This is a genomic window from Anaerobacillus alkaliphilus, assembly GCF_004116265.1.
Lineage (GTDB): Bacteria > Bacillota > Bacilli > Bacillales > Anaerobacillaceae > Anaerobacillus > Anaerobacillus alkaliphilus.
In genome coordinates this window covers 686,962-743,008 of sequence record NZ_QOUX01000001.1, presented here as the reverse complement: position 1 = coordinate 743,008, position 56,047 = coordinate 686,962, and the positions used below count along the sequence as shown (strand labels likewise).

Sequence of the window (56,047 nt, the reverse complement as noted above, 5' to 3'; positions counted from 1 at the left end):
TAGTGTGCCGTCTAAATCCGATATGTAAAGTCTCATTACTGTCACACCTTTGCTAAGTATTTCCCTAGAGGACTATTTTACGTTTACATGTTTATTTTACCATTTTCCTCCAAAGTAACAAGCAACTTTGGTAAACATCCTCCTAAATGCCCCCCAAGTGTCGGGGGATGATCCGTTTGTAGATCGGTCCAACGATAATGATAAATCCAACCATTATCCTCGTCCTGACTACGAACCACTACAGTAAACCTATCTAAACATTCTTCAATGGTAAGATGAAAATAGTGACGAGTGATGTAGGCTTGTTTGGCTTCCAAAAAGTACGAGCATTCACCTAGATACGATTTTATTTCTAACTGTTGAAGCTGTGCTTCTTCTTCAATCTCTCTTAGCAAACAATCTTCTAACGTTTCGCCTTCCTCTACTGTTCCACCAGGAACTTGTAGGCCGTAAGACTCGACGCCCTCTTCCAACATCGTCAACAACTGGAATTTCCCTTCCATTTTACGAGTAATATACGCAGTTACTTTCGTTAATTTTTTCATTTCAACCATCCTTTAATTTTGGTACCAAACCAATTGCTCAAAGGCATATCTTAGCGTCATTGCAGTTACCTTTTCTAAAAATACATAGAATGTTAGCGAGATATTCCTGTCATGATCAATGTATCCAATTTTGTAACTTCCTTGAGACCTGTCCGTATATTCATAGTAGTTTTCCCCATAGGCAGTTATGACATCAGAAAGAGTATCCCCGACACCAATTCCTCTAGCAGTCTTTGCCTCAAGGTTTTTCTCATGTGGTAAAATTGAGACAATTTCACCTGTACTTCTTTCAATATTCACAAAAATATTCTCGGCCTTATAGAGATCATAATTTCTTTTTGATCGATAGTATTCATTATCAGGATCTTCTTCAAATTGATCAGGGAGAGCGTCCCCAAGTCTGATTCCAGCAATCGATTCGTTAGCTAAATCAGTTGAACGAACTTGTTTCATCGTTTCTTCAAGAGTTGAATTTTGGCAAGCTACTAGGACGAGAATGAAAATGAACAATAGTTTTCTCATACTCTACTCCATTGACCCAAGGTCGTATCTGAAAAACAGAACCGTATTATTTTGATCATGCCAAAATTCAATAGAATGGTTGAGGGTATGGTCTTTATATCCCAATATATTTATCCCATGTTCTGATCTGCGATAGTAGTTTTTACCGTAAGTAGCCGTTATTTTTTCAATCGTATCCCCAACACCGACTCCACGAACAGTTTTCGTTTCACCTGTGATGATAAAACGAACAATTTCTCCATCACTGTTTGCAGCAACTTCTATACCTTCCTCTAAATGAAAGTAATGATACAAATCGTTATCTCTACTTTTGGCTTTTGGAAGGTCAATCTTCTCTAAGAGGCTCGTTCCATTTATATTCTCATAGCTTAGATCCGTACTTTGAGTAAACCTATGGTGAAAAGAACGAGAAAAATTATGTTTGAAAAAAAGAAAAGAAGAACCTAAAACTAGAAAAACTAGACTACATACAAATACTTTCTTAAGCATAGAAATTCCTCCTATTATAAATCCTTAAAAAATATCGCTGAAATCAACATGACCAAAGGCATGGTGAAAATCGAAACAAGCAAAATAAACATCGCAATTACATCACCAAAGCCACAGCTGTCTGAGCTAGTATCAATAAAAGCTGACAAAATAAAAAAGAAGATGGCATTTGGAATAACTCCAAACAACCCGATGAAAAAACTCTTTGTCGGAGTCCCAGCTGCCTTCATAAAACTTTTCGAATACTTAAGCCAATAATAGAAATAGCCATACGCCACTAAAATGACAAAGTAAAATGGGACAAAAACGGCATGTATGGCTATCCACAGCAATGAAAAAAAAGGGCTGCAGTGACTGCTATATAGGCAGTATTAAACAAACTAAATCGTATTCCCTCCACTAAGACCTGATTACTTTTTGCACGAATAAACATTTTCCGACCACCTCAACACTACCTAGAATTACTAGGTATATTATTAAAAAAAGGGACTTATATTCCCTTCAGTATCCCCATCTTAAAACTTATTTTACTGATTGGGTAAAAAAGCAATGTCACGATTACGCACATAATTACAAACTCTGGAGTGAGTAACGGATTGAACCAGTGTTGTATTGGCTCCAAATATAAGACTAGTAGCATCAGTAAATAGTTTGGAATAAGAGAAAATCGAAAGATCCGTTTATGTAGCTCTCTTCCTTTAAATCCAAATTTTTTCCCTATGGAAAATCCGATACATGCCCACAAAAGACAATATCCTACTAGAATAAACCACTTCTGTCCGACTAGGTAAAACCAAAGCTGGCTCACAACTGTTGTCTGGTAAAGTGTATAAATGGAGGTCAACAATAAACCAATGACAAACAATAAGTAGTTTATTAGTAAAACCTTGCTAAACTCCTTTGTAGAGTTAAGCCCACTTGAATAATGTCGAGCAATTGTTTTCGGATCCTCTAATTGACTTATCACAAGTGCTTCTGCTTCAAATTCGTTATTTCCCACAAGCAACAAATCACGATGTTTTTGTTCCATATAATCAGCATATTCCGCTACAATCTCATCTCCCCTCGGATGACCTTCTAATTCCACTCGTAACCGACGAACAAACTCTTCTTTCGTCATCATGATCTTCCTAACACCTGATTCATCATTTTTACAAATGAATTCCATTCTTTTGTTTTATCCTCGAGGAGCTGTTGCCCTACATCTGTTATTGAATAATATTTGCGAGCTGGGCCTTTTTCTTGTTCTTTCCAATAAGACGAAATAAATCCCTTTTCCTCAAGCTTATGAAGAGCCGGGTATAAGGTGCCTTCCTTGACGTCAAGTGCATTTTCACTACGTCTTCCCATTTCCTTAACGAGCTGGTACCCGTACATATCGCCTGTGTCAAGTAGTTGCAAAACAATGAGCGACGTACTTCCCTTAACTAATTCTCGATTAAACAAATTTTTCACCTACCTAGAATAATGAGGTATGTGATTAGGTTACAATAATTTGCCAAATATAACAAGTGGAAAATTAGCGCACTCTTTACTTCACTTCATCAAATACATCTTTGATTGTCTTTATGACTATTTCGGGATTTTCCAAATGAATCGAATGACTATTATCAGTTTTAATTTGCTTTGTATTATTTGACAATTTGCATAGAAGTTCTTGATGTTCAACCCAAGTTGGATCATTATTATTTGAACTCACTATCCTAATTGGCATGTCTTTATCCAATGGTTTAGCATTAGCAACCTGCAATGCAGATTTCTCACTGTGTATAAATTCCTTATAAACCGCTTCAAATGTATTTGGGTGATAACCTATATAATTCACAGCTTTTTGAAAATGTCCCGGTAAATATTTTCTACCTACAGGCTGCCTTAATAACCTTGGGAGACCAACACTAGATGTGATAAATCCAATCCTAAATAAAGTTAGACTTTTTTGATGGTTCTTTTTACGGACAGCATCCCACTCATTGGGCATATACCGTTTCTCATGTACCGCATCAATTAAGACTAGTGCTGCCACCTTTTCTGGATATTTACTCGCAAACAGCCTCATATTAAGCCCGCCAAATGAATGTCCTACTAAGATATATGGTGGCTTAAGAGCTAATTTTTCTAATACTTTGGTTAAATCATCTACTACTTCTTCACTGGTGTTCATGCCTTTTGTAGGCGAACTCCAACCATAACCAGCTCGATCAAAAGAAACAACCCTAGCAAACTTTGATAATTCTGGTTGTATGAAATGCCAATCAATTGAACAACAACTTAAGCCCGAATCAAGTATAACAGTAGGATTTGCCTCTTCTTCTCCAGTAAAAATCGTATGAATATTTCTATTATCTACTTCCACCAATTCTCCTAGTTCTTTAACCTTCTTTACTTGATTAATAAGAATATTTGTTATAGTGAACGGGAAACCAATTATTGATAAGCTTGCCTTTAAAACGCTATCTATATTCATGTTTATCTCCTTATTAAAGAAGTACAACGAAAGACAGAATGGACAACTATCTCAAGTCCTCCTGAGGTCTTCTCTCTACTAATAATGCTCAGCTAAAAATTCACCTATATCATCATTAATCATCTGTAAATATTTCTCCGATGGAAAATGACCCATGTCATAGGATTTAAAATCTACTAAATTTGGAATAATCTCCTTTGCAACTTCCTTAATCTTCGTTTCGGGGAAAAACACATCTTTTTTCCCAGCGATAACAAGCGTTGGAGATTGAAAGTTAACTAGTTCACGTTTCTCTGTGAGCTTCGGCATTTCCTGTTCTAGCTTCACATACTTGAATACATCGCCAATAATTTGTTTGTCTAGCTCTTTCATTGAGTGATCTGACATTCTATTTGCGATCTTTGTAAGGTGTTTCTCCCCTGAAGTCGTGTTAAAAAGGATTAATGGCAACAAAATTTCCCTAATCATACTCATTTTGGAGCCCAATTTAATACCAGCTGGTGATACTAAAACTGCACAATCTATTTTTTCAGGTTTAAACGTTGCCAATCGTAAAATAATACCTGCACCATAAGATGGTCCGATGAAACCAGATGTTTTAATCGAATAATGATCCATTAATTCTTCGATCCACTTTGCAAAACTGTCATCACTTGCAGAAATTCTTGTTTCATCGCTAAACCCCGGGTGACCAATTGTATCAGGAGCATACATTCGATAAGTTTCCGCTAAAGGTGAAAACCATGACAGAGTCAAAGGATTGATACAATTCCCACCTTGGAAAATAAACAGAGGCTTCCCATCAACAGGCCCGGCCATTAGCATATGCGTTTTTCCAAAACTTGTATCAACATATTCATGTTCTACTAAAAATGGTAATGTATTGATATATGCTTCATAATGACTGGTAATACGCTTTTTTCCCTCTGCACCTTTATAGATCGTTTTCACTCTATTCAGCCCCATATCCTCTATTGGATTGTAAAAAATGTCATTTATGACTGTACTATACGAGTGCTAGAGAAACTCTGTCAAGAAAAACTTTCCAATATATAAATAAAAAGAGACAGGTACCCGGTACCTGTCAAAAGTTTATTAGAAGCTAGTTTGAACTTCATAGAAACTATTTTGATTCAACATAGTAAACTAGATTATCCGTCCATTCACCAAATTCATATATAAATGCTTTTCTAACGCATTCATACTCCATACCAATACTCTCAGCTAATTTGATAGAAGGAGTATTATCTAGGTTTATATGCGCTTCTATACGATGATAATTTAATTTCTCAAAAGCGAGTTGGAGTGCTGCTTTTACAGCTTCCTTCGCATATCCCTGTCGCCAAAACTGATTATGGATTGTATAACCAAACCTTGCCCATTGAAAGTCATCCCTTATAAGTGTAGAGAAGTCAATGACACCCAAATGTGCCTGATCTTCTTTTCTAATAACCCCAAAAACATACACCTTATCACTTAGAGCTAGCTGCTGATGTTTATCTACCAATTCTTTGAACCAGTGCTCAGTACATATGCTCATATCGACTTGTCCCTCGTCGTACTTATGCTGCGACGGCAACCGATTTTGAAATTGGGTGATCCAACCCAGATAATCTTCTTTTTTATATGGCCTTATTAGTAACCGATTTGTTTCCGTGCTGTAATCAAAAGTAGTCAAACAAACATCTCCTCTATTTTACTTTTCTCAAAATCGCTTCTACAAAATTACCTTTACCTAACGTATATGCTTCTCTGTCACTAGCAGTCTTAGCCAAGTGTTTTTTCAGAGATTCATATTCTATAACTGCCTCTTGATTCTGTCGCAAATAATCACGAAACGCTAAATGACGTTTTATTTCTACGTTATCCTTAGTACAAACATACAAATGCTGAGCCATCCATTCGGCGTTATTTTCGCTTCTTGGCACATATTGATCAACTCTCTTAAAAGCTTCTCGACCTGGTATTCCCTGATCTCCATTATGTATATAGCCTAAGTTCGCTAGTTTTTTAATTACTTTTGGTAACAAGCTTCTATCCTCAATCACAACGTCTATATCAATTATTGGCTTTGCACTTAACCCTTCAACAGAGGTACTACCAACATGTTCAACCTCTACCGCTAATTCCCCTAATTCAGCCTCAATGATCTTTTTTATACTGGAAAAACTGATTGCCCAATCAGGATTGTACTCCTCAATAATTACCCCGTTCTCTCTTCGCAGGAGCCCAAGGTAAAATGTCGGCATCGCCTTATGAAGATAATCAACCATCTGACGAATTTCGTCTAGGTATTTCCCCTCATAATCGGGTGGGGGTACGACGACAGACTTTTCTTCATCACAATAGACTTCGTTAAACAGATAGACACGCTCACCAAATTCCTGAAGAATATAATCCCTATGTTCCTTGCCCATGGCAACAATCACATACTCATTCAAAAAACCCTGTTGAAACTGAGTGCGTGTGAATGAAGAAGTATCAATCTCTAATTCTCTCATTCTGTCAAAATGAACACTAGAAAACTTGCTAAGATCACTGTTTGCTTTAAAACCAGCTGAAGCGACTTCGATGTTCGTAATCCCGCTTCGCGATAGATATTCCTTAAAACAAAACTCAGCCGTTACGCTCCTTGTAAAATTATCGGTACATACAAATAAGACTTTCATGGTTAATCACCTTCCGAGACTGCGGCTAATTTTTCACTAACTAAAGCTATTAAATCGTTCACATCTTTACAACTGATTAATTCATCCTTAGTAATAATTAATTTAATCCCATCTTCAGTACGAAAAAAGGCACAAGGAAATTCTGCCTTTGGAAAATCTTCTGGCAAGTCATCTAAATGGTAAAAGTGAACAGGTATTAAAAGAGAATAAATAAACTTTTTCCACTCCTTGTTCATCCCAACCAGACCGTAGGTAACCGAACATAAGTGACAAGGATAGGTCGAAGGAGATGTAACCTTATGGATAGAATCTAACATTCCATTCCACCAACCGCTCTTCGCTTGATATACAAATATAAGCTCTTTCATACTGACACCGTCTCCCTCACACGGACATTTCATGTGTTTTTGTCTTTTTGTGGTGCCTGACACCGTAATAATTCACCAACCAACTTGTACGAGTTAAACCGTTCTTCTGCAGATTGGGTATTCGTTACGAGCATAATTTCATCTGCGTTGTAATCCTGCTGGACCTTTTTTAATCGTTCTTTAACATCTTTTGGATCTCCAATAATCATTTTTTTCTTCTGTACCTCAAACTCCTGCCGTTCACTTTCATTTAGCCCATGTTTCCCATCTTTTTTCATGAACCACAAGAGCGAGTTTTCCGCAATTTCTTCTGCTTCTTTTCTCGTGTTTGCACAAATTGCGGACAAAGTAATAATCACTTCCGAAGGTTGTCCTTTTTCTTTGCAGGCTCCTCTGTATAACTCAATGATTTCCTTCCCATCGTTGTCACTCATAAACTGTCCGAAGGCATAGGCCATTCCATGTTCCGCAGCTAGTATCGCGCTCTTCTTACTAGTTCCTAATAGCCAAGTCTTTGGCGGAGTAACTGGGAGTGGTCTCGCCTTCACTAATTCTGTCTCCTGTTTTACATACATCATCAACTCTTCCACCAAGTTTGGCATTTTCCAAACCTGCTGCAAAAAGTTATCTGAAAGTGCGTTCGTAGCTTCTGCAGAACCACCTGGCGCCCTCCCAATCCCAAGATCTATTCGTCCCGGAAAAAGCGTAGCTAACATATGAAACAACTCCGCCACCTTATAGGGCTTATAATGTGGAAGCAATATCGCACCTGAGCCAATCCGGATGTTTGATGTATTAGCACCGATGTAGGCAAGCATCACTTCAGGAGCTGAACACGCAAGCCCTGAGAAATTATGGTGCTCAGCAATCCAATACCGTTCAAAGCCATACTCTTCCCCTAGTTGCGCTAGCTTCAAGGAATCACTTAACGCCAATTCAGCGGTCTGATTAGCTGCCACAGGTGCTTGATCTAGAATACTTAACCTCATGTTTGCACCTCGCTGAAACTTACTGTAAACTCTCCTACCTGTCCCTTTACATACAAATTCGTAATTGATGTATAATACTGCTGAATATTTCCAAAAAAATTCAACTCCCGTTCTGGCACTTTAATCTGAAATCTCCCCTTATAAAGTAGTGTTGTAATCTCATGATAGTTTTCGTTCGTCACGAAAAAACGAACCGTTAGCTTATGTAACCCATCTTCCTTTTCTTCTTTGTATTCCTCCAACTGAATAACCGTATCATCTAGGATCATTTTCTCGACCAAATCTATCGCCCCTTATAAAATGTGGTACCAGATGTAACTAATCTTCCATCAAAGCACACAGACTTTTAAAGTTCTACCGGTTCAAACTCAATTGATTTTGCTTGGTACATCTTGTCTCGATAGTCATAGACAATGACAACCTCTCCAACTATACTCGCAGGAGATATTCGTGCACTCACTCTCACAATCAGTTGATTGTCCGATACTTCATAATTAATAATACCGCCAAAAGCTATATCCTCGAATAGGTTTGACTGCTCCAAAACATCTACTAAATAAACATTGTCACCAATAACAATTTCCGCGCTTTTAGTGGACACCTTTGTTTTTATGTTCCTATAAATAATGGCCAGCGGATGATCTACAACTTCCTCAATCAATCCGTTTGAATATCGATAAACAAAAACCTCTTCCTGTAGCACACCAGTACCATAACCTTTGTTAAGTATGATGATTAATTCTTTCTTTTTATCCTGGTTAATTTCCTCATAGTATATTTGTGGTGCGTAGCTAGTATTGGTTACATTTATCCAGAAAGGTCGTGAATAGATTTCACCTTTAAAATTAATGATGAAATCGTGGAATAAGCCGTTTATTTCCTTAGCATACAAGGTTATCTTTTCTTTAGGTAACGTAGAAACGATTTCATATCCTTCGCGAATTGCCCCAACTTTATTTGGGCTAAGAATAAAAAGAACAAGCACAACCATAATAACGTATTTTTTCATTCGTTTACCACCTCAGGTTATTATTCCCAACCATTTCTAATCCTTACTAGTTTTTAGTTAATACAGCAAGAAAACAGCCAAAATTTGGCTGTTTTCTATTCACTATTTATTTAACTCTATCACGATTTCATCTAAATCAAATTTTTCCGTCCCTTGTCCTTGCTTCGTCAAAATTGGTAACTTAATAGGTCCCTTATCTGTAAACTCCACACCGCCATGATTTTCCTCATTGTAACTTCTAAATGTCACATGAGGAGTTATGATCAATTTTGTTGCGTCCTCTCCCATTTTTTCAAAAGTTGAGCTCCAGCTGATATTATTAAAGATGTCTCCAGTACCACCATTTCCTTGCCCAGTGTAGGTATTTCCAAATTCATCTTTTATAACTAGTTCAACATCGACAGAGTGCCATTTTTCATTGACCACATCGGAAACTTCTTGATCATAATAAACAATGAAGGACATTGGCGTAATCGTTACTTTCTCGATAGCTACCTTCACACCGTTATTTTCAGTACTTTGGTCGATCAAGTAGTCTGAGCTCTCAGTGGCTTGTAAAGAAAAGGCAAAATTCCAGTTCCCTTTGATTTCTTCTCCTGTTTCCAAGTTCTTGAGTTCTTTAACATTCCACTTTACATTTGCTGTACCTGCATTGTTTAAACCAAAAACACTACTAGTCATGATGCCAACATAATGATTGTCAGCAACTTTTGTCACTTGGGAGCTCCCTGCCGCACCATCAGACCCTTTAACATGGATGTGGTCAAATACAATTAAATCTCCTAAATCTTTATCACTATCTATCGAATAAGTGACAGTCACCGTTTTCCCATCGAAAATCGCATCATTAATTGTCACCTGAACACCATTACTTTCTTGAGACAAGTTCAACTCATTTGAGAATTCCTTATAGTTTGTGTAAAGTCCATCCTTCCCCTCATCAAAAAAGCGAAAGATATCGCCAATAATCGGAATTTGACTAGCATAAGTAGGAAACGTAAACCCTATCGTTGTCGTTGTTAAACCGAAAACTATGGAAGTCGCTAGTAGACCTTTCTTCCAATTCAATGCTCTCTTTTTTCGGATAGATTTCCTCAACGCTTTTTTGACTCTTGCTTTCTCTAGATCAGAAACTTCCATCTCCTCGAAATCACTCTCATCCATATTGGCATCGTTTAATAATTCATAAATATCCTTCATGACCGACTCTCCCCTAACATTAGAGTTATACTCTTTTCATTAAGTGTTTTCTTCCCTCGATAAATTCGATTCGCTATAGAAGCTTTTGTTAAATTAAGTTTTTTAGCTATCTCTGAACTTTTCAACCCTAGAAAGTACTTCATGATGAAAATCTCTCTATCTACTGGCTCCAAATGATTAAGTAACGTAACGAGTTCCTCCCGGTTTTCTTGCAATATAAGTTCATCCTCAGCTGAGTTCTCTTCTTCAATAACTTCCATATACTCAGACGAGATCTCTACGTTTCTACTATACTTCCTGTAATAATCTATAGCTTTAAACTTAGCAATCGCACAAACCCAATTCCTAAAATCATGAGCTTCTGCCCCTTGAAATTTTGTTGCGTTGTTCCAAATAGACAGAATAATATCATTGACACATTCTTCTATAACGCCTTTATTATGTAAGGGCGAAAGCACCTTATACGTTACTCCCTTTATCAAAGGCAAATACTTGTCTATGATAAAGTCTAGTGCGTCCTCATCATGACACTTAAGCCGATCTATAAAATTTTGATCATTGATTTTCATAATCATTCTCCTTATTTTTTTCGTAAAAGCTTTTACACCTTATATAACGAAACAAAAACAAATCGTTCTCAAAATCTTTGGAAATTAATTATTTCAATTGAAAGATATCATATTATGACTATTAATGAATAAGAAAAAGACATGCATACCCAGTTTGGTTTTACGCATGTCTGCAAATATTTTTTTGTATCTTCCAGTAAGACATTTCAAGGGATTTTGTCTTTTTTAGGTGCCTGGCACCTAAAAAGAGCAAAAAGAAAAAGGCTTTCAAAGCCTCTAAAATTTATTACTATTCGTATTTCTCACTATTCCGCTTTAATGTTTTAAGGTCCGCGCTGATAAAGCTTCAATAATTACTTGTTGCTTATTTGTTGTTTCTATCACTTCATCAATTTGTTCTGTAATTCGTTCAAAATAAGGTCCGAGCCCATTAATCATATTATCTATAAGACTCTTCACATCACCTTCGATTGTCTGTAGACAATGGTCAACTTCATCAAATCTCTCGTCAATTTTCGAAAATCGACTATCTACTTCATCAAATCTCTTGTCGAATTTATCTAGTTGTTGATGGATTGGTTTTAGTTCTTCTTTTAATACCGAACGCAATAACTCTTTTAATTCATCGTTCATTTTTAACCCTCCATAACATTAGTCCAAATTACATTATAACACTCATTTATATTTAGATTATACCAAACGTTTGTTCTAGTAGCAATGAATAATCTATTAAAAAGACTGTTTTCGCAAAGATTTTTGTATTTAAAACTAAACAGCACAGCCATTTCACTAGGCTTGCCCTACAGCAATAAAATTCTAATTATGCATGTTGCTGTATTAGCCTACTTAGTAATGGATAAGTACCTTACCAAAAGAAATAGCGCTTCTAAACTTAGAAACGCTTTATCCATCTTATTTTGTTAAATTACTAGAGATGTGTTTGATCGTCGAAATATGCATTCCCTCATGGAATAAAGAAAAATTATAAATCTCACCCAACGTAGGCATCTCAATCCATTCCCCTAATCGGAACGGTTTGACGGCCTCCTCAGATAGCTTTCCAGCTAGTACTTCCTTTAAAGTCTCTTCTTGATCCTTAAGCGCCCGGTACAACGTCTTTAAGTCAGGAACTTCATCATTAGACCACTCTGACGGCTTTGTTCCAGGGGCAAAAAGCTTCGCATAGCTTTCCGGTAGATACGATTCTCTTCCTAACGCTGATGTTAGCATCGCATCTTGTGCGGATAATATATGTCCTACATTCCAACGGATCGTATTATTAAAACCTCCTGGCTGTTGATCTGCCATTTCTTCCGTTACATGGCGAACATTCATTAAAGTCATTGATCGGTAAAAACTAGCCTGCTTAAAAATCCCACTCTCTTGCATCTCAATCTCTCCTCTACTATTAACTTCATTCTAATCATATTTTATTACAAGAAGATATATCCTTCTAAATACACAACTGCATCCCCTGACATTTTCACTTTTTCACCTAAATCTTCACAGTAAAGCTTTCCGCCTCTTTCCGATACTTGTAAGGCGACTAACTCATTTTTACCCAATACTTCCTTCCAGTATGGCACTAGCGTACAATGTGTTGACCCTGTGACAGGATCTTCATCAATCCCGACCTTAGGGACAAAAAATCTTGAAACGAAATCAACTTCTGTTCCTTTCGCTGTAGCTATGACCCCTAAGCCGTCTAGCTTCTTTAGCTCTGTCATATCTAGTTCAAGATTTAAAATCTCTTCCTCTGTTTCAAAGACTGCCATATAGTCTCTTGCCTTGTAGACTTCTTTAGGAACTTTCCCTAAACCTTTGAGTAACTCATCTGGTGCCTCGCATTTTACCCCAGGTCTTGCTGGAAATACTAATGAATAGATATTTTCTTCTTTTGTGACCTTAAGCAAGCCACTTTTGGTTGTAAAGCTAATCTCCGTGACACTTTGATCTACATATGTACAAATAACAAACGCTGCGGCTAATGTTGCGTGACCACATAAATCTACTTCAGCCTTAGGAGTAAACCACCTAAGTTCATACTCAGAACCATTTTTTACAAAGAAAGCCGTTTCAGCTAAATTATTCTCAGCCGCAATTTTTTGCATTAACTCGACGTCAATCCACTCAGCTAATGGACAAACTGCTGCAGGATTTCCTTTGAATTGTTCATTTGTAAAAGCATCAATTTGATACATTGGTAGCTTCATTTTTTTACCCTCACCATCTTTTTTCATCTACTTATTAATACAACAAAAAGCGCCTAACTCCTTCCAGAATAGGCACTTATATCTAAATATTATGTTTTGGGTATTTATTAACAACATGTAAGGCACTGATAATCCGTTTATTTAACCACTTGCGCATATCAGGCTTGCTATATAATTCATAGACTCTTTCTCTGTTTTGTTGAGTGGTCGCATATTGTGGAGGAATATTGTTTAGCGAAAGTGCCACTACATCATTCCTACACTTCTTACATTTACAAAACGTTTGATATTCTGGGCCTGCAAGAAGAGTATCCACTAATACCTCAACGATTTCTTCCATGATGTTTCTATATCCTCTTGTTTCCATCGCAACCCCCAACTATTGCACTTGTTATATTAGCATGACATCAGCTGTCAATTTCGTCAAATGAAAAAAATTCCACCATCTTATTATAACTGCAATTTAGGAGCATATTCGTTACACGCCATATTCAATTAACCAACAATCCTGATAAATTCCTTCATGTAACTCACGTTTTGGAAGTAACTTCACTTTTTTAAAGCCACACTTCTCATAGCACCTGATCGCTCTCTCATTTCTTACTTGAGGATCCATCACCACACGGTACGCCTTTTTATGGTCTAATAAGAATTGAACCATTGACGTTACAAGTAATGTACCTATTCCTTTATTCCAATGGTCTACTTCACCTATAAATTGGTCTGTGCCATAAGTTATTTCGTCTCCGTAACCATAGACATTTTTTGTCTCGTCATCTAATTGGTAGAATTGAATATAGCCTATTGCCTTATGTTCGAACTCAATGATGCATTTCACTTCATCAGCTTCTAGGGGAAAAAACTTGTCCATCACCTTTTGAACAGTAAACGGATTGTCCCTTCCTTCGTAAAATTCTAGCACCAACGGATCTGAAAGCCATTTGGCTAATAAATATTTATCGTTTTCCTTTAACGTCCGAACCTTTAAACTACCTCTTTCAAATAACATCATAAACCGTATTCATCACCCTTCACTAACCCAAAGACATAATGATCTACAAATTTATCGTATAACCACTCTGAACGTCTAAGACATCCTTCTTGCTGAAATCCAAGCCTCTTAGGAATGGCCATACTCTTATGGTTTGTAGTTGCAGCGCGAATTTCAATTCTCTCTAATTGTAATTCATTAAAACAATAATCGACGACAGCACGACAAGCAGCTGTCATAATTCCATTTCCTTGGTATCCTGCGCCAAGCCAATAGCCAATCGACGTCGCTTTGTTGGACCAATTAATGTTGTGTAGCCCGATAACACCAACCAACGTCCCCTTATACCAGATCCCTGCTTGAAAACCATTATTTTGGCTGAATTGTCGCAAACTACCGTTGATAAATTCCTTTGAATCACTCACAGATTTTGTGAAATTCACCCATGGCAGCCATTCACGGAGGTGCTCTCTTGATTGATCGGTTAATTGAAACAGTTCCTCTGCATGTCTTAACTCCAATAATTTCAGTTCAGCTTCAGAATTCAATGTATATGTAAACAAACGACTTTCTCCTCCTATCATATTAATCTATTTATGAAAGTGTAACAGTCAATGGTTTAGACATACACTCCCTCCTACTTACAAAGTATTATTTATAAGCGGGAAATTTATTATCGTCTTTACTTTTTACGCCTTTTGAATGATACAAATGTAAAAATTGTACCTGCGAAACTTATCGATGTTATAGTAATCCAAATAAACGTAGCTAAGTCCCGCGTTCTCCAAGCTTGAACAAGGAAACCTGATAATCCATGTTTACCATGCTCTTGGATAAGAGCCTCATAAGAGTTATGGCGGTCCGACTCTATCACCAACGGTACCTCATAATTTTTTATACACAGGGCTGTTGGCGGGCAATATTCGACCCACGCTTGACCAACCCAGCGATCCTTTATATAGGTAAGATGCACACCTGGAGTTGTTGTTGAGATGGTTTCTGATTCAGACCAGCGAAAAAAGCTAGCAATCACTAATAGTACAGTCAAAATGAAAATAAAACGAAAAGACCACTTCATCGGAACCTCTCCTACCAAACTATTTATTTACGTACTTGTAATATGCAGGAAATTCCCTAATAATTGAATAAAAATCTCTCAGTTCAAAGATTTCTGCATGTGCCGAGGCTACTTCTTCGAAACCAACTTTTTGAAACGCAAGCTTTGTCCGCGTGATGTGAAAATATTGGGAAATGACCATAACGGATTTTACATTTAGAAGTTCCACTATCATTCTCGTATTTTTTGCAGTCATCTGGGAATTATAGCCATTTGGGTCTTCTATGATTTGGTCAGCCGGAATTCCCTGATTAATTAAATAATTTTTCATAACATTTGCTTCATCAAAACCTTCTTTCCCAACTCCACCACTTACGATGATGTACTTAAAATATCCTTCTTTATATAGCTCTACAGATTTATCTAACCTTGCTTGCAATCTAAGAGAGGGTTTTCCATCTAATTCAACCTTATTCCCTAGAACAACTGCTACATCCACATAAGCTACTTCGTCGTTTAATCCATCTATGATAATCACTAAACTATGTATGATAAACCAGAAGAATAGGATTCCCAAAATAATAGCACTCAATCGTTTCATTACTTTCATCTCTAATAACACGTTCTCCCCCCTCTTTCTCCATGTTAACATTATTTTCCTTCCTAGTGTAACTAAAAAAACCAATCTCCTGAGTTAGGAAATCGGCTATAAGTTTCTTAAATTGTTGGTAGTCTATTTTTTTCCAACCACTCATTTTCTAACATACTCATTTCCCACAAACTCCAGTATTCATCCCCATTTTTTGCAATATCTCTGTGTAAACCCTCTTTTACAAACCCTACCTTCTCATAACAAGCAATGGCTGCAGTATTAAAATTAAATACCCCTAGACTCACTCGGTGTAGAGACAGTTCTTCAAAGGCAACTTTTAGTACTTCTCTTATCATTTGCTGACCAATTCCCATACCTCTAACGGCATTGGCACCAACCAATACTCTTCCTATTCTTGCTGATCTATTTTTTCGATCAATTCTGCCCAATGAAATATGACCGATCACATCGTTAGTTTTCGTATCCACCACTTTATAAATCAAGATGTCCGCGTTTTCATGATTGGCGTTCTCGATATAATTCTCTAACTGAGCTTCATCTAAAGGGTATACAAAAGAAGTTCCTGCCCATTGCAGTATAAATTCGGGTGAATTTACCCAGCTAATCAACTGGTTAAAATCACTCCGTACAAAATATCTTAGTTCAATCATTGACCGCCCTCCTCATTAAAATATCATCAACAAATCGCTTTTTTTCATCTGTATAAGACCGCTCATCGTTTGGGTATGTTCGTGCTAACCTTTTTTTCAATGCTTCATATTCAATTGCAGCTTCTTGATGTGCATTTAAGTAATTGCGAAAGAAAATATGTTCCTGCCACCATGAACCCCCATATTCAACCACATGCATAACGTGGGTTTTCGTAAGGGTTTCTAAGTTAGAAAATTTAGCGAAAACCACTTTCCTTTCAATTTGTACTCTGGGTAAATGATAGTATCCTATTTCTTTTAAACGTTGTTGATCGAAGTGTTCGACCATACGTAATGACTCAACCCCAACTAGAATATCAATCATCGGCTTCGCTTGAATACCATGAATAGCGGTACTGCCAAAATGTTGAATATCCTTTGTATGTTTACCTATGATTGAATGTAATAGATCACATTCTTCCTCAAATAACTTCTTCCATCGATCCGAGTAATCTACTAGCTTTACTTCACCTTTTTTTAGTCCTAACATCCAATCCCTCCAAGGTAATAGACATATATTTATCTTAATCTTTTGACTCCCGAAATCACAGTCTACAAATAAATGGAAAAGTTTGTTATAATAGTTATAGATAAAGCCCCTACTCATTTGAGCAGGGGCTTAAATCTTTCTACTGTACAAAATTATTTCCCTTTATCTTCTCAACCAAATACTGAACGCCATACATCCCCACTCCCCTGATTAAGGTCAATAAAAGAGGGTGTAAAAGCACCCTCTCTTTGGTTAAGATTAATACAGTCTAATAGAATGTTTTAAATGAAAGACTTTTTCATCCTCAGAACTAGTAAGTTTTACCTCAGTAAAAATTAAATATAACTCTTTCGGTTGCTTAAAGTAGGTTGTTTCAAATTGAGGAATTACATCTCCTGTATCGGTTAAGATACCATCACCAATTTGGTTGTATACTCGCCCCTCTTCATCAACTAAATGATAGGAATATAGTAACCCTTGTTCTGGAATAAGCTCTCGTGATAGGAGGCTAATTTTCACTTCTGTCATTGTAGGGTAAGAGATGACATGGTCAATGTTATTTTCTAACTTTAGTTCGTCCAAAGACAGAGTGAATTCTTTATTTGTCACAAGAGATTGAACTTCCTGAATCGCACCCTCCATGACATCAAAACTCACATTCCAAGTTCCTGAGAAAAGCAGCGGATGTACTTCTTGCTTTCCTTGGACAAACGTCTCGATATTCATAAACACCCTTTCTGGCAACTTCGCATCTACATGCTGTGTTACTAACTCAATTGAACCCCGTAATCGATCTTCTCCATCTCTTTTTTCAGGAAAGAACGTCCAAAGTGGCAGAACTTCAGGATTTTCATCTGTTTGATATTTTCCGTCTTTGATAGAAATGACTGTATTACCTGCTTCATCTGTGATCGTCATATCGTTTATCATTAACTCCTCAAGTTCTGGATAACCGTCTGCTTGAGCACTAAACATAATAATCATCCGTTTTTGATCAGCAATGACATTATCAATGGAAAAGACAATTCCTTGATCACTCGCTTCTGCATGTACTTCTTGATTGTAACCATTCTCAATAGCTTCAAATAAGCCTTTATCGTATTGTACGTAATGAATTAATTTGTTTAACAATGGAATGTCACTGATATAAGAAGCAAACGTAGGTGACACATTCGCTGTAAAAAGGAAAGTTGCAATACTAGCAGCTACAATAGAGCCAGTAATTAGCGGACGCTTTTTATTTTTACGACTCTTTCTCATCGCTTGCCTAATCACTAGATCTAATTGCTGTTCTGGTACCTCAATTTTGTTAATGTCCTGTTTAAATTTAGCTTCTTTAAAATTCATTTTGCTTCCTCCTCAAAGGTTAAGTTCATTCTCAATTCTTGAATAGCTCTGTGTAATAATGATTTAATCGTTCCTGTTGGCGACTCTAGTACCTGAGAAATCTGAGTAACTGTAAGATCATTAAAATATTTCAATATTACAACTGTTCGATATTTGTAAGGAAGTCTATCAATAGCATCATATAAATCCATATAATCTTCCTTTGGCAATAGAACTTCTACCTTCTCGGTTAATTCCTCATGAAACGGCACAATCTTTTTCTGCTTTTTCACATAGGCCAAGGCACAATTTATTAAAATTCTCATTAGCCATGTCTGAAAATATTGTGGAGACTTTAGGTTTCTTATAGAGTTAATCGCTTTGAATACCGTATCACCGACAATATCAAGTGCATCTTGTTCATTCTTTACATATAGAAAGGCCATTTTGTACAACATTTCTTTTCTTTCTTGAATCAGGCTGAAGAAAGCTTCTTCGTCGCCCTGCTTTGCTCTAAGTACTTTATCTTCTAAATCCATTACTAACCTCCTACATACAAAATTTATCGATCGACACCTATTAGATAGTTGACTACCTAAAAAGGTTGCAGAGTTTTTAACATTTTTTTCTAAACACTTTTCTAGTAAGAAAATATAGGGTCTTCCACCATAAGAAAGCGTCACTGCCTATGCAGTAACGCCCAATGCCATCACATAATAAATTCTTATCTAAAATGAATGCATTATTAAGTTTGTGCTTTACGGATGAGACTCTGAACTAAATCTAATGCTTTTTGTGTAGAAGCTAGTAATTCATGATCATTTTTCTTCAACCTTACGTTTAGAGCTTCCAAAAAACAATTTTCTGCTTCTTTAAGTTTGGATAATTCCATTAGACACTTCCCTTTATGTTGAAGAACAAAGTCAATGTATCTTCCTTCGTTATGGCTGTTGCACTTCTCTAAAGCGTGGTTAAACAATTCTAGAGCATTTAGATGATCTCCATTATATTTTTGTGCTTCTCCAAGACGTATAGTTGATACTATTACTTTTGCGTGGTCTTCCTTTTTTTCAGCATAGTTTAGACACATCGTTAAATAATCTAATGCATCTTTTGGTTGACCATTAATTCTGTGTAAATTCCCCAATACTCCGTAGAGGAAATATCTCTCTTCCTCATTTATGTTGGAATCTAAAAGCAGTGTTCCTTCATGTATATATTGTTTTAATTTCTCTGGACTACTTGACTTTTCACGAAGAAACTGACGTTCATCAAAGTAAATGATCTTGTTTAATGAAGCAAGACTTTCCTTAAATTTAGATATCATGTTGTTCCCCCATTATCAATTCACCCAATGATCTTCACCTAAAACGTCTCTACAAATCCTTGATCAACGACAACACATGTTTTCTTACTTTTTCTTTTTCATTGTCTGTCAAATCATCTAACCGAAAGTCTTGTAAGTGGTCATCAGGGATTAGTATAGTTGATGGCTGTCCCAACTCTTGCTTGATGTCCTCTCCATCCTCAGCAAGTGTCACTTTAGAACGTTGATGCTTTGATTGGATGATTTCCGTTTTTAAATACGCTCCATTTATATCGTAAAAGTCCTCAATTGCTTTAATATCTGTTTTTATATGGTGTTTCCCATCTTCAATCAGTGTTATTGCATTTACCTTTTTGTATCCAGTAGTTCCGAAAAATCCTGCATTGTTTTGTTCAGACGTATTTATGACGAATACCTCAATATGCTCAATCGTTTCAGTACTACTACAAGCTGCTAGTAAACATAAAACAAGTCCAATGAAACATATGGATCGTAAGTTTTCCATGCTATTTCCTCCTAACCAATAAACATCATTTTAACTCCCATTCGTAAAACTCTTAAATTTCTCTCTTAGAACTAACCTCAACTTAAGGTTAATTACGGCTTAACCCACACTCTCGTTACGCCTATTAACTCTGTTCCTTCAAAGGTTAGTTTATAAATATCAGGCATATCAAGGCTTTTCCAAAACGAGAAATCATATTTTTTGTCAAAGAAATTCATAATTAAAACCATGATATTTCCATGTGTTCCGATTACTACGTTTCTACCTCTATACTGATCTAGGATTTCATATGTAGAGGCTACACCCCTCTTTTGGGCCACATGATTGGACTCCCCACCTTCCCATGAGAAGTCATAATCTTCCCACACTTTGGTTATCGCTAATGTGAAATCCTCAGCAGGAACTGTCGTTAACGTTCTCTCCTTAAAGCCTTCGATAATTTCAATTTCTTTATTTATGTAATTGGCAATGCCTTCGACAGTTTGAACTGCCCGCTTATATGGACTTGATACAACAGCATCAATACCTTCATTCATTAATAATTCAGTGACCGTTTTAGCATCCGCAAAACCCTTCTCGGACAAGGGTCTCCCTAACTCATCAGGGGTATAGGTAGAATGTGCGTGTCTTACAAAATACAAACTTGTCATGGAAACAACTCCTATTATTTACTCCGTCGCTACATAAGTGAACTCATTATTGTTCTCAAAGTGAAAATGAATATCGTATTTCCGGTCATCATCATAAAGAAAGTAACCCACTTGTGTAAATTCCGGGTTTGGATTATACATGTAAAAATACATCGGTAATCCTGCTAATTCTGTTGGAAAGTAATAGTAATAGTCATAGTCACTAAGTCTGTCAAAATATATTTTCCCATCGATCACTTCAAAATCGACACTATACTCATCTCTTATTTGGTCATACTCTTGGTCAACTATTAAACTCATAATTCGTCTTTCTTTATGGTCCAATACCTGTATATCACCGCTAATATTCACTAGTTGCTTCGTCTGTTTTTCTAATTGGTCTTTTACAAAGCTCAGTTCTTCTGTTAACTCTCGAATCTCCAAATCTCTCTCCTCAATTTGAGTTTCGTACTCCAAAACTAAAGCATCATTGTCTGAGCAGCCCGACAGGAACAAGCAATCACCGAAAACATCATCAATCTTTTCATGTTCAAACCTCCATTATGTATAGAAACCTTACGTTACTCATTTACATCACTCTCATACTCAATCGTGAATTTGCCCTCTTTCACTATAAAAATAATTTCTCTTAATGCGCCCCATCTTTCACCGTGTTCATTTTCTTCTGACAACGCTTGGAGCTGAATAGTATATTTGCCTTCATTTAGATTATCAATGTCAAGACGAAACTCCTTTGGCATATCAGCTGCCATGAAACCATGAAACAAGTTTTTTTCTTCAATTGGTAACATCATGTCAGAACCATATTTTGTTAGCTTATAGGTTAGATTTATATTGTAATTGGTTTCTTCTATTAGTTGGAAATTGATGTCCAGTGTACCTTTCCCACCACTACTACTCTCTAAATTTGTTTGAAAATTAAAGTAGTTTTCATTAGCGGGTGGTATTACCTTTTCACCTTGACATCCTGTTACTAGTAAAAACAATAGAATAAATAACAGGTAACGATTAATCCGGGTTATCAAATAACCACCTCCATACCTTATATATTTTAACATTATTTTCCTTATTTTTGTTAGAAAAGTAAAAAGCTATCCTTCAAAAGAAGCGTAGCTAATCCTCACCTAGTATTTCTGATAAAAACTTATCCCGATGTTGTAAAAAGTATTTCGTTATCTGATAATGATCTGTCATTTCATAATCTATTTTTGCAATTTTGCCATGATCAAAGCTTAAAATCTCCGCATCTGGATAGCCCAGTAAAATTGGAGAATGAGTTGCGATGATAAATTGCGCATGATTTTTGGATGCTAACTCATGAATAATTCTTAAAAATGATAATTGCCTTGCTGGTGATAATGCAGCTTCTGGCTCATCTAAAAGATAGATCGCTTGACCTTTAAAGCGATTTAAAAATAGTGACAGGAACGATTCTCCGTGGGATTGTTTGTGAAGTGATTTACCACCGTAATCTCGAAACCCTGTATTATCCACTTCATCCAGATGAGTTGCAAAATTATAAAATGACTCTGCTCGAAGGAAAAATCCATTTGTAACTTTAGGCAACCACGAAAGCCTTATGTAGTCACCTAAAACAGACTCCGAAGCATATACACTGTAGGTATTATTACGTCCGCCTCCAGCTGTGTTAAATTCGCATTTATCTGCAACCGCTTCTAGAAGAGTCGATTTGCCCGAGCCATTTTCTCCTACGAAGAAGGTTACATTACTACTCAAGTTGATTTCTTCCAGCTTGTTAAGCGACGGTATTGAAAAAGGAAATCGTTCGAAAGAAGGCACTTCCTCACGCATCATGCTAATCTTTTTCAAGAACATTATAATCACCCTTTATCTTTAGTGAAAATTAGGTTAGGATTTAAACCAATATATATCAGCCAAAACAATTTATCGTTGTTACTTCAATAACTTAACCATGTTGTACCAACAGACTCCTCCATGTTGTGACTCGGACAAGCCATGGTTAACAAATTCAAATTTTTCATAAAAAGAAACTAAATCCTGTTTACACGTTAGCGTAATTCCTTCTCGTTTATTTTCTTCTACGAGCTCTTCTAATTTTCCAATCAGAAGCTTTGCAATCCCTTGATTTCTAGCTTGTTTGGACACAGCCAATCCTAAAACACTCTGAAATCTTCCTCTGCTCGGATTTACTTTGATCTTTTCAAAAAGGTCATCGGTTATGTAAGAATGATTAATGATTGGACCATTAATATAACCAAGGATTTCCCCTTCCTTCTCCGCGACAATAAATGTATCAGGAATTAACTGTATCCTCTCCACAAAAGCTTCTTTTGTGGCAGCTTCTTCTATTGAAAAACCCTCATTCTCAATCATTAACAATTGTTCTAAATCTGTAGCTTGAACATTTCTTAAAGAAATCATCTCTTCTATAACCCCTCTCCTATCTCTAGACATATTATCCTTTTTAATAGATGTTTGTTCAATAAACTATGTTATGATATACATATTTTAACATATACAGAAACGATTTTTTGTAAATGAAACCTAAATTCCTTTAAATAGATGCATATAGATAAAAATGTCCATATACACCTTCTGGAGTATATGGACATTTGGAAGAGCATTCTATTATGGGCAACGGAATCTTTTAGGAACGTTGAACGTCCTCTTTCCCCCTAAATTCTAGTTTTTTAACTTTTTAGCAATTAACTCAGCTGCTTTTTTCGGATTTAACCGACAGATGAAGTCCATCAATTTCGAGTCTTTCCCAGCCAATACTCTAAATTCATCATTTTCCATGCCTTTGATAATAATTTCTGCAGCTTCTTTTGGCGTAAGGAGTTTATGAGACTGGTCCTTCTTGTCGTCCGACTTTCTTGTACGCTCTGCCCCAGAATTTTTCATGATATTCGTACTAACTCCGCCAGGAAAAACGACAGTTACTTTCACATTTGTATCCTTCAATTCTGAATGTAGACCTTCCGTAAATAGTTTAACTGCAGCTTTTGAAGCACCATAAACCGATTGTCCAGGAACTGGTAAAAATCCTCCCATACTAGATACATTTGTAATGTGTGCCACTGGTCTTTCCAACAGATACGGTAGGAAGGACTTCGTCATGTAAATGGTGCCATAGAAATTAATATCCATGACTAATTTAATTTTGTCATAATCAAGATCCTTAATGTCAACAAACGGTTGGATGATACCAGCATTATTAATAATTCCATCAACCGCCCCATGGTGAGAAATCACTTGCTCTGGTAAGGCCTCCACTGCGTCTCTATCTGTTAAATTCACAATGTGTGTCGAGAGCTTGTCTCTTTTATTCCCTGCTAAATTTACTGTTTCCTCCAGTGCTTCTTTGTTAATATCAACCGCAGCGACACTTGCACCTTTTGAAAGTAGGGTATGAACTAATTCACGTCCGATCCCCCCTCCACCACCTGTTACTACTATTACTTTGTTTGAAACTTGCATAGTAAAACCCCCTAATTAATATGATACCCCTTACAAAATACCTCAATACTATGAAACTAGTTTGATTGAAGATAATGAACATGTGTTGATTAATTTCTTATTATTTATTAGTATAAATTATGACAAACTTATGAACAATCAACAAAAAGTGAGAGTAATGTCTATTAACAAACATTATCAGCATTAATTAATCATTAACTTTTAATAATGTACATTTGGGGTGAAAAATGTCTGAGAAAATTAATTATATAGACCGGCGGATAGTAAAGTCCAAAAATGCCTTAAAAGAAGCATTGATTTCCCTAATGAAAACCAAAGATTTTAAAGAAATTACGGTTAAGGATATCGTTGAGTATGCTCAATTAAATCGGGGAACTTTTTATAAGCATTATCAATATAAAGAAAATATCCTTGATGAAATTATTGATGACGTTACAACTGACTTAATCGCCTCCTATCGTGAACCATATAAGGACAAAGATAAAGTTGAACTAAATCAACTTAATTCTAATGCGGTCAAAGTTTTTGATCATGTTCATAAATACGCGAATTTTTACACTCTTATCGTCCATTCAAATGCATTGACTGGATTTCAAAATAAAATTTGTCATATTCTAAAAGAACTAATTTTGAATGATCTAACTGACTTAATTCCTAACGGAAACATAAACAAAGAGTTAATTGCTAGTTATCATTCTTATGCCATTTTTGGTATGATCATGGAATGGGTCAACGGTGGCTTTACATACAGCCCCAATTACATGGCGGAACAGCTACTTGCAATTGTAAAAAATGGTAGAAACTACGAAACTATAAAAGCTAATCTAGGCAAATGAAATCACCCTGACAGAATGTTTCTGTCAGGGAGCTATAATATTTTCTCTCAAACTCTTATCATAGTTCCAATCGCTGCCCCAAGACCGGTTTCCCAGAAGTATAGGACAACAACCATAATCCCAAACCAAAAAACTCTCCATATTGTATTGGAACGGGTAAACTGAATAAAGTAAAATATTCCCCATAAAATAAATGAAAGTATGATAGGAAACCAATCGGTAATAGTAAGTTTACTCTCCCCTATCCCAAAGGCAAATAGCACGAAAAAATTTAAGAATAACAAGATGATTAATACGATCATGTTATAGATTTGGAATGCTTTAATAGTCATTGTTTCACCCCTTCATCTTGTTCGAGGAGATAGATTCCGTTATTTTAAGCAAAAAGGCCATTTTCTGATTTTCGCGGCCACTGGTTCCGTTATTACCTATATTTAGCCCCAAAATGCCGAAAAACAACAAAATACCAGAACGTACGTCCTCTTATTTTCAGTAACTGCCGTTTCCGCAAAAATAATGGAACTGGTGTCCTCGTAATCTAAAATTTAGTAACATCTAGTCATTTTATCCAACACAACCTACCAGTTATATGGAAATTCAACTGATTTTCTCCAAAAAAGAGGAATTACCTCTCGAAAAACGAATTACTACATAGGTTTAAATAAGGAGGAATAATTTAGTGCCTTATATTTTTGCATTACTCTCAGTAGTAGCAAGCATTCTTTTAGCGTTCATCATGGGGATCCCTATTGTTTCTGAATTTGGACTCGCTTTTTTTCATTATGAATATTTCATTTTAGGTCTCGTGTCTTCAATAGGCTATTACTATCTCATCTTTCGTAGAGATCGATCCTTTACTAAGAAGCATCTTATAGTAGGTCTGATCATAGGTGCTCTTTCATTAATTATTATTATGACAACCCAATACATAGTATTAAAGAATATGTTTGGAAATTCAATTCTCACTAACCAATATTTACGTATTTTTAGGATGGAGCTATTACTTTTTCTTTTAGGAAGTATTATGATCCCATTGTTTGTCAGAGTCGGCCAAACGAAATGTAAGCGTTGTAATAAAGGCTTTTTTATTGAGGATCTGCTTTATAAGGTGAAGGATGGATACGGAGAAGAAACCAAAAACTTAATTCGGCTAGCGGCTAACAAAAAGGAAGCAGAGCTCAAGAGTTATATAAAAGAACGAAGAATTACGACGGGGTATTCCACTAGAAAAACAAATTCTGCTCGTTCCGTCTATTTACTTACTTGTACAAACTGCCAAACCCAATACATAGCTAGTAAAAAACACAGGGAAATTAATGATGAAGTTTCGAAACAAACATACAAAGTAATTACCGAGTTAGATTTAGATCAAAAACTAACGATGTAATAAAAAGGAGTTGAAATCTCATACACTTCAACTCCTCTTCTCTACTTATTCTGTTTTTGATACACGTTTTGCAACACTACAGCCATTTGAGCTCTTGTAATTGGTTCGTTTGGACGGAACGTTCCATCATTGAAGCCATTTACAATTCCTTCACTACGCATCGTTTCGATAGCCACTAACGCCCAATGATTATCCGATACATCCTTAAAACTACTAGTCGTAGTTTTAACAGGTTCACTATATAATCCCGCATTAAATAAAATTTGTACCATTTGGGATCTAGTCATGATCATATTCGGAGAAAACTGATTTGGAGCAGTCCCATTCATAATTTTGTGCTGCGCTACAAGAATAATTGAATGTCTTGCCCAATGTGTTTGTGTAACATCATGAAACGTAACTGTTGTTCCTGTCGCTTTTGGCGCTAAGTAATTAACCATCACAGTCGCTGCTTGTGCTCGTGTAAGAGTTTCGTTAGGTCTAAACGTTCCATCGTTGAAACCATTCATCCATTTTTGCTCTGCTACAAAAAGAATTGACGACTCTGCCCAATGCCCTCTAGCATCTCTTAAATGAAAACCACCATCGTATTGATATAAGTTCCATTGGTCCATAATTGTACCTATCGTTCGACGATAATAATCTCCACCTAAATGGTTATAACCAGCGTCTCCAATGTCAAATAAGTACTGTTTTGAGGCATTTTGAATAGTCCACCCTGAACTTAACCTCGTATGATATCGCTCTCTAGCAAATCCGTACCTACTATTTAGAAGTAAAGTTCCCACTACAAAAATTACAGCCTCTTCATAACTAGCAAACTTCCGATACCAATTATCACGTCTTTTCGTTTCATCAAAAATAATTCGGTCATTCCCTAAATTTGAAAGAACAGGTATGACTCTTTCAAAATCTTCGTCAGGTTGCCCTACAAGTTGCCAAGCATTTTGTGGATTGTATCCCCAAACCTTTACTCCAAACAAATTGTTCGCGTGATATGCAATTCTCGTCGTACCATATCCACTCTCAAGGATCGCCATTCCAATGATCGCACTAGCTGGGACACCCCATTTCTCACTCGCATTTACCGCATGTTTAGAGATATCTTGTATGAATACTTCTTGTTCCTTAAGTGTTGGTCGATTAATACTTGGTAAATATGCATGACTATTCCTTCCGTTTAAACGATCTTCCTGTGGAACCGGTCGAAAACTTGACGCTTCAACTGAATATGCATGTAGAGGTAGTAATGACAAGAACAGAACAACTATAAACAAGATCCTATAACATTTCCGCAAGAAATTCTCCTACTTCCTATTAGTCTATGTTATTAGAATCATAGCATATAATTTTACGATAAAAGCTTGCCAAATTCATGTAATATTCAAAGTGACAAACAAATTCTGTTCGAAAACTAGAAAATTATGATACGATATTCAAGATAATACTTAGTTAGGGGTGAGCTTGTTGATCGAACTTTTTAACTATAATTGGCAAGTAAGGAACGACTGGTTTACTTGGTGTGGAACCTTGTCAGTTGAAGAACTAACGAAGAAGCGTGTTGGCGGCATCGGTAGTATTTTACATACTCTATACCATGTAGTGAACTGCGAACAATTGTGGATTAATCAAATGTTAGGAAAACCTGTTCTTACTAGAGATATGAATACAATCGTAACTCTCGAGGAAGTCATTCGCTTTTCAGAGGAAACAAAACTAAATACACTGGAGTTTCTTCAATCCTGGAGCGAAGATGAAGAAGTTAAAAACCTTGTTATTACTAGCAAAAATGGCCAAACATATACTTTCCCATACGGAAAAGTAGTCCGTCATATCATTACACACGAAATTCACCACATTGGCCAACTTTCTATCTGGTCAAGAGAACTTGGGAAGAAACCAGTATCTTCTGATCTAATTTTCAGAGACTACAAATAAGAAAATTCCCCTACAATAAGCAGGGGAATTTTCACTTTTCACTTTTGATTGGAGAAAACGCATCCATTTGCGCGATAGAGTTGCAGATCATATACAACAATATATAGATCGGTACAGAGTAGAGTAAAATACACTCCAATTTTCCTTCACATAAATTCCTAACCAAGTCATTAACGGTTCACCCAAAAATGCATTTATTAAAGAGAAGCCTATCGCTTTTAACCAAGGATTTATCTTTGGTTTGAACTGAATAAGTAACATCGTTAATACAGGGAAAATACTAAAATCCCACGTAACATAAGAAGGTATCGTTGGTAGAACACCAATCGTATAATACCAAAGTCCAAATACGACACCTAGAAAATCAAACCACGACGAAAATATCAACATTAAAAACCCTGCAAGTAATAATCGACCTTGATTTTCCTTCTTTCTAACAATAAACCAAATCAGCCACGGGATAACTGCCAGGAATAAAGTTAACCAAAAATCCCAATGACCAAAAGAATGTTCCATCCAATACTCTTGATAGTCTGCATTGACCTCAGCCACGCGATCGTAAAATTGTTTAACTTCCCGAACTTTGTTTTCATTTGCTATAGGTTCCATTGAAACGTCCTCTATTCAGTATATGGTAGAATTAGTTTCGTCAATGGAATTGTACTTTAGACATCACTTATTAAAGTTTAGCACTCTTTCTACATATTCTTTCGCGTCCTCGGCAATGTATCTCAAAGAAATCGCTAGCACAAAGCCAAAAACGGTTAAAAGGAAGAGCACCACAGTGAACACAAAAGCCCTGATATCACCTACATAGTTGTATACGAGACCCTCCAATAAATCATAACGAAAAAAATTTATGATTGTAATCAGAAAACCTAGTACAGCAAAAGCGAATAACATATTTGACAACTTCTTAACTCTCTCAAAATATGGCAACTATTTTCCCTCCACTTATTTTCTAAAAAATAGTTCTTTAAACGAGACTAACCCAATTGAATTTATGGTTACACCAAGTAAATCCTTATGATACATCGCCTTTTGATAGGTTGAGTAGAGAGGAAACAATATATGTTCATTTACTAAATACTGCTTTACCTCCTCTAACAATGCTTTTCGTACCATCGGATCTCTTTCTGAAGGAACTTGCTCAACTTTTTGAATGAGATTGGTACCTACCAACAGGTTTGTGACGACACTAGTTTCTGAGAGAAACAAGTTATATAAGCCTAACTCTTCTACTTCCTCGTTTACAAACTCTGCAAGAATTAAATCAGCATCATGGCTTTCGGCAATAAATTGTTCATATGGCACACTTTTACTCTCAATGGTTATTCCATGTTTTGAGCATTCTTGTTTCACCCATTCCATATCCTCTTTATTTGGATTTAATTCATAGGTTAAAAGCGACAGGTTTTTTTCATAACTTGCCTCAACTACATCATAAACTTGTGATTGGACACAAGACGTACTCGGTTCATATCTCGGATAGCCCAACTCCCTGACCAATTTACCACGGTCTAGGATGCTAGCTACCTTCCTACGCAAAGCAACATTTTGAGCAATAGTATCCTTTTTCATGTTCCACATAAGATACTTTACCGCTAGATGTTTTCTTTGTATGCTTTGAAAATTCGTTTCATCTCTGTTTTCAATCGCAAAAGGAATATAAGAAATTGCCCCAATACTTGTTTCAGTTAGATACTTTTCGATGCTAGGTAAAATATAAAAAGCTACTTCGCCAATATGAGCTCTCTCTTGAAAATACTCTTCGTGGACAGTTAGTAGAAGATAATGTTTTTCATGAATTTGCACTTGATAAGGTCCTGTACCGATTGGATGCTTTGAAAATTCCTCTAGTGACCGTTGCCCGTAGTTCAGAGGCACAATGGAACATTTGGTCGAGGATAACATGAGATCCCAACAATAGACAGGAGTTGAAAACTCAAATTGGATTACATGCTTACCAATAAGATGAATTTTCTTTAAATCCTTGACGACCCATTTGCTCGGAGTCTCCTTTAATCGAAGAAAAGAAAATTCTACATCCTCTGCCTCTAATATTTTGCCGTGATGGAATTGAACACTTTTTCTTAAATAAAATGTCCAGCGCTTTCCTTCCACATCTCGTTCCCAATAGTAAGAAAGACAAGGTTCAACTATCTTTTTTTCAGTATGAAACGTAACTAGCGTATTAAAGATCTGTTCAACAAGGTGTCGTTCCGTTTGCCGTTCAATTTGCGAAGGGTCTAACGAATGAAGATAACGAAAGTAAGGAATTTTCAGTATCTCGTACTCTTCCCTTTCTGATTTCTTTTCTCCAACACCAAAAAGACGAAGGATGAAACGATCAAGTAATTGTCCCTTAAGCAAATGCTTATGGTCCAAAAGCGAAATAAAACGTTCAATGTCTTGGTGTCTAGGCGACGAGTCTTCAAAATCTTGGAGCATGTTCTCAATTGTCTTCAAAAAAATGATAGTTGTTACATTCCCCCTACCTTTTCCTTGCTCTCTTGATATCCATTGTTTCTCTTCCATCTTTTTGACGATATGAATTACATTCCGTTCCGAACATCGTAAAACCTCGCTAATTGCAGTTCTTGTTACCTTAACAGGTTCAAGTGCTTTTGTACTGGCAAACTCAGCAAATAGTTCAATATAGTACTCTATTAGTTTCATAATCTTACCATCCTACTATTAAAAGGTGAAATCATTAATTTTAATTTACACTTTTTATTCTCCTTTTACCAACTAGAATAGATAGTAGAAAGGGGAGTTTACATGAACACTGTACAAAAAGGACACTTTTATAACATGTTATCTGTTTTCATGGTAGCAATCGGCCCACTCTTCTCCAAATTTGGCTTACTACACATATCACCTGCTAAGGCTGCACTGATCAACGTGGTGACCATTATTATAGTTAGCTATCTCACTGGTCTTCTCTTTAAAAACAACGTAACCTTTTACTTCGAAAAAGAGATGATCATACTCGCCATATGTAATTCCATTGGTGTCATATTTATGTTTCTTAGTATGAATTTACTTTCACCTGTTGAGATCGGTTTTATCAGCAGATTTTATACTGTATTTGCGGTATTGTTGTCTGTTTTTCTTTTAAAAGAGAAGCTCACAAAAAAGGAAGGAATGTTTATAGGGATAGCCATACTAGGGGCGTTTTTGTTTATGGAAAAAGGGGAAGGTTTTTCAACAAATTTAAGTGGAAGTTTCTTTGCGCTACTGTATACGTTCTTCTTTGCCCTTACAAACATTTTCATCAAAAAAACAATGTCAAAACAGAAAAGCTCGAATTCTATTCTTTTTACAAATAATTGCGTAACACTAGTTTTCGTAAGTTTCTATGCGATGATTACTGAGGATCTATTCAATCTAAATTACTCGCTAGAGGGTGTGGCATATATTATTTTGTCCTCACTTTTTGCAGGGTTTCTCGGAACAATCCTCTTGTATGAGGCCCTAAAACATCTGCGCTTTTCGATTGCAAATGTTACCAGAGCGTTTAGTCCGATCCTTGTAGCAGTTTTATCGTTTCCTTTTTTTCCAATTGAAATAACGACCCGAAATACAATCGGTGCACTTATATTAGTAGGATCAATTTTGTTTTTAACAGTAGGAAAAAGGAAAGCGTAATGACGCATTATTTTTTCCAAATGAATTTCCTAATTACAGCTGTTCCCAGCGTACTACTCAAAAAAGAAAGACCGATATGATGATAGATAATAAATGTTCCATAATATAAAGCTGAACCAATCAGCATATCAACAATAAGAAATTTGCGTACGGAATTTCTCCCGATCACACAAAAGACAAATTTATTTCCCCGGTTCACCACAATTCATCCCACCTTATCTGATTACAAGGTATGTGATGAACCGTTTGTCTTATGCCTTCGAGAAATAAAACGGTAGGTCGACTTGATTACATTCAAACATTAAGAACGGTGTAACCTTTTCATAACAACAACTTATTACTTCTTTTTTAAGATCTTACGTGAAATCCAATAACCTACATAGCCTAAAACAAAATAAACAGGTATATAGACAAATGCACTACTATTCATCCATGCGAGTAAAATCACCAAGAAAGCTAGTACAGAAACACCCAAGGCTACAAAGATTGAACCGTCTATAAGTACCGTCACAACCCCTTGTAAAAGAAATAGTAGCGGAAATAAAAATAGCAAAGCTAAAATAAACAACGAGTGATCAATATGTAAAAAATTTGGAGAAATTGAATAATAACCAATGACGATTATAGCAATTCCCGGTGTCAAAAGGTTAAGTACACGAAAGACTTTTTTCATTAGATTTCCTCCATTTATGTTTATAACAGTTTGGACATTAAATACTCATCATAAAAGTCTTGACCTATTTTCAACGATTGGCGTTTCATACCTTCTATCTCAAAACCACTTTTCTTATACAGGGCCAAACCAGCTTCATTTTCTGTCACGACGCTAAGTTCGAGCCTTAAAAGATTGTTTTTCAATGCCCACTCATCTAAGCGTTTAAACAGACTCGTTCCAATTCCACGACCTCGATACTGTTCTAGAATTCCAATAACTAAATACGCAGAATGCTTGGTACGATTAGCAGTACCACCAATGGCAAACATGTAACCGACCAAGTTCCCTTCTTCCTCGGCTACAAACACAGTCGCATTGCTTTGTTTTTCAATTTGTTCTAACTGCCTTTGTTGCTGCTCAGGAGTCGTTTTTCTTTCACCAGCGCCCATGAGCATGTATGTAGACTGCGACTCTACTTCCTTGATTAGATTTATAAGGTTTTCTGCATCGCTAGGTGTAACTTCCCTAATATTCATAGTACCTCCCATTATTCCTAGGGTTACGGAACTTACTAATTTGTTTAAAGTTTCGTAAGCCAATGTTTCTCTTTAATAACTATATTCCAAATGTGTCGTACTATTTGAAAATACGACTAATCGGCTTTTGTCGGTGTATTCCAGCAAATGAATGCCCGTATCACCCGTTTTAAAAAAGACATTATGTACAAATGGCAATTCTAAGAAGCTTTCGATGATTCTTGAAATCATACCGCCATGAGAGACAATCGCAATCCTCTCATAGTTCTTGCTGGCTTCTTTGATAACAGAAAAGATTTGCTCTCCCCTAGCACGAAATTCCATTGCCGATTCACCATATCCACCAAACTTTTCGTGAGGAAGTAGTCCCCATGGATAGGGTATTTCCTCAAGAGGTTTCCCCGCTAGATCACCGTTCTCATGTTCACGCAGCTCAGCTACGTATTCAATCGGACAACCAATCTCTTCTGCTAATATAGCAGCGGTTTTGCTTGCTCTTTTAAACGTACTTGCCCAAATGAATTGAGGAGGGAACTCGCCCTTAACTCTAGCAGCCATTTTCTTAGCTTGAACTATTCCCTCTTCTGTTAAAGGAAAGTCCGCACTCCCTTCGTGTACGTTTAATAGATCCGCTTCCGACTCTCCGTGACGTATTAGTAAAATTTGCATAAAATCCCTCCATCATGAGTTGAAGTCTTTTTTGGTTTTCCAGAATTAGTTCTATTCGCCTTATAGTAACTTAATCCCTCTATTTTAAAGATAAATTAACTTACCCTTTTTCAGGATTAATTCGGTAAATTTCTATGCTTCCCGTTTTAGGTAGTAAAGTTCAGTTATTTCCTCATTATATCTTTAAATTATCCATAGCTAAGATTACCTATTTCTGCTAAAATACGTATTGAACAAGTGTCAGAAAATTACAACTACAAACAAATGTTAATCTGGAGGAAATTTAGATGAATAAACAATTTACCATCAGACCCGCTACAATGGACGACGACCAGGTCGTGACTAACCTTATTACTGCGGTTGATATAGCCGAATACGGTGTGCCTGATATTACAATTGAAGATGTCCTTGAAATTTGGAGTGAAATTCCTTTAAAAAAGAATACTTGGATCATCGAAAAAGCAGACCAAATAGTCGGCTACGGTTACTTAGAGGAAATCAGTAAGGGTCGATTGGATTGTTACGGTTATGTACATCCAACCTGGCAAAAGCAAGGAATTGGAAGCCACCTTATTCAACAAATGGAAATTAGAGCAGAAGACTATCTTACGGAATATGACAAGGAAGACGTTCCATACGAATTCAATCATGTGATACCAGCAAATAATCCTTCTGCAGTTACCTTAGTTGAAAATAAAGGTTATAAGTTTGCTAGAGTTTTCAGCAGAATGAAGATTGAACTAGAAACCGAGCCAGAGGTACCAACAATCTCTGACAATGTCATTATTATCCCGTTCGAATTAGAAAGAGATGCCGAACTATTATATGAAGCGTACAACGAGTCATTTAAAGACACACGCGGATATTACGAAGAACCTATTGAGAAATGGCTACATAAAGTCACCTCAGAACCTTTTGACCAATCACTCTCTTATGTTGCATACCTAGATCAAACACTAACAGGTTTTATCATCTGCAAAAACTATCCTGAAGGTACCTTCATCGAGTTTTTAGGTGTTAGATCCTTATATCGAAAAAAAGGAATTGGTGCTGCTCTACTAAAAATGGTCTTCAAAGAGAGCTATCGCCGAAACATACAAACTGTCTTATTAAATGTAGACTCAAACAGTAAGTCGGGGGCCAATAAGTTATATGAAAGCGTTGGTATGAAATCAACATTTCAGATTGCTGTATATCAAAGAACAAATTAGACAGGAGAGCTTTCTCCTGTCTCTATTTGTCTACTTTCTTTCGAAATGGTAAAATTTATTAACTAATTTGTGTAAGGGTGATATGTTTGCTGAAAAAATTTTCTATAAAAACTGATAGCCGTAGCCAAATGATTGATGTAACAAGACAGGTTCATGATTTTGTAAGCACTGAAAACATAAAGGAAGGAGCAGTGGTCGTCTATTGTCCGCACACAACAGCAGGTATTACCATTAATGAGAATGCAGATCCAGACGTACAACGGGATATGCTCCGTCGATTTAACGAAGTTTACCCATGGGAACACCCTCTAGACCGACACTTTGAAGGTAACACTGCTGCTCACATGAAGGCTAGTACAGTGGGATCTTCACAACACGTAGTGATAACAAACGGAAAACTGCTGCTTGGCACATGGCAAGGGATTTACTTCTGCGAATTTGATGGTCCACGAACACGAACTTTTTATGTGAAAATTCTCTAGAACCAAATGCCCTGGCACTTTGGGTTAAGTGCTAGGCATTATCCCTCATGAATTTCTCATCGACCTTTATTGTTTTCCTTGGCAACTGAATTTTAAAGGTTGTCCCTTCCCCTTCTTTACTAACAAAAGAGATTTTTCCACCATGGTCGTTTACTAACTTATAGGTTGTAAGCATACCAAGTCCTGTCCCTTTCTCCTTTGTTGAATAAAATGGAAGACCGATGTAAGGTGCAACATCGTCTGGAATTCCACAACCCTGATCAATCACTTCAATTAAGATCGTATACTTATCAATGTTACTTAGCTTTACGTGAATGATACCGCCCTGATCCATTGCTTCAACGGCATTTTTTAAAATATTAATAAACACCTGCTTTATCTGATTACTAACACAATAGATTTTTCCAACTTCTTCAAATGAAAAAGTGATCTCTATATTTTTCATTAGTGCTTGCGACTGAAGGAGTGTAACAATATTATGAATAATATCACCAATGCTTTCTTCTTGAAACTCAGCCGCTTGAGGCTTTGCTAAAAGAAGTAATTCACTTGTAATTAATTCAATTCGATCCATTTCAGACAACATAATACTAATGTAATTAGGTGCTATTTCATTATTTTCTTGAATTAGTTGAAGAAACCCCTTTAGTGTTGTCAGTGGATTACGAATTTCATGAGCAATTGAAGCAGATAACTGACCAACTAACGAAAGCTTTTCTGAGTTTTCAATGTTTTCTTCAGCTAGCTTTTGTAGAGTAATATCTTTAGCAATTCCAAATACACCAACAACTTCATCATCCAAGGTAATAGGTATATCAGTTGCCTTTATATGTATAATCCTTCCACTCTTTCGCCTGATTCTAATTTCATAATTCTGAGCTTCACCTTTGATAGCCCTCTTAAACATCATATTTGTTCGTTCAAGATCCTCATCTACTACTAATGATTGAAAATCCAAATTAAATAGTTCTTGCTCCGTATATCCAGTGAGTTCTTCTAATCCTTTATTTACATCCACGAATCTTCCTTCAAGATTAAAACAGCAAACTGCCTCAGGGTTATTTATAAACAAAGATTCGTAATATTGGCTGGTTTGAATACTACTTCTTCTACATGCAGTAATATCTAAAAAATATACAGACAACCCTTCATCTGAGGGGTAAGCACGAACATCAAACCATAACTTCTCAGGAGGGTAGTAAAAATCAATATGTATCGGTTTCTGCTTTACCATTGCAAAATGGAAGTCATGATAAATTGGTAAGTGGACAACTTCAGGAAACATTTCCCACAAACACTTTCCTAGCAGTTCTTCTTTAGACCTATGAAATAGATTAGCAGCATTTATATTTACGTAGGAAAAATTCCAGTTTAGATCTAGCATATAAAAACAATCTGTTATTCTATCTAAAATTTCTAGAGTGTCTAGTTTTTGAATTCTCATTGATGTCCCCCTATGTTCAGATAACTCTTTCTATTTCCCTCAAATAAAGGTCGATATTATTAATTAATGCTAATTCTATTCGACAAAAGTAAAGAAATCCCTTCAAAAAAATAACAAAAAAACTTAATATTATGTCAAAAATATGAAGATAATCGTCAACATTGAATCCCAAACTACTAAATTTTCTTTTTCGTTCATATTAATCATTAAAAGTCTTATCGGAGGTGAGGATATCTTGAACTATGAAATACCCAAACTACGCTTTACTTGTCTAGACAATCAAAAAGTACATGTATTAGAATACATTCATAACTATTGGAAGGAACTTATCGTCGTTAGCCCTCCATACACAAAAGGGCAGCTCTTTTATCTACCTCATCCTTATGTGGTTCCTGGAGGGGTTTTCCAACAGCTATTCTATTGGGATAGTTATTTTACGATCTTAGGTTTAAAAGCCGCTAAAATGGACCGCTTATCAAAAGGGATTGTTGATAATTTCCTATATGAAATGCGTACGTTTGGGATTATTCCAAATAGCTCGGAGGTGGCACATTTAAGTCGTTCCCAACCACCTTTTTTAACGTCAATGATGAAAGAAGTTTGGGGCAGAGATATTGAATGGTTGAAACATGCGTATGACATAGCAAAACTCGAGTATTTTCAAGTATGGATGAATCCAAACACTCATTATCACGAAGAAATTGGTCTCAATCGCTATTTTGACGATCTTGATAAAATGCTTAGAATTCACGATGAAGCATACTTACATTTTGAGGAATTATCGATCCCTGCTCAGTTTTGGCATGAGCGAACAGAAGCAGAATCAGGGTGGGATTATACCGGCCGTTTCAACAGACAATGCGGCCATTTTATTCCTGTAGAATTAAATTCATTGTTATATAAGTATGAAGTCGATTTTGCCGATTTCGCTAAAATTCTAGGTCTACATGACGAAATGCGTAATTGGAACGAGCGAGCGAAAAAGAGAAAACAACTGATGGATAAGTATCTCTGGAATCAATCAGAGGGTATCTATTACGACTATAACTTTATGACGAAACAACAGTATGCTTACCCTTCTTTAGCAACATTTTTCCCATTATGGGCAGGGCTAGCTGATTCAGAACAAGCAGAAAGCATCCGTAACAAAGTAGATTTGTTCCTACACCGTGGAGGCATGGTAACCTCCGTTTTCCACACGAATTTCCAATGGGATTATCCCAACGGCTGGGCACCGCTTCAATGGATTGTTATTGAAGGGCTTAGAAAATATGGCTACACAGAAGTAAGTCTTGATATTGCCAGAAGATGGATTAGTTTGTGTACAGACCAATTTTTCAAAACTGGAAAGCTATACGAAAAATATAATGTTGTAGATTACAACATCAATACTACAGGTAGATATCCCTTACAAGAAGGCTTTGGTTGGACGAATGCCATTTATACGAAAATAGCTGTTGAATTGTTGGATTGTAAAATTATCTAAAATAATAGCAGGAGCTGCAAGTTATGCAACTCCTGCTAAATTAGTATAAATTCAAGAGTAATATGAGTGTTGTAATTGTGACACTTTTTTCTCTAGATTTATACCTCGGCTATCTCCTAAACGGTTGAACCCTACCGTAGGTTACTGAACGCCATACCCATTCCAATGGTCCGTACAGATAATACTTTAACCAGAAGTAACTAAAGAGAATCTGTAAAGGCAAGATAATGAAACTCATGATTAGCCCTAGAGCTAGATTAATCTCTCCAAACAACCCAAATCCAGTAAATATCCCAACACATATTACGGTCTGAGCAATATAGTTTGTCAATGCCATTCTTCCTAGATAACTAAGCGGATAAAAAAGCTTCTTCCACTTCTCTTTTTGAAGTAGGAATAATACAGTGGAAATATAAAATATCGATAGACTTAAACCACTTAGCGTAACAATCACCTGTACCGAAAGAGAGTTTGGTATTCTCAGAGTTAGCATGTCTAAGTGAAGCGCGACAATCAGGAAAGAAAGCGGGATGCTTATGATCAAGCTGATCCACCAAACGTTTCTTGCAAGCCGTTTATGTTTTGGAAACTCGCTAATTATGTTTAGTTTCCCCACATAGAGCCCCAATAAAAACATATATAAAGCAGTTAACATTGAAAAAGGTAGGTGCTTAATTAACGGAATCACTTCATTGCTAAATCGGTAACTTAACCAATCTAGATAACTACTAGTATTGTAGATCAATATAGCCTCTTCCATCTTCCCTGCGCCATCCGCTTGTAGTACTTGTATTTCCTTTTGCAATTCTTCGGGTGAAAGAAGAAAATTTGCTGATAACAGAAGTATTAATGCCACCGTAAAAATAGTTATGATCATTAGAAGTGTTTTTGGTTTTAGTTTATAAAAGAGCAGTAAAAGAAAACCTGCAAATGCGTATGTAAGTAAAATATCACCATACCATAAAAACAGAAGATGTAATGCACCAAATACTGCTAACATTGTTAGTCTACGGACATATAGAGTGTACACGTTACGCCCTTTTTCTGCTGCTCGCTCCATGAATATAAAAAATCCTAAGCCGAACAAAAATGAGAATATTGAGAAAAATTTTGTTTCAACGAAGACATCAAGGATAATACGAATCCATGTATCGGTTGCAGAAAGCGGCTGTGGCAACATGTACAAGTCAGCAATCAATTGTGGTGATTGAAATAAGGGCATATTAACAACGAGAATACCTAACAATGCAAAACCCCTAATAATATCTAATTCATTTATTCGTCCACTAAGGTCTAAGGCAGGTCCTTTTAATAATGGGTCCACTTTGAGTCCCCTTTCTATGTTTATAAATATAATATTAACATTATTTTCCTTTCTGTTGTTGTAAAAAATATTTTGAGGTAAATAAACATACATTCATAATATTAACCTGTCGAAAATAAATGTTACTAATATCTAGTACAAAAAAAGTCGCTATCAAGAGACTTGTAAGCGACTTTTGTTTGGTGCTATTCAGAAATTAAAGATGTTTAGCAATACTTCTTTTCGGCTTATACTTATTTGCTACTCTAAAAATAAACGGAGTCCCTACGATTGTTGGTAACAACCAAAACAAAAGTGCTGGCACTTCGTTTAAAACAGGAATTTTAGGTATATTTACAACAATCGTTGCAGTAACTATTCCTATGTATGAACCGAGCATCCCTCCGATGTGTGAAACGATCCAATTCTTCCACCTTTTCTTCGATGCAACATAGCCTAAGAAGGCAAGTGCATATGAGAAAACTCCGATATAAAACAAATAGGCACTTTCTTCCCAATGAATCATCGACATAAACACTGCAGTAAGAAATACGAAAACATAAGACCAGTGATAGACTTCACCTGATAACGAATGCTTACCTGTCTTTTTTCTTGAAGACATAGCAATTACACCGCTAACCAAGCAAACAAAACCAGTAACTATATGTATAATTAGGAAAATAGTAAACAATCAATCTCACTCCCAAAATAACTATACTACTGATTTCAATTTATACAAAAATTACCTAATAAGCAATGAAATCTTGAGCATTCTAGTCATTTACGTATAAATGAACGTCATTTTCGTGCTTTAAATACCTACCTCTTATTTTTCGAATTGTAGATGTAGACTCATAGTAGTCGAGTAGCCTTTGTCCGAATTTTTGTAACACTGAACGAGAAGAAAGTGGACTTTCGCTCGTCATATAACGCATATTCAAAACCTGGCCAATAATTCCCTAGTTGTTCTTGCGTCAGGTCTTTGCAATTCGATTTAGATAACTAGACATTCTTTTCATCCTTTAAAATGGTTTTAAGCTCCATTAGAACAAAGTTCTCACGAGGAATCCAATTGTTTTGCGGAAATTCTTTCATCATCTTTTCATTTTGATCAATGGCATCCTCAATATCCACCCATTTAGGGGTGTACTCTTGCTCTAACTCATAATCATCGAGGTTTTGTGTCCCTTTTTGCCCTGGTAAGTGACAAAGATAGTAATGAGAATTCATCTGAAAAATAACGTCCGAATCATACTCATCAACATGTCTTTGTATGACAGTGCCAATTCTCTCTCCGACAATTGCATTTAGGTAGCCTGTCTCCTCAGCAATCTCCCTTATCAATGCCTCCGTATGACTCTCATTTTGTGATACTCCCCCGCCAGGGAACTTATAATCTCCGAGATTAGAGTGGACCAGAAGAATCTTATCACCTTCCATAATTACAGCTCGAACAGCTTCTCTATATGTCACTGTCTCATCCTGATTTTCAATTCTTTGAATTCCTATTACAACCTCAAATTCCACCAAGATTACCCCTTTCGTTTATTAGCAGACAAATTATACCATTTTGAATTTATAGAATGTATATTTTTAGTGAAAAAATTAGAATTCCTCTAACTTACTAAGATATAATAAAGCAATCTTACGTAAGGAGTTAAATTCATGGAAAAACCAGAAAAAGATAGCCTTAAACCGTTTATATCTTTAATCTTGTCTACGAAAATTCCTAAATTAGCACTAACACTAGGGTTAATTGGTAGTCTAATCACAACTTTTTTTGGACTAACGATTCCTTTATTAACGAGAGAAATGGTGGACGGGTTCTCAGTAGACTCTTTAAGCATTTCGCTAATCGTTGCGATTGGTGTTGTCTTTATTTTAAAAGCAATTATTGATGGACTTTCAACCTTTTCACTAGCGTATGTTGGTCAAAAAATTGTTGCAAGACTACGACAAATGATGTTTTTTAAATTAATTCGCCTACCAGTCAGTTATTTTGATAAACGAACTAGTGGCGAGTCTGTTAGCCGTGTCATTAACGATACTAGTATTGTCAAAGACCTAATTTCTCAGCACTTTCCACAATTTATCACAGGTATTATTTCAATCATTGGAGCCATTATCATTTTGCTAATCATGGATTGGAAAATGACAATGTTAATGTTAATTTCAGTTCCAATCACAATCTTGATTATGTTTCCTCTAGGTAGGAAAATGGCGAAAATTTCACGTGGACTTCAAGACGAAACAGCAACTTTCTCTGGAAAAATCCAGCAAACGTTGAGTGAAATCCGCTTAATGAAAGCATCTAACGCTGAACTAGCAGAAGAGCAAAAAGGAAGCCATGGAATTGGTAATCTATTTGCTTACGGACTGAAAGAGTCACGTATTTTTGCTTTAATTGGACCTTTAATGCAGCTGGTTATCATGGTCGTGATCGTGATCATTATCGGTTATGGGGGAATTCGTGTCGCAGAGGGTTCGATGTCAACAGGCTCTCTCGTAGCATTTCTCTTGTATTTATTCCAGATTATTTTTCCAATCACAGCCTTTACCATGTTTTTTACACAGCTGCAAAGAGCAAAAGGTGCCACTGAACGGATCATTGAAATCCTCGATTTAGAGGCTGAAGAAGGACAAAAAGGTCTGGAAATGGACATTACAAACCAGCCGATACACGTCCAAAATGTCTCTTTTTCTTATAGTGAAGAAGAACCTGTGATTAGGAATATAACATTTAAAGTGCAACCTGGTCAGATGATCGCATTCGCCGGACCAAGTGGTGGTGGAAAATCGACGATGTTTGGCTTGCTCGAAAGATTTTACGAGCCTACTTCTGGACAGATTTTAATCGGTCATACCCCCATTAAAGACTTAACATTAGCTTCTTGGCGTAGTCAAATCGGCTATGTTTCGCAAGACAGTCCCATGATTGCGGGAACTCTACGTGAAAATCTTGCCTACGGGTTGGAAGAAACCGTTGATGATAAACGTTTATGGGAAGTTGCTAAAATGGCTTATGCTGACCAATTCATCGAGGAGTTCCCATTAAAACTCGATACAGAAGTTGGTGAGCGCGGAATTAAACTTTCTGGCGGTCAAAGGCAACGAATTGCGATCGCTCGTGCGTTTCTTCGCGATCCGAAAATTCTGATGATGGATGAAGCAACTGCAAGCTTAGATAGTCAGTCAGAAGGTATCGTTCAACAAGCGTTAACTAGACTCATGGAAGGCAGAACAACCTTCGTTATTGCCCATCGTTTGTCTACAATCGTTCACGCCGACAGAATTATCTTTATTGAAAAAGGCGAAATTACCGGTACAGGAACACACCAAGAACTGGTGAATACTCATCCACTTTATAGAGAATTTGCGGAGCAACAGTTGACTTAAGAGAGACCATGTTTTGGTCTCTTTTATAATTTTTTTTAAAAACCTATTTACCTTCACGCTACGTCAAGGTGTAAAGTGAAATTGTCAGGAGGTGAAATCATGGAATATACCGTCAAAAAGCTAAGTATGTTAGCAGGAATCAGCACCCGTACACTTCGTTATTACGATGAGATTGGTCTCTTAACGCCGGCTAGGACCAATTCATCGGGATATCGGATTTATGGTCAAAAGGAAGTGGATAAACTGCAGCAAATTCTTTTTTATAAAGAGCTTGGTTTGGAACTCGACAAGATTATGGATATTCTTAATGACCCAACCTTTGACGCAATTGCTGCACTAAAAATGCACCAAGCTAAGCTTCTAGAAAAACGTGAACAGCTTGATTTGTTAATTAACAATGTAAGCAAAACCATTGGTGCAAATGAAGGGAGAATCATTATGTCCGATAAGGAAAAGTTTGAAGGATTTAAACAGAAGTTAATTGATGAGAACGAAGAAAAGTATGGAAAAGAAATTCGTGAGAAATATGGAGATGAAACTGTTAATCAATCTAATGCTAAACTTCAAAACATGACCGAAGAGGATCTTGAAAAAGTGACGTTACTGGCAGATCAAATTCATACAACATTAGCAGAAGCTATGAAATTAGGAGATCCCACTAGTGAAGTGGCACAAAAAGCAGTTGATTTGCATAAGCAATGGTTAACATACTACTGGCCAACCTACAGCAAAGAGGCTCACGCTGGTCTGGCCGAGATGTATGTCGCCGATGAGCGTTTTAAAGCCTACTATGATAAGGAGCAAGATGGTGTAGCTGAATTACTTAGAGATGCTATTTTAATATATACAGGAATGAAAAATTAGCTACACTCGTGATGGTTAAAATGGGTTGCGTATCCTATCACCGTGTTTATAGTTTTGTATATAAAAAACCTCGATTTGCTTTGTCTGTACAAAAAATACGTAGCGGGCTGAATAATTTCAGCTCGTTTTTTTGCGATTCTCTCACAACTTAAAAAACAAAAGAAAATCTGAAATAAAAGTAGATTACTGCGACCGTACATGCTAAGCCTAAACTAGAATTTATTACGATTTGTGTCCAAAATACTTTATCACCTTGTTTTTCTCGAAAAGTTGATTCGACCTTATAGTGAAGTTCCTCTATCTGCTGTAATTGGTGGCATTTTTTAAATATAAGGCTAAAAGTTTTGCTTTCTTCACCTAGAATTCCACCTTCAATGATAATCTTACTCCCCTCATCATTAAGAGAAAATATAACTTTTTCACTATCAGAGGCATTATTTATTTTATAAGGAACAGACATGCTTGTTAACTGAGACTCTAACACAGCAATAACTTCTTCTTGTTTTATGTCATGAACTGCAATGACTTTTTTATTTCTTAATAAATAACTTAAAATAGTCAACAAGATAAAAAAAATGATTATAGCTTGTGTAAAAAATGTTGAATCTAATTCAAGTTTTACCGTTTGATAATAATACTGATATATAGAGATCGTAGGAAGAATTAATAACATGGGCCTAAACTTTTCAACAATAACACCTTTCTTTTTTTGAATGCTAAATGCAGCATAAAAGAAAGAGATACCAAGGATCAATACCATTATTAAGGAAGAATATAAAATCTTTAGTTCAATAGCCATCAAAATCTCCTCCTTATTCATAAAAATTCACACGGTAATTGAGACAGCTACTTTAATTAAATAGGTATCTTTCTCCAACTATTTGTAACGTCCAATAACCGTAAGCAAGGATATTCAATACTAAGGTAATAACAACCCATATTGAAACCATTCCAATATGATCCGCTATTATCCACAAGCATAATAAATACATTAAGACTCTACTAAGATTTAATCTCCAATGTTTCTTACTTAGCAGTAATATTCTCCAAGAAACTATTTGCCTAGGGGACGGTTTAATGGTTTTCTCATATAATACTAAGTAGAATACAAGATTAAATATAAATAACAATATAGGAGCAAAAATTAGAGAAAGAGCTCCAGCTGCAACGTTGTCGATTCCCAAACTTTTTTCCAAAATAACAAGAGATGCTTCAATAAGTTTATACAGAGCATAACAAGAAAAAAATGAGATAACGAAGCACAATATGTAGATAGTTACTTTATTTGCTCTGCACAACTTACCTTCCTCCTCCATTAATCACAATAATGATGTTGACTTAAGAGCATTTTAACATAAAATACCAATCGCACCATGAGATTTTTTTGTATTTAATGAGGTAGAAAGATGTCTGTAATTGAAACAATTAAAAATGCCTATCAAATTAAATACAATTTCATAGGCGCATACCCTTCTTTGTTTGCGTAGGTAACACTTTTGATGAAAATATACATTATTTCCCACTATAATTACATCACATTACGATATAAGCGTTTTGTTTTGCGCTATGATAGACTTTACAATATGGAAAGAGTCCCATTCTCCAGAAGAAAAATAAGATACAGCATGTTTCTTAGGAAACAATTCCCTGTTAATCTCCCGCAGGCCCTTACCTTCATCATGTAACTTAAGTATATTCCCTTCTAGTTCCAATAGATATTCCAGCTTTTCCTCTAGAGCTGTACGCCCATCACTTAAATATCCAGCATGACTGCAAAACACATCACCAAAATCATAGGTTAAAATTCTTTTTAATGAATTAATAATCATCGGGACACTCTCATCCCTTAGAACAACCTTTGTTTTTTTCTGACAGTAGAGGTCCCCTGTAAAAAGCTGCCCTGTTTCATCATTTAAAAATGCTAGATGATCAATGGCATGCCCAGGTGTTTTAATCACTTGCCATTTTGCCTTTTGTGAATAAAATATTTCCCCAATTACCTCTGCATAAAACGGCTTACGTCTGCCCCAGAACAATTGACGGTATAGCGGATAATCCGCCTTATTCGTGCAAGATTGAAGCTTGGCGTCATCCATAAATACAGGTTTTTGCAAGTCTTCCTGTAGGTATGACGCACATCCTGTATGATCTTCATGAAAGTGAGTAATTACTACTTTCTTTATATCTAACTCGCTAAAAAAAGACTTGAAAAACCGATCCAATGATTTGGCTCCCGTATCAATTAATACACCATCCAGAAAAAAGCTATGAACATTTAAAGTCACGCCTCGAAACGAAATCGTCCCATTCCCCATCTGAACCCCATTCACTGCTTTTTGCTCAAATTTCTTCTTAAACATCAAACTATCCTCCTAAGCTAACACAACCAACGTTTCAATTTTGAATGAATGACCACTCAATTTATTCTCGTTTTAGTATAGTACTTTTAATTAGGAAATTCCATAAAAAAAGCGTTAACTCTTATTCCGAATTAACGCGCTTATTATTAGAAAAATAAAACACTTATCTATAATGTTAACCTATGCCTTTGGGATGTTCCTATAAAACCAGTCATGTAATAACTATTGTTTATTTAATCGTTCGAATGCTACTTCCAGTCGATACACGCGTTTATTTAACGCATCTGTTCTAGCATCAATATATTCAGTAATTTTATCTGTATAAGCTCGAAGATTATCAATCATATATTGCTCAACACGTGCTTGCCCTTCTTTTAGCTCAATGACATCACCTTGCAAATTCTTAACGTCAACTTGCTATTGTCCTTGGGCTACCTTTAACTCATTTATGTCAACTTCTAATCTGTCAAAGCGTTGGTCTATTTTTTCCATGAATTGTTTTAATAATTGTTCCAACTTATTCACCCCAACTTATTCTTTAATTATAGTACGAACTTAAGTTACGAAGGACAACTTTGTAAACAATGGATATACCTACGTTTGAACATTACACCCCCAATATACCGGAAACTACCTTAATTATAGCACAAAACCGAACGAATACGAACATATGTTCCGATTATATTTATTACAATTTCGTGAAATTCCCCTACTCCAAGACCCTCCTACCTCTTCCGAACTCTAATTACGACTACTATAGTCACAATCAATAAGACTAATAAAATCAAACCAATCTTTGCTCCAATCCTATCTCCAAAACCAATTTCTTCATGTTCATAGAGTGTAAAACTTAAGTCCTCTTCTGGTAAGGCAAACAGGTTTGCTTCATAAACATTTTTCTCTACTTTTCCAAAGTCAATGGTACTATCGACAATGAATGGGGCTTGTTCAGGTGTCAGAATTCGGATCGCTAATGAACCAAAGTCACTCCAATTTTTTGCCGGATTTAGTATGTAATCAAATGTGTGTAAAGGTTTTGCTGTTTTTGTTTTATCCATCGTTCCACGAGCGATGTAACTAACCGCTACTGTTTTAGTAGTCTTCGGTGGAAACTCAACTTGATAAACTAAAGACAAAATTCTTTCATGGTAGCCATGTTCAAGTAAATCATACTTCGTTGTATATCCTATATCTCGTGAAAAATATTGGTCTAGTACCTCTGCAAAGACATTATAGAGTTGTGTATCCGTTAACTGCTCGCTATAGTCTGCCTCTTTTAGCAGTTCAAATAAATAGTCTTTTACCGAAACCTCTACAACAGACGTTTCAACAGAATATAAATCCGTTTTTTCCTCCATCTCTCCATCTGTAAAAGCTTGAATGTCAAAGTCAATGTCATCTCCCAAAACAAAAATCTCTAGTCTCTCGGGCTGATAACACCAAGCGGATAATTGAGTTTGACCATTATCGTAACGGTACCCATTAAACCCTTTAGTGATCAATTTTGTATTTTTACCATTGTAATAGAAACTCATCCCAAGGTGAATGCGTTCTTCGTTTTTTGGCGTTACTTCAATAATATATAGCTTACCTTGCTCTTCTTCAGTTAAATTTCTAGCGGAATAGGGCTCTTTTGAGATCGTCGAAAGAATCTTTGAAAACTCGAAATCTCGTTTTTTATTTTCAAATCTTTCACTAATCAAGTCCCCTACATAAAGATCATAAGTAAGAATTTGATGGTCCGATGTTATAACCACTTCATCATCCGAAAAACCTATGACCGTTCCCACAAACGGAAACACCATCTCTACCACCTGACTCTCATCGGTCGGATTAAACATTTGATAAGTAGCGGTGACTTTTCCGTGTACTGAATGGTAAGGATCACTATTCGTAAAATCAAAAACAAGTTCCTCGTTTTCAACAATGATTGGAGTATCAGAAGCAATGGTCATCATTTCAGTGGAAGGGTGCCCTTCCCAATATGCTGGACCCGAGTTTGCTAAGGTAACAGCCATTGGCTGTGTGAGTAGTAGCATAATTAATATAGAATAAATATATTTTTTCATAAACTCACATTCTTTCTTAGGATTTATTTATTAAACTGACGTTTAAAAAGAGCTCTCTGTTACATTAACTTTAAAACGTCTACTTATATAGTTATAATGTAAAGAAAACGAAAGTAGGAATTATCTATGATTTTAGCAATCATCGTCGGAGTAATTTTGTACATGGCTATCGGTATGTTATATTATTCACCGATACTATTTGGCAATCGCTGGGTGGAAGAATTAAACATCAAGCCTGAACATCCTAATTATGGACTCTTAACATTCGTAACAATTGTAACCTCCATCATGTTGTATGTCGTCCTTCAACTATCGCAGGCACAAACACTTCTAGATGGTGCCTTAATTGGTGCGTGTATCGGGATTATTGTAGCACTTGCCTATGCGAAAGATTTTATTTTTGGACTAGCAACACATAGTAAAAATTCTCGTATCGTTTATTTCATTGCTGTTGGTTATCATTTAATTGCTCTAACAGTCATTGGTGCAGTTATGATGCTATTTTAGAGAAAAAAACTAGGGTAATTCTCCTAACGGGTTCGGTTTTGAAGTAAAGATGATTTAAATTAACAACATTAAATGAGAACCAATTAACAACATAATTGGTTCTCACTTTTTTGTTGATATATTAATGTTTTACAATTAATTGTTGGTTTTACCATAATAATTACAAACGCTTGAAAATGAACTGCAAGCGTTTTATATGCTAGTTCGCTTTTAGCATTTTTATTTCTTCTATTCTCCACTTTTCAGTCAGGTCATCCCATGCTGTTCCCTTTGCCATGACAAATTGAAAGTTTTCTTCAATATCCTCAGAGGTTTCATAAATGAGAATTAGTTTATCTTTCTGAACGCTAAATTGAATAAGGTTTAGAATGGAATTCGGTATCCATTCAATACTTTTTCCACTGCTAAAACCAATCCTACAAGGGCAGGTACCTTCGCGGTCTAGAGCTGAAAACGATAGACCGAAATTCCCTGTACTCGTTCCTGTCAAAAAGAAGTTTTTTACTTCAGCGAACTCTTCAACTTTCTTGAATAATTCTATGGTGTTTATCGCATCATTAAATTCACTATAGTCAAAATAAGATTTCGATAAATCAATTTCTTTTTCTAAATGGAAAACATGATCTATCAATTCCTTATTTTCTCCCTCAACCTCAACTAACACTTCTTCAATATTAACTAAGGCATCGGATTTATTATTTAAAACGCTTTCTAAATTAGTGACTTTTTCTACTAACTTTATGTTCTCTTGTTTTAGTTCATCAGCGTTATTTGATATTCTAAAACTATCCAAAATTGCTATTGCAGTTATTATGACTAAGAATATAAGACCATAAGTTTTGAATGGATTTTTTATATTCACTAAACTTCCTCCCTTGTTTTACACTCTTACATTAACATAAATAACCAATAAACCTTGAAAACTATCGAAATAAGCATCAGTTTGGATAAATAATTAAAAAAGCAAAGGGATTTACCGAATCCCTTGCTTTTTTTAAAACGAAGCGTACTATTAATGTTTTCTTAACACTCTAAGAACCCCTACTAACCCTCTCGCCCCTAAAAACAAATACAAACCGATGGATACCTGTAGTAGTAATCCAATCAAGTATGTATAAGTATGAATTTCATTCGTAGCCACGCTCATACGATATTTTTCTGTCAGAAAAATGAGGCCTGGAATGAGATTAAACCATTGAGGTAAAGTTTGCACTAGTACTAGCAAGCCAACAACCGAAAACAGTGTAATCTGTAATTTCTTCTCTTTAGCCTCTAACTCATTGAAATTATGTTCACGAAGAATAAACGATGAGATCTTTTCAGCATAGACCCAAAGCAGTATTCCTACAAATGCCAAAGTTAGAAACGGGATGCCCCCTAACAAAAATAGTAATGAGTTTTCATCCATACCACTATTTCTCATGAATAAGATTGATTGCATATTGCTAATAAACATGGGTAGATTTTTTATTGCTAAAATAACCGTGTAAACTGCTAAAATTTTTAATGACAAATTGGCAATAAAAGAATGGTTCATAGTTCCTCCTAAAATTCATAGTTCTCACCTCTCGTCGAACATGAACTCTCCTGTCTTATCTGTTGAAAAGGCAATCTGGTAAATGGTAGTTTCATCCTCGACCCAATAATGATAAACAACCTCAGGTTCTCTTGCAAACTTCACCCCAATATAATAAGGATTTAGATGTTTGTAGCCCCTTTTACGGTGGGGTACTGTTGAAATCACCCATTCCTCTAGTGGGTAACGTTCGTCGAGGTAGGTTTCTAGTAAAATAACCTTTCTTGCAATTTGATAGTCGGTCCAATATGGTTTGACCACAAAAAATGTACTATAAGTGACAAAAAGTACTAATGTAAATAAAAGTATATACTTTCTCCATTTACCTCTAAGTAATATTGCTATAACTACTAATGACAAGATCATACTTCCTACGAAAATAAATTCAATTAAATCAGCCGGATGCATTTAATCCCCCAATTTGTTTGACTTTTAATTAAACTCGTAATTATTCATCCTCGATGATTAGCATATCAGAATCCCAAAACTCACTGTTGGTAGTGGTCAGTCTTGAGAAACTCTTCTGTCATATACTTCGACAAATAAAAGCGATAACCTCTATTCAGTTGTCACCCTTAGCTCCCTCATACTTCGGTAATTCCCATTTACTTACAATCAATAGACATAACACTTGGATCAAATTAACAATGATAATTCCTACTACCCACCAAAAAAGAAAATCAGACGCCACAGAAGCTACAATCAGCACAAAGCTAAAACCAAACAAAAGCAATACAATGGACAATGAAAGCCCACCATTAAAGTGTAGTAATTTCGATCGTCGATCCCATAGTACTTTAACGAATAGTAGCCAACCGATGATTACTAAGACAATTCCTATCAGATCAACGAAACCTGGACCATGAACTTCACTAAATGTGATCCAGCGTGGCCCATCATCAGGAAGTGCAATGATATACACGCCCAAAATCAAAAATGCCAACCAAAGAAAAACATTACGTTTCATAGTCTTAGCACCCTTTCTAACTGAATTACTATATAACTATGAACACACGCGAAAACTTCCCTCTGTTTTTCAAAACTTCGTATTGCGAAATAACAAGAATCTCATTACAATGATGGTTAGTGACATTTTAGTCAGTTAAAGGAGAAAACAGCAGCATGAATCGTAAACTATTTTTATATGTAAAGGCTTTTTCTGATTTTGGAAATTTTATGGACATGATTGTGTTAAATGTCCTTATTTATGCTGCGACAGGCAGTCCCGTCTATCTTGCAGCTGCAATGGCGGCACGAACATTTGGAGGTGTTTTATCCAGTCTATTTTCAGGTGTTGTTGCTGACCGTTATAATCGAAGATATATCATGATTATCACAAATGTTCTTAGAGCTTTAATCATTCTTATTTTAATTCCGTTTCCGAACCCGACCCTTATTATTGTCGTTTCATTCCTAATCGGTTTTACCAATACATTTTTTGCAGTAAGCTTTAGCTCAGAGGTTCCGACAATCTTTGGTGAGGATAAAATTTTACAAACGAATGCATTGGTTGCTAGATTAACATCCATTAGTTTAGTAGCAGGGTTTATTGGAGCAGCACTAATAACTGATTTTTTAGGCTATAAAATTACCCTACTAATTGATGCATCCACCTACCTTATTTCAGCTTTAGTCCTTTTAAAAATGAATTGGGAAACCGGTTCAGCTAATAGAGTTATAGCTGTCGCTTCAGGTGTAAAAGAAAAAGTAATTAGTATTTTTCACGACATTAAAGAAGTGTATAAATACTTAACAGTTGCCCCAATGCTGATGATGGTCAATGTTGTCTTTCTTGTCGGGGCATTTGCAGGAAGCTCTCACAATCTAGGAATTCCTCTCTTAGCAGAAATGATCCATGTTGAGAGACAAGGCTTCTTCTATGGAATGATTTGGGCTGTTTGGGGACTGGGTTCTGTCTTCGCAACAATGATTTTACCTAGAATTAAACCCTTTATTGAAAAACAACTCTATTGGGTTTGCTTTGGTTCAGCAATCCTTATGTCAACAGGCTTTATCATTTTTCTATCAACAACGATGGTTTGGATCATCTTTCCGTTTGCCTTTTTCACTGGAATTTTTGATGCAGCCTTTACGACATTGCATGCTACGATTTTACAAAAATCTGAAAACCATATCCGTGGTCGAATTTTTGGTGTTGGAATGCTATTGAAGTCGTTAGGCTTTGCCCTAGGATTTCTTGTCGCACCCATCTTACTTGAAAAAACGTCTATGCCAGCGATGGTTTGGATTTTACATGGTGCACTTATTCTTACAACCTGTGTTATCATCCTCGTTGCCAGTAACTATAAAACGAAACAGAAACTCCTTACAAAAGCAAGCTAAAAACGGGCATCTTTGATGTCCGTTTTTTTAAAAATAAGATAAAACTAAATAAACAACAAAACAAAGTACAGACCCAATCATAAATGGACCAATTTGCATAGTGAATTTTTCGTACTTCGGAATATACCTACCACCAGATGCTTGAAAAGCTGCAGCCTCCTGCCCTCTTGTAAACATGTCTCCTGATGAACTCATTAGGTAAGAAATAAACACGAAAAAAACTGCCCCAAAAAACAACGTGCTAAGTAGGTCTACCTCAAAATAAAATGAAATACCAAATAAAATTCCTAATTCAACAATTAATACGAATAAGATCATAGCTATAAGTTTCACCATAAAAAATTCCTCCTTTCAAGTACTACTACGTACAAGGAAGGAAGAAGGTTTCAGAAATTTACAACAATTTTACACACTAATCTTGAACTGCTTTATTTCCTTTGAAGATCCTAAAGATGATTAAGGAAACGATAAAGGCTGGAATTGCATATGCCTGCCCAACAAATAGCTTCCAACCAATAAATTGATACCCTTCCGATGCAGGAATAACGATAGCGATGATACATACTAGAACATAAATGATAACTGGCCATTTAAACATGTTAATCACCAACCTTCAATGTCTTGTGAAATTTCAACACACTTTTTCTTACTGCAAATCACTTTACTTTCAATATCATATGTTAATAATGCTTCTTTTTGACCTTTGCGATACATCGGGTCGTCTATTGCTGTTACTCTGATGGAATACTCATTGTTGAGGTTTAAAGTTTGCTCTACTGGCTTAGAGTTTTGTAAATATCTGGAATGGAATTCCTCTGCACTCATCTGAACAACTATATGATCATTACTAACCTCAATTACCTCAACACGTCCTAAATAATCAAAATCTGTGCCAAACATTGTATTATAATTAAGTTCTAACTCTGACTTAAGTGAACCACCATCGACGAGTACACAACCATTGAGCACGAAAATTACCAGCATAAACGTTATGAATTTTATTCTTATGTTCAACTTACTTCCCACCACTATCTTCCCTTCTACTACAAATAAGCTATGAATGTGCAATTCTATGTTTCATTTGGCGATAATAATACCAGAAACATAGAGTGACAGTTACCATAATAGAAAATCCAAAAATATAGATTATTTCCCAACCAACTGGCCTACCAAATATAACCCACACCTGATAGGGGATTAAAGCAATCAGAAGTATCAATCCAACACCCAAAGGTACCATTAAAGCGTTCTGTTTAATTTCACTTGCCATCGAGTTTGTTTTTTTCTTCTCAATGATAGCAAGACATTTTACAATTAATAGTAATAAGACTATGCCAATTATTAACAACAGCCAGTTCATGCTTTCACCCCGCTCTATTTTTTTTGAAAATACATGTAGGCAATCAAAAAATAGCTGAGCGCAAATCCTACTGTAGCGATTCGAAATTCTAGCAGCTTAGCTTCTGAATATTTATTAATGTAGAAATTAGCGTCAATGAGGGAGACGGTCAATAACCCACCGAAAATAAAAGATCCTATCATATACCAAACTAGCTTTGTATTCAACCGCTGATCGTTGTTGACCATATTTCGTGTTTCAACGCTTTCATTGGTAGCAGCAATAAGCTCCCTCGCCTGACCAGTTTCCTGAGCCAGAGGCACTTTCTTATTTTTCAAATATACAGCTCCAAACAGCAACCAAATAAAGCTCATAGCCACTCCAAGTGCCACAGGAACATCATTTCCTACTCCTTTAATAGCCATCACGTCCGAGACAAAATCACTGCGTAGGAAACTATCATTTAAAGTGAAAATGATTGCGATTATTGCATATAAAATAGTTAGAAATGAAATGAGTAGAACACCACTTTTGTACGGATTCATAACTCCTCCTATGCGTATATATTTAACATACTTTTACCAATGACCAATCATTAAAATTAGACTACTAAATGTCCACATGATTAAAGCAAAGAAAATACAGGTGGTCACAATCGCTTGATCCCTTTTGTATTTATTTTCCTCTTTCATGAATGTAATAACCAAAAACAAACTTCGTAAGAAAATATATGAAAAAAACGGCATAAAAAACAGTGCTGATATGTAAATTAAAGTTTTCATAACTTCCCACCTTGTTCAATTAGTTCTCGTATCATCTCTCCAACTCAATATATTCTCTTACTAATTTCCAACCTGCATCTTCTTTACGCCAGACAAACATACATTGCGCTCTGAACGGTTCTCCCTTAATTACATTAGTCTCTCTTCCTAAAATTACATATTCATACCCATTTTTACGTTCAGTAATTGATAAGGTTTCAAAACTTTTTTCTGCATCATCCATCTGCACTAGAACACTATGAAGATCGTAATCATAGTAGTAGTTGTCTGGTTTCTCTAAGTTTGAATGCGCCCAATGCCCTACCAAACTCTCGGACATAAACGCTCGGATACCCTCGCCATCCTTAGAAATAAAACCTTTGTTCCACGCCTCAAAGTATTCCTTTAATACTTGCTTTATTTGTTCCATCTCTTATCACAGCTCCTAATTTAAATAGTTGGCCTGTAAAGTTCCGGTAAAGGCACTAATAACCTTTATTAGTGATCCGATATGTAAGGATCTGGTAAAATCAGACACTAATTACCCTTTTTAGTGTCTCAATATGTAAAGTTCTGGTAAACCCGATCACTAATCGCCTTTATTAATGCCTCATTCTGTAAGGATCTGGTAAACTCGCTCACTAATCGCTTTTATTAGTGACCCATTCTGTAAGGACCTGGTAAAATAAGTCACTAATCGCGACCACACCCTCAATTATATTAACACTATTTTCCAATTTATTAAATAAAAAAAAGCCTTACTCCTCCAGAAGTAAAGCTGTAACAACCGTTATTTCATCTTAAAGTAAATGAGTTCAGGGTCTCCATCGTCTAGATTATCAATAGTACCACTCTGTACAAAGCCGTTTGCCTCGAAGACCTTCTTCATAGCTTGATTTGATAGATTAGTTGATGAGAATACCTTCTCGGTAGGCGCTATACTGACAAAATGCTGCAACAAAGCAGATGCACGGCCCTTACGTCTAGCCGATGGTGCTATAATAACTAAAGAAATAAAGCTGCTATTGAAAAAATTCTTATCATGGATTAAAAACCCTTCAACCGCATACTCACTTGCTATGATCAG

At 36.0% G+C, this 56,047-nt stretch carries 75 protein-coding genes (2 of these 75 running past the window's edge); 11 read left to right on the top strand and 64 right to left on the bottom strand.

The annotated features are described in order from the left end of the window. The 37 genes from DS745_RS04185 to DS745_RS04005 all read right to left on the bottom strand — a co-directional run. Positions 1–36, bottom strand: the start of a protein-coding gene (locus DS745_RS04185; RefSeq protein WP_129076960.1) for an HAD family hydrolase. Its footprint begins 798 nt before the window's first position; only the first 36 of its 834 coding nucleotides appear in the window; the start codon lies at positions 34–36; its stop codon lies beyond the left edge, outside the window. A gap of 47 nt (positions 37–83) precedes the next feature. Next, complete coding sequence (locus DS745_RS04180) at positions 84–545, bottom strand: NUDIX domain-containing protein (RefSeq protein WP_161568174.1); 462 nt, start codon at positions 543–545, stop codon at positions 84–86. Between the two features lie 12 nt (positions 546–557). Beyond that, positions 558–1,067 carry a hypothetical protein gene (locus DS745_RS04175; protein ID WP_129076956.1) on the bottom strand — a complete coding sequence of 170 codons (510 nt, stop codon included), beginning with the start codon at positions 1,065–1,067 and terminating at the stop codon, positions 558–560. 3 nt (positions 1,068–1,070) lie between these two features. After that, the gene (locus DS745_RS04170; protein WP_129076955.1) at positions 1,071–1,556 is read right to left on the bottom strand and encodes a hypothetical protein; all 486 of its coding nucleotides are present in this window, start codon (positions 1,554–1,556) and stop codon (positions 1,071–1,073) included. A 14-nt stretch (positions 1,557–1,570) separates the two neighbouring features. After that, on the bottom strand, positions 1,571–1,786 hold the full coding sequence (locus DS745_RS04165; protein WP_129076953.1) for a hypothetical protein: 216 nt from the start codon (positions 1,784–1,786) through the stop codon (positions 1,571–1,573). Between the two features lie 260 nt (positions 1,787–2,046). Beyond that, entirely contained in the window at positions 2,047–2,679 is a 633-nt protein-coding gene (locus tag DS745_RS04160) for a DUF1700 domain-containing protein (RefSeq protein WP_129076952.1), read from the bottom strand. Further along, positions 2,676–3,002 (bottom strand): PadR family transcriptional regulator, encoded by a 327-nt coding sequence (locus tag DS745_RS04155; RefSeq protein WP_129076950.1) that lies wholly within the window; start codon positions 3,000–3,002, stop codon positions 2,676–2,678. The genes DS745_RS04160 and DS745_RS04155 overlap by 4 nt, the downstream gene beginning before the upstream one ends. A gap of 85 nt (positions 3,003–3,087) precedes the next feature. Further along, positions 3,088–4,020 (bottom strand): alpha/beta fold hydrolase, encoded by a 933-nt coding sequence (locus DS745_RS04150; protein ID WP_129076949.1) that lies wholly within the window; start codon positions 4,018–4,020, stop codon positions 3,088–3,090. A gap of 78 nt (positions 4,021–4,098) precedes the next feature. Next, a complete protein-coding gene (locus tag DS745_RS04145) occupies positions 4,099–4,971 on the bottom strand; it encodes an alpha/beta fold hydrolase (protein ID WP_241657707.1) in 873 nt (290 codons plus the stop codon). Positions 4,972–5,143: 172 nt separating this feature from the next. Continuing rightward, positions 5,144–5,698 carry a GNAT family N-acetyltransferase gene (locus DS745_RS04140; protein WP_129076946.1) on the bottom strand — a complete coding sequence of 185 codons (555 nt, stop codon included), beginning with the start codon at positions 5,696–5,698 and terminating at the stop codon, positions 5,144–5,146. A 13-nt stretch (positions 5,699–5,711) separates the two neighbouring features. After that, on the bottom strand, positions 5,712–6,689 hold the full coding sequence (locus DS745_RS04135) for a GrpB family protein (RefSeq protein ID WP_129076945.1): 978 nt from the start codon (positions 6,687–6,689) through the stop codon (positions 5,712–5,714). Positions 6,690–6,691: 2 nt separating this feature from the next. Continuing rightward, positions 6,692–7,057: a hypothetical protein gene (locus tag DS745_RS04130; RefSeq protein WP_129076944.1), complete on the bottom strand. Its 366-nt coding sequence runs from the start codon at positions 7,055–7,057 to the stop codon at positions 6,692–6,694. 29 nt (positions 7,058–7,086) lie between these two features. Continuing rightward, a complete protein-coding gene (locus tag DS745_RS04125) occupies positions 7,087–8,046 on the bottom strand; it encodes an LLM class flavin-dependent oxidoreductase (RefSeq protein ID WP_129076942.1) in 960 nt (319 codons plus the stop codon). Continuing rightward, complete coding sequence (locus DS745_RS04120; protein ID WP_129076941.1) at positions 8,043–8,327, bottom strand: DUF3219 family protein; 285 nt, start codon at positions 8,325–8,327, stop codon at positions 8,043–8,045. Before DS745_RS04120 ends, DS745_RS04125 begins: the two co-directional genes overlap by 4 nt. Before the next feature lie 65 nt (positions 8,328–8,392). After that, on the bottom strand, positions 8,393–9,055 hold the full coding sequence (locus tag DS745_RS04115) for a hypothetical protein (protein WP_129076939.1): 663 nt from the start codon (positions 9,053–9,055) through the stop codon (positions 8,393–8,395). Positions 9,056–9,157: 102 nt separating this feature from the next. Continuing rightward, on the bottom strand, positions 9,158–10,255 hold the full coding sequence (locus tag DS745_RS04110; RefSeq protein WP_129076938.1) for a DUF4179 domain-containing protein: 1,098 nt from the start codon (positions 10,253–10,255) through the stop codon (positions 9,158–9,160). Further along, a complete protein-coding gene (locus DS745_RS04105) occupies positions 10,252–10,824 on the bottom strand; it encodes a sigma-70 family RNA polymerase sigma factor (RefSeq protein WP_129076936.1) in 573 nt (190 codons plus the stop codon). Before DS745_RS04105 ends, DS745_RS04110 begins: the two co-directional genes overlap by 4 nt. A 315-nt stretch (positions 10,825–11,139) precedes the next feature. Then, positions 11,140–11,457: a hypothetical protein gene (locus DS745_RS04100; RefSeq protein ID WP_129076935.1), complete on the bottom strand. Its 318-nt coding sequence runs from the start codon at positions 11,455–11,457 to the stop codon at positions 11,140–11,142. A 279-nt stretch (positions 11,458–11,736) separates the two neighbouring features. After that, positions 11,737–12,213 (bottom strand): DinB family protein, encoded by a 477-nt coding sequence (locus tag DS745_RS04095; protein ID WP_129076933.1) that lies wholly within the window; start codon positions 12,211–12,213, stop codon positions 11,737–11,739. A gap of 44 nt (positions 12,214–12,257) precedes the next feature. Next, the gene (locus tag DS745_RS04090; RefSeq protein WP_129076932.1) at positions 12,258–13,037 is read right to left on the bottom strand and encodes a PhzF family phenazine biosynthesis protein; all 780 of its coding nucleotides are present in this window, start codon (positions 13,035–13,037) and stop codon (positions 12,258–12,260) included. An 82-nt stretch (positions 13,038–13,119) separates the two neighbouring features. Next, complete coding sequence (locus DS745_RS04085) at positions 13,120–13,404, bottom strand: late competence development ComFB family protein (RefSeq protein WP_241657706.1); 285 nt, start codon at positions 13,402–13,404, stop codon at positions 13,120–13,122. 111 nt (positions 13,405–13,515) lie between these two features. Continuing rightward, positions 13,516–14,046 carry a GNAT family N-acetyltransferase gene (locus DS745_RS04080; protein ID WP_196121192.1) on the bottom strand — a complete coding sequence of 177 codons (531 nt, stop codon included), beginning with the start codon at positions 14,044–14,046 and terminating at the stop codon, positions 13,516–13,518. Further along, positions 14,046–14,591, bottom strand: a complete 546-nt coding sequence (locus DS745_RS04075) for a GNAT family N-acetyltransferase (protein WP_129076929.1) — start codon at positions 14,589–14,591, stop codon at positions 14,046–14,048. Before DS745_RS04075 ends, DS745_RS04080 begins: the two co-directional genes overlap by 1 nt. Positions 14,592–14,710: 119 nt before the next feature. Next, a complete protein-coding gene (locus DS745_RS04070) occupies positions 14,711–15,106 on the bottom strand; it encodes a hypothetical protein (RefSeq protein ID WP_129076927.1) in 396 nt (131 codons plus the stop codon). Positions 15,107–15,125: 19 nt separating this feature from the next. Next, positions 15,126–15,707, bottom strand: a complete 582-nt coding sequence (locus DS745_RS04065) for a YdcF family protein (RefSeq protein ID WP_241657705.1) — start codon at positions 15,705–15,707, stop codon at positions 15,126–15,128. Positions 15,708–15,802: 95 nt separating this feature from the next. Beyond that, positions 15,803–16,348 carry a GNAT family N-acetyltransferase gene (locus tag DS745_RS04060; RefSeq protein WP_129076926.1) on the bottom strand — a complete coding sequence of 182 codons (546 nt, stop codon included), beginning with the start codon at positions 16,346–16,348 and terminating at the stop codon, positions 15,803–15,805. Beyond that, positions 16,341–16,877, bottom strand: a complete 537-nt coding sequence (locus DS745_RS04055; RefSeq protein WP_129076924.1) for a GrpB family protein — start codon at positions 16,875–16,877, stop codon at positions 16,341–16,343. The genes DS745_RS04060 and DS745_RS04055 overlap by 8 nt, the downstream gene beginning before the upstream one ends. A gap of 258 nt (positions 16,878–17,135) precedes the next feature. Then, on the bottom strand, positions 17,136–18,224 hold the full coding sequence (locus DS745_RS04050) for a DUF4179 domain-containing protein (RefSeq protein WP_129076923.1): 1,089 nt from the start codon (positions 18,222–18,224) through the stop codon (positions 17,136–17,138). Next, the gene (locus DS745_RS04045) at positions 18,221–18,742 is read right to left on the bottom strand and encodes a sigma-70 family RNA polymerase sigma factor (protein WP_129076921.1); all 522 of its coding nucleotides are present in this window, start codon (positions 18,740–18,742) and stop codon (positions 18,221–18,223) included. The genes DS745_RS04050 and DS745_RS04045 overlap by 4 nt, the downstream gene beginning before the upstream one ends. Positions 18,743–18,948: 206 nt before the next feature. Beyond that, complete coding sequence (locus DS745_RS04040) at positions 18,949–19,530, bottom strand: tetratricopeptide repeat protein (protein ID WP_129076919.1); 582 nt, start codon at positions 19,528–19,530, stop codon at positions 18,949–18,951. 49 nt (positions 19,531–19,579) lie between these two features. Beyond that, positions 19,580–20,035: a hypothetical protein gene (locus tag DS745_RS04035; RefSeq protein WP_129076917.1), complete on the bottom strand. Its 456-nt coding sequence runs from the start codon at positions 20,033–20,035 to the stop codon at positions 19,580–19,582. A gap of 92 nt (positions 20,036–20,127) precedes the next feature. After that, positions 20,128–20,685 (bottom strand): histidine phosphatase family protein, encoded by a 558-nt coding sequence (locus tag DS745_RS04030; RefSeq protein ID WP_129076916.1) that lies wholly within the window; start codon positions 20,683–20,685, stop codon positions 20,128–20,130. 18 nt (positions 20,686–20,703) lie between these two features. Beyond that, entirely contained in the window at positions 20,704–21,108 is a 405-nt protein-coding gene (locus tag DS745_RS04025; RefSeq protein ID WP_129076914.1) for a hypothetical protein, read from the bottom strand. Positions 21,109–21,245: 137 nt separating this feature from the next. After that, on the bottom strand, positions 21,246–21,710 hold the full coding sequence (locus DS745_RS04020) for a hypothetical protein (RefSeq protein ID WP_129076913.1): 465 nt from the start codon (positions 21,708–21,710) through the stop codon (positions 21,246–21,248). An 88-nt stretch (positions 21,711–21,798) separates the two neighbouring features. After that, on the bottom strand, positions 21,799–22,521 hold the full coding sequence (locus DS745_RS04015; protein ID WP_129076911.1) for an AAA family ATPase: 723 nt from the start codon (positions 22,519–22,521) through the stop codon (positions 21,799–21,801). A 78-nt stretch (positions 22,522–22,599) separates the two neighbouring features. Beyond that, positions 22,600–23,088: a GNAT family N-acetyltransferase gene (locus tag DS745_RS04010; protein ID WP_129076910.1), complete on the bottom strand. Its 489-nt coding sequence runs from the start codon at positions 23,086–23,088 to the stop codon at positions 22,600–22,602. 261 nt (positions 23,089–23,349) lie between these two features. Then, positions 23,350–24,147: an SDR family NAD(P)-dependent oxidoreductase gene (locus tag DS745_RS04005; protein WP_129076908.1), complete on the bottom strand. Its 798-nt coding sequence runs from the start codon at positions 24,145–24,147 to the stop codon at positions 23,350–23,352. Between the two features lie 227 nt (positions 24,148–24,374). Between DS745_RS04005 and DS745_RS04000 the strand changes: the two genes are divergently transcribed. After that, complete coding sequence (locus DS745_RS04000; RefSeq protein ID WP_129076907.1) at positions 24,375–24,983, top strand: TetR/AcrR family transcriptional regulator; 609 nt, start codon at positions 24,375–24,377, stop codon at positions 24,981–24,983. A gap of 47 nt (positions 24,984–25,030) precedes the next feature. Here DS745_RS04000 and DS745_RS03995 read toward each other — a convergent pair whose 3' ends face one another. Next, a complete protein-coding gene (locus DS745_RS03995) occupies positions 25,031–25,315 on the bottom strand; it encodes a hypothetical protein (RefSeq protein WP_129076906.1) in 285 nt (94 codons plus the stop codon). Positions 25,316–25,662: 347 nt separating this feature from the next. Between DS745_RS03995 and DS745_RS03990 the strand changes: the two genes are divergently transcribed. Then, positions 25,663–26,370, top strand: coding sequence for a hypothetical protein (locus DS745_RS03990; protein ID WP_129076905.1), 708 nt, complete (start codon positions 25,663–25,665; stop codon positions 26,368–26,370). 41 nt (positions 26,371–26,411) lie between these two features. On the opposite strand, the gene DS745_RS03985 is transcribed toward DS745_RS03990, so the two are convergent. Then, positions 26,412–27,668, bottom strand: coding sequence for an S-layer homology domain-containing protein (locus DS745_RS03985; protein ID WP_129076904.1), 1,257 nt, complete (start codon positions 27,666–27,668; stop codon positions 26,412–26,414). A 169-nt stretch (positions 27,669–27,837) separates the two neighbouring features. Between DS745_RS03985 and DS745_RS03980 the strand changes: the two genes are divergently transcribed. Continuing rightward, positions 27,838–28,308, top strand: coding sequence for a DinB family protein (locus DS745_RS03980; RefSeq protein WP_129076902.1), 471 nt, complete (start codon positions 27,838–27,840; stop codon positions 28,306–28,308). 87 nt (positions 28,309–28,395) lie between these two features. Here DS745_RS03980 and DS745_RS03975 read toward each other — a convergent pair whose 3' ends face one another. After that, positions 28,396–28,917 (bottom strand): CBO0543 family protein, encoded by a 522-nt coding sequence (locus DS745_RS03975; RefSeq protein ID WP_129076900.1) that lies wholly within the window; start codon positions 28,915–28,917, stop codon positions 28,396–28,398. Positions 28,918–29,262: 345 nt separating this feature from the next. Next, positions 29,263–30,987: an ABC transporter substrate-binding protein gene (locus DS745_RS03970; RefSeq protein ID WP_129076899.1), complete on the bottom strand. Its 1,725-nt coding sequence runs from the start codon at positions 30,985–30,987 to the stop codon at positions 29,263–29,265. Between the two features lie 102 nt (positions 30,988–31,089). On the opposite strand from DS745_RS03970, the gene DS745_RS03965 reads away from it, so the two are divergent. Next, positions 31,090–31,959 (top strand): DMT family transporter, encoded by an 870-nt coding sequence (locus DS745_RS03965; RefSeq protein WP_129076898.1) that lies wholly within the window; start codon positions 31,090–31,092, stop codon positions 31,957–31,959. Between the two features lie 337 nt (positions 31,960–32,296). Here DS745_RS03965 and DS745_RS03960 read toward each other — a convergent pair whose 3' ends face one another. The 3 genes from DS745_RS03960 to DS745_RS03950 all read right to left on the bottom strand — a co-directional run bounded on the left by DS745_RS03960 (position 32,297) and on the right by DS745_RS03950 (position 33,819). Then, complete coding sequence (locus DS745_RS03960) at positions 32,297–32,632, bottom strand: hypothetical protein (RefSeq protein ID WP_129076896.1); 336 nt, start codon at positions 32,630–32,632, stop codon at positions 32,297–32,299. A gap of 20 nt (positions 32,633–32,652) precedes the next feature. Beyond that, positions 32,653–33,150 carry a GNAT family N-acetyltransferase gene (locus tag DS745_RS03955; RefSeq protein ID WP_129076894.1) on the bottom strand — a complete coding sequence of 166 codons (498 nt, stop codon included), beginning with the start codon at positions 33,148–33,150 and terminating at the stop codon, positions 32,653–32,655. A gap of 72 nt (positions 33,151–33,222) precedes the next feature. After that, positions 33,223–33,819 carry a histidine phosphatase family protein gene (locus DS745_RS03950; protein WP_129076893.1) on the bottom strand — a complete coding sequence of 199 codons (597 nt, stop codon included), beginning with the start codon at positions 33,817–33,819 and terminating at the stop codon, positions 33,223–33,225. Between the two features lie 287 nt (positions 33,820–34,106). Here DS745_RS03950 and DS745_RS03945 point away from each other — a divergent pair, with 287 nt between their 5' ends. After that, the gene (locus tag DS745_RS03945) at positions 34,107–35,030 is read left to right on the top strand and encodes a GNAT family N-acetyltransferase (RefSeq protein ID WP_129076892.1); all 924 of its coding nucleotides are present in this window, start codon (positions 34,107–34,109) and stop codon (positions 35,028–35,030) included. 86 nt (positions 35,031–35,116) lie between these two features. Then, entirely contained in the window at positions 35,117–35,512 is a 396-nt protein-coding gene (locus DS745_RS03940) for a secondary thiamine-phosphate synthase enzyme YjbQ (RefSeq protein ID WP_129076890.1), read from the top strand. A 31-nt stretch (positions 35,513–35,543) separates the two neighbouring features. On the opposite strand, the gene DS745_RS03935 is transcribed toward DS745_RS03940, so the two are convergent. After that, positions 35,544–36,956 carry a PAS domain S-box protein gene (locus tag DS745_RS03935; protein WP_129076889.1) on the bottom strand — a complete coding sequence of 471 codons (1,413 nt, stop codon included), beginning with the start codon at positions 36,954–36,956 and terminating at the stop codon, positions 35,544–35,546. Between the two features lie 235 nt (positions 36,957–37,191). Between DS745_RS03935 and DS745_RS03930 the strand changes: the two genes are divergently transcribed. Then, positions 37,192–38,442 (top strand): alpha,alpha-trehalase, encoded by a 1,251-nt coding sequence (locus DS745_RS03930; RefSeq protein ID WP_241657704.1) that lies wholly within the window; start codon positions 37,192–37,194, stop codon positions 38,440–38,442. A gap of 109 nt (positions 38,443–38,551) precedes the next feature. Here DS745_RS03930 and DS745_RS03925 read toward each other — a convergent pair whose 3' ends face one another. The 3 genes from DS745_RS03925 to DS745_RS03915 form a co-directional block, all read right to left on the bottom strand. Then, a complete protein-coding gene (locus DS745_RS03925; protein ID WP_161568172.1) occupies positions 38,552–39,766 on the bottom strand; it encodes a DUF418 domain-containing protein in 1,215 nt (404 codons plus the stop codon). Positions 39,767–39,962: 196 nt separating this feature from the next. Then, entirely contained in the window at positions 39,963–40,436 is a 474-nt protein-coding gene (locus DS745_RS03920; RefSeq protein WP_129076885.1) for a DUF2306 domain-containing protein, read from the bottom strand. A gap of 311 nt (positions 40,437–40,747) precedes the next feature. Next, a complete protein-coding gene (locus DS745_RS03915) occupies positions 40,748–41,272 on the bottom strand; it encodes an NUDIX domain-containing protein (RefSeq protein ID WP_241657703.1) in 525 nt (174 codons plus the stop codon). A gap of 138 nt (positions 41,273–41,410) precedes the next feature. Between DS745_RS03915 and DS745_RS03910 the strand changes: the two genes are divergently transcribed. Together DS745_RS03910 and DS745_RS03905 are read left to right on the top strand one after the other, a co-directional pair. Beyond that, on the top strand, positions 41,411–43,141 hold the full coding sequence (locus tag DS745_RS03910) for an ABC transporter ATP-binding protein (protein WP_129076884.1): 1,731 nt from the start codon (positions 41,411–41,413) through the stop codon (positions 43,139–43,141). Between the two features lie 99 nt (positions 43,142–43,240). Continuing rightward, positions 43,241–44,005, top strand: coding sequence for a MerR family transcriptional regulator (locus DS745_RS03905; RefSeq protein WP_129076882.1), 765 nt, complete (start codon positions 43,241–43,243; stop codon positions 44,003–44,005). 148 nt (positions 44,006–44,153) lie between these two features. Here the strand turns inward: DS745_RS03905 and DS745_RS03900 are convergent, their stop codons facing one another. From DS745_RS03900 to DS745_RS03890, 4 genes are all read right to left on the bottom strand, one after another. Then, positions 44,154–44,804: a hypothetical protein gene (locus tag DS745_RS03900; protein WP_129076881.1), complete on the bottom strand. Its 651-nt coding sequence runs from the start codon at positions 44,802–44,804 to the stop codon at positions 44,154–44,156. A 739-nt stretch (positions 44,805–45,543) separates the two neighbouring features. Further along, on the bottom strand, positions 45,544–46,365 hold the full coding sequence (locus tag DS745_RS03895) for an MBL fold metallo-hydrolase (protein ID WP_129076880.1): 822 nt from the start codon (positions 46,363–46,365) through the stop codon (positions 45,544–45,546). 222 nt (positions 46,366–46,587) lie between these two features. Then, the gene (locus DS745_RS24505; protein ID WP_161568171.1) at positions 46,588–46,764 is read right to left on the bottom strand and encodes a hypothetical protein; all 177 of its coding nucleotides are present in this window, start codon (positions 46,762–46,764) and stop codon (positions 46,588–46,590) included. Positions 46,765–47,090: 326 nt separating this feature from the next. Continuing rightward, positions 47,091–48,434, bottom strand: coding sequence for a hypothetical protein (locus DS745_RS03890; RefSeq protein WP_129076879.1), 1,344 nt, complete (start codon positions 48,432–48,434; stop codon positions 47,091–47,093). Positions 48,435–48,560: 126 nt separating this feature from the next. Here DS745_RS03890 and DS745_RS03885 point away from each other — a divergent pair, with 126 nt between their 5' ends. Continuing rightward, the gene (locus DS745_RS03885) at positions 48,561–48,941 is read left to right on the top strand and encodes a DUF1761 domain-containing protein (protein WP_129076878.1); all 381 of its coding nucleotides are present in this window, start codon (positions 48,561–48,563) and stop codon (positions 48,939–48,941) included. 199 nt (positions 48,942–49,140) lie between these two features. On the opposite strand, the gene DS745_RS03880 is transcribed toward DS745_RS03885, so the two are convergent. The 4 genes from DS745_RS03880 to DS745_RS03865 form a co-directional block, all read right to left on the bottom strand. Then, complete coding sequence (locus DS745_RS03880; protein WP_129076877.1) at positions 49,141–49,803, bottom strand: hypothetical protein; 663 nt, start codon at positions 49,801–49,803, stop codon at positions 49,141–49,143. A 150-nt stretch (positions 49,804–49,953) separates the two neighbouring features. After that, the gene (locus DS745_RS03875; protein ID WP_129076876.1) at positions 49,954–50,478 is read right to left on the bottom strand and encodes a hypothetical protein; all 525 of its coding nucleotides are present in this window, start codon (positions 50,476–50,478) and stop codon (positions 49,954–49,956) included. 24 nt (positions 50,479–50,502) lie between these two features. Beyond that, the gene (locus tag DS745_RS03870) at positions 50,503–50,925 is read right to left on the bottom strand and encodes a hypothetical protein (protein WP_129076875.1); all 423 of its coding nucleotides are present in this window, start codon (positions 50,923–50,925) and stop codon (positions 50,503–50,505) included. A gap of 154 nt (positions 50,926–51,079) precedes the next feature. Beyond that, positions 51,080–51,484 (bottom strand): hypothetical protein, encoded by a 405-nt coding sequence (locus tag DS745_RS03865; protein WP_129076874.1) that lies wholly within the window; start codon positions 51,482–51,484, stop codon positions 51,080–51,082. Positions 51,485–51,639: 155 nt separating this feature from the next. Here DS745_RS03865 and DS745_RS03860 point away from each other — a divergent pair, with 155 nt between their 5' ends. Beyond that, on the top strand, positions 51,640–52,860 hold the full coding sequence (locus DS745_RS03860) for an MFS transporter (protein WP_129076873.1): 1,221 nt from the start codon (positions 51,640–51,642) through the stop codon (positions 52,858–52,860). 27 nt (positions 52,861–52,887) lie between these two features. Here DS745_RS03860 and DS745_RS03855 read toward each other — a convergent pair whose 3' ends face one another. The 8 genes from DS745_RS03855 to DS745_RS03820 form a co-directional block, all read right to left on the bottom strand. After that, on the bottom strand, positions 52,888–53,196 hold the full coding sequence (locus DS745_RS03855) for a hypothetical protein (RefSeq protein ID WP_129076872.1): 309 nt from the start codon (positions 53,194–53,196) through the stop codon (positions 52,888–52,890). A 76-nt stretch (positions 53,197–53,272) separates the two neighbouring features. Continuing rightward, positions 53,273–53,458 (bottom strand): DUF4017 family protein, encoded by a 186-nt coding sequence (locus tag DS745_RS03850; protein ID WP_129076871.1) that lies wholly within the window; start codon positions 53,456–53,458, stop codon positions 53,273–53,275. Between the two features lie 5 nt (positions 53,459–53,463). Beyond that, the gene (locus tag DS745_RS03845) at positions 53,464–53,874 is read right to left on the bottom strand and encodes a hypothetical protein (protein WP_129076870.1); all 411 of its coding nucleotides are present in this window, start codon (positions 53,872–53,874) and stop codon (positions 53,464–53,466) included. A gap of 40 nt (positions 53,875–53,914) precedes the next feature. After that, entirely contained in the window at positions 53,915–54,220 is a 306-nt protein-coding gene (locus DS745_RS03840) for a hypothetical protein (RefSeq protein ID WP_129076869.1), read from the bottom strand. A 14-nt stretch (positions 54,221–54,234) separates the two neighbouring features. Further along, positions 54,235–54,744, bottom strand: coding sequence for a hypothetical protein (locus tag DS745_RS03835; RefSeq protein ID WP_129076868.1), 510 nt, complete (start codon positions 54,742–54,744; stop codon positions 54,235–54,237). 33 nt (positions 54,745–54,777) lie between these two features. Further along, on the bottom strand, positions 54,778–54,981 hold the full coding sequence (locus DS745_RS03830) for a hypothetical protein (protein WP_129076867.1): 204 nt from the start codon (positions 54,979–54,981) through the stop codon (positions 54,778–54,780). Positions 54,982–55,012: 31 nt separating this feature from the next. Continuing rightward, positions 55,013–55,390, bottom strand: coding sequence for a nuclear transport factor 2 family protein (locus DS745_RS03825; RefSeq protein WP_129076866.1), 378 nt, complete (start codon positions 55,388–55,390; stop codon positions 55,013–55,015). Positions 55,391–55,750: 360 nt separating this feature from the next. After that, positions 55,751–56,047: the 3' portion of a GNAT family N-acetyltransferase gene (locus tag DS745_RS03820; protein WP_241657702.1), read on the bottom strand. 120 nt of this gene lie beyond the right edge of the window; the window shows 297 of its 417 coding nt (coding positions 121–417); its start codon lies beyond the right edge, outside the window; it ends in the stop codon at positions 55,751–55,753.

What these genes read in the sequence shown, in the direction of transcription:
- DS745_RS03950 (WP_129076893.1), bottom strand. Translation starts at nt 33,819, where the DNA reads ATGCAAATTTTACTAATACGTCACGGAGAGTCGGAAGCGGATCTATTA.
- DS745_RS03945 (WP_129076892.1), top strand. Translation starts at nt 34,107, where the DNA reads ATGAATAAACAATTTACCATCAGACCCGCTACAATGGACGACGACCAG.
- DS745_RS04090 (WP_129076932.1), bottom strand. Translation starts at nt 13,037, where the DNA reads ATGAAGCTACCAATGTATCAAATTGATGCTTTTACAAATGAACAATTC.
- DS745_RS04135 (WP_129076945.1), bottom strand. Translation starts at nt 6,689, where the DNA reads ATGAAAGTCTTATTTGTATGTACCGATAATTTTACAAGGAGCGTAACG.
- DS745_RS03835 (WP_129076868.1), bottom strand. Translation starts at nt 54,744, where the DNA reads ATGAATCCGTACAAAAGTGGTGTTCTACTCATTTCATTTCTAACTATT.
- DS745_RS04175 (WP_129076956.1), bottom strand. Translation starts at nt 1,067, where the DNA reads ATGAGAAAACTATTGTTCATTTTCATTCTCGTCCTAGTAGCTTGCCAA.
- DS745_RS04055 (WP_129076924.1), bottom strand. Translation starts at nt 16,877, where the DNA reads ATGTTAGGACTAAAAAAAGGTGAAGTAAAGCTAGTAGATTACTCGGAT.
- DS745_RS04165 (WP_129076953.1), bottom strand. Translation starts at nt 1,786, where the DNA reads ATGAAGGCAGCTGGGACTCCGACAAAGAGTTTTTTCATCGGGTTGTTT.
- DS745_RS03870 (WP_129076875.1), bottom strand. Translation starts at nt 50,925, where the DNA reads ATGCATCCGGCTGATTTAATTGAATTTATTTTCGTAGGAAGTATGATC.
- DS745_RS03840 (WP_129076869.1), bottom strand. Translation starts at nt 54,220, where the DNA reads ATGAACTGGCTGTTGTTAATAATTGGCATAGTCTTATTACTATTAATT.
- DS745_RS03910 (WP_129076884.1), top strand. Translation starts at nt 41,411, where the DNA reads ATGGAAAAACCAGAAAAAGATAGCCTTAAACCGTTTATATCTTTAATC.
- DS745_RS04000 (WP_129076907.1), top strand. Translation starts at nt 24,375, where the DNA reads ATGTCTGAGAAAATTAATTATATAGACCGGCGGATAGTAAAGTCCAAA.
- DS745_RS04085 (WP_241657706.1), bottom strand. Translation starts at nt 13,404, where the DNA reads ATGGAAACAAGAGGATATAGAAACATCATGGAAGAAATCGTTGAGGTA.
- DS745_RS04105 (WP_129076936.1), bottom strand. Translation starts at nt 10,824, where the DNA reads ATGAAAATCAATGATCAAAATTTTATAGATCGGCTTAAGTGTCATGAT.
- DS745_RS03825 (WP_129076866.1), bottom strand. Translation starts at nt 55,390, where the DNA reads ATGGAACAAATAAAGCAAGTATTAAAGGAATACTTTGAGGCGTGGAAC.
- DS745_RS04130 (WP_129076944.1), bottom strand. Translation starts at nt 7,057, where the DNA reads ATGAAAGAGCTTATATTTGTATATCAAGCGAAGAGCGGTTGGTGGAAT.
- DS745_RS03860 (WP_129076873.1), top strand. Translation starts at nt 51,640, where the DNA reads ATGAATCGTAAACTATTTTTATATGTAAAGGCTTTTTCTGATTTTGGA.
- DS745_RS04010 (WP_129076910.1), bottom strand. Translation starts at nt 23,088, where the DNA reads ATGATTTCTTTAAGAAATGTTCAAGCTACAGATTTAGAACAATTGTTA.
- DS745_RS04030 (WP_129076916.1), bottom strand. Translation starts at nt 20,685, where the DNA reads ATGACAAGTTTGTATTTTGTAAGACACGCACATTCTACCTATACCCCT.
- DS745_RS04005 (WP_129076908.1), bottom strand. Translation starts at nt 24,147, where the DNA reads ATGCAAGTTTCAAACAAAGTAATAGTAGTAACAGGTGGTGGAGGGGGG.
- DS745_RS04100 (WP_129076935.1), bottom strand. Translation starts at nt 11,457, where the DNA reads ATGAACGATGAATTAAAAGAGTTATTGCGTTCGGTATTAAAAGAAGAA.
- DS745_RS03830 (WP_129076867.1), bottom strand. Translation starts at nt 54,981, where the DNA reads ATGAAAACTTTAATTTACATATCAGCACTGTTTTTTATGCCGTTTTTT.
- DS745_RS04180 (WP_161568174.1), bottom strand. Translation starts at nt 545, where the DNA reads ATGAAAAAATTAACGAAAGTAACTGCGTATATTACTCGTAAAATGGAA.
- DS745_RS04115 (WP_129076939.1), bottom strand. Translation starts at nt 9,055, where the DNA reads ATGAAAAAATACGTTATTATGGTTGTGCTTGTTCTTTTTATTCTTAGC.
- DS745_RS03905 (WP_129076882.1), top strand. Translation starts at nt 43,241, where the DNA reads ATGGAATATACCGTCAAAAAGCTAAGTATGTTAGCAGGAATCAGCACC.
- DS745_RS04040 (WP_129076919.1), bottom strand. Translation starts at nt 19,530, where the DNA reads ATGATATCTAAATTTAAGGAAAGTCTTGCTTCATTAAACAAGATCATT.
- DS745_RS03995 (WP_129076906.1), bottom strand. Translation starts at nt 25,315, where the DNA reads ATGACTATTAAAGCATTCCAAATCTATAACATGATCGTATTAATCATC.
- DS745_RS04015 (WP_129076911.1), bottom strand. Translation starts at nt 22,521, where the DNA reads ATGTTCTTGAAAAAGATTAGCATGATGCGTGAGGAAGTGCCTTCTTTC.
- DS745_RS03890 (WP_129076879.1), bottom strand. Translation starts at nt 48,434, where the DNA reads ATGAAAAAATATATTTATTCTATATTAATTATGCTACTACTCACACAG.
- DS745_RS03895 (WP_129076880.1), bottom strand. Translation starts at nt 46,365, where the DNA reads ATGTTTAAGAAGAAATTTGAGCAAAAAGCAGTGAATGGGGTTCAGATG.
- DS745_RS04080 (WP_196121192.1), bottom strand. Translation starts at nt 14,046, where the DNA reads ATGTTATTTGAAAGAGGTAGTTTAAAGGTTCGGACGTTAAAGGAAAAC.
- DS745_RS03900 (WP_129076881.1), bottom strand. Translation starts at nt 44,804, where the DNA reads ATGGCTATTGAACTAAAGATTTTATATTCTTCCTTAATAATGGTATTG.
- DS745_RS04150 (WP_129076949.1), bottom strand. Translation starts at nt 4,020, where the DNA reads ATGAATATAGATAGCGTTTTAAAGGCAAGCTTATCAATAATTGGTTTC.
- DS745_RS03960 (WP_129076896.1), bottom strand. Translation starts at nt 32,632, where the DNA reads ATGAAAAAAGTCTTTCGTGTACTTAACCTTTTGACACCGGGAATTGCT.
- DS745_RS04110 (WP_129076938.1), bottom strand. Translation starts at nt 10,255, where the DNA reads ATGAAGGATATTTATGAATTATTAAACGATGCCAATATGGATGAGAGT.
- DS745_RS04170 (WP_129076955.1), bottom strand. Translation starts at nt 1,556, where the DNA reads ATGCTTAAGAAAGTATTTGTATGTAGTCTAGTTTTTCTAGTTTTAGGT.
- DS745_RS03955 (WP_129076894.1), bottom strand. Translation starts at nt 33,150, where the DNA reads ATGAATATTAGGGAAGTTACACCTAGCGATGCAGAAAACCTTATAAAT.
- DS745_RS04060 (WP_129076926.1), bottom strand. Translation starts at nt 16,348, where the DNA reads ATGATTGAACTAAGATATTTTGTACGGAGTGATTTTAACCAGTTGATT.
- DS745_RS04095 (WP_129076933.1), bottom strand. Translation starts at nt 12,213, where the DNA reads ATGCAAGAGAGTGGGATTTTTAAGCAGGCTAGTTTTTACCGATCAATG.
- DS745_RS03935 (WP_129076889.1), bottom strand. Translation starts at nt 36,956, where the DNA reads ATGAGAATTCAAAAACTAGACACTCTAGAAATTTTAGATAGAATAACA.
- DS745_RS03855 (WP_129076872.1), bottom strand. Translation starts at nt 53,196, where the DNA reads ATGGTGAAACTTATAGCTATGATCTTATTCGTATTAATTGTTGAATTA.
- DS745_RS03970 (WP_129076899.1), bottom strand. Translation starts at nt 30,987, where the DNA reads ATGAAACTAATAGAGTACTATATTGAACTATTTGCTGAGTTTGCCAGT.
- DS745_RS04045 (WP_129076921.1), bottom strand. Translation starts at nt 18,742, where the DNA reads ATGGATTTAGAAGATAAAGTACTTAGAGCAAAGCAGGGCGACGAAGAA.
- DS745_RS04160 (WP_129076952.1), bottom strand. Translation starts at nt 2,679, where the DNA reads ATGATGACGAAAGAAGAGTTTGTTCGTCGGTTACGAGTGGAATTAGAA.
- DS745_RS04070 (WP_129076927.1), bottom strand. Translation starts at nt 15,106, where the DNA reads ATGAAGTGGTCTTTTCGTTTTATTTTCATTTTGACTGTACTATTAGTG.
- DS745_RS03850 (WP_129076871.1), bottom strand. Translation starts at nt 53,458, where the DNA reads ATGTTTAAATGGCCAGTTATCATTTATGTTCTAGTATGTATCATCGCT.
- DS745_RS03885 (WP_129076878.1), top strand. Translation starts at nt 48,561, where the DNA reads ATGATTTTAGCAATCATCGTCGGAGTAATTTTGTACATGGCTATCGGT.
- DS745_RS03865 (WP_129076874.1), bottom strand. Translation starts at nt 51,484, where the DNA reads ATGAAACGTAATGTTTTTCTTTGGTTGGCATTTTTGATTTTGGGCGTG.
- DS745_RS03975 (WP_129076900.1), bottom strand. Translation starts at nt 28,917, where the DNA reads ATGGAACCTATAGCAAATGAAAACAAAGTTCGGGAAGTTAAACAATTT.
- DS745_RS04050 (WP_129076923.1), bottom strand. Translation starts at nt 18,224, where the DNA reads ATGAATTTTAAAGAAGCTAAATTTAAACAGGACATTAACAAAATTGAG.
- DS745_RS03875 (WP_129076876.1), bottom strand. Translation starts at nt 50,478, where the DNA reads ATGAACCATTCTTTTATTGCCAATTTGTCATTAAAAATTTTAGCAGTT.
- DS745_RS04125 (WP_129076942.1), bottom strand. Translation starts at nt 8,046, where the DNA reads ATGAGGTTAAGTATTCTAGATCAAGCACCTGTGGCAGCTAATCAGACC.
- DS745_RS03965 (WP_129076898.1), top strand. Translation starts at nt 31,090, where the DNA reads ATGAACACTGTACAAAAAGGACACTTTTATAACATGTTATCTGTTTTC.
- DS745_RS04035 (WP_129076917.1), bottom strand. Translation starts at nt 20,035, where the DNA reads ATGGAAAACTTACGATCCATATGTTTCATTGGACTTGTTTTATGTTTA.